Raw genomic sequence first — 55214 nt, 5'->3', positions numbered from 1 at the left:
GGCGGCGGCGTTCGCGTCGGCGATCTCCCGCAGCCGGTCGCGGTCCTCCCAGAGGGCGACGATGCCGTCGGCGAGCGCGGCCGGCGAGCCGGGGTCGACGAACGCGGCGTCGCCGCCGGTCTCGACGGTCGAGGTGCGCATGCCGTCGTTCTCGAAGGCGACGACGGGCTTGCCGTACGACTTCGCCAGCTGGAACACGCCGCTGACGCCCGTGCAGGTGTGGTACGGCATCAGGACGGCGGTGGCGTCGCCCCACACCTCGTCCATCGAGTCCTCCTCGACGTAGCCGGTGAACGCGACACCCGGCTCGTCGCCGAAGCGCGCCTCCAACTCCTCCCGGTGGCCGGGGTAGTCGGGGTGGGAGCCGCCGGCGATCACGAGTTCGGCGTCCGGCACCGCCTCCCGGACCGCGGCGAACCCCCGCACCGCCGTCTCGATGTCCTTCGTCGGACCGAGGAAGCCGAACACGAGCAGACGCAGCGGCGCCTCCATCGGCGCCCCGCCGCCGTCGGCGCGCACGAACGTGCCGTGCGGGACGTGGACGGGGTCGCCGACGGGGTAGCGCTCGGCGACGATGTCGCGGTACTCGGCGGCGGTGACGGTCGTCGCGTCCGACAGGAGCACGAGCTGGGTCGCCGCCCGCGCCCCGAGGCGTTCGAGCGTGCCGACGGTGTCGTCGACGTGGTCCTCCTCGACGATCTCCAGCAGGTCGTGCAGCGTCGTGACGACGGGCACGTCGAGCAGGGCGCGACACAGCGGCGGGAGCGCCAGCCCGAGGAAGCGGTGGGCGTTCGTCGTCCCGAAGTACGTCATGTGGAGGTTGAACTGGACGGCGTCGTACCCGCCGGTCCGGAGTTCGCTCACGAGCGCCCACGCCGAGCGGGCGGAGTCGCGCGCCCACACGCGGCGGACCTCGTAGTCGCCGCGGTCCTCGACGTCGGGTGCCCGGTCGGTGCGGCGCGCGAACACCGTCACCTCCGTGTCGTCGCGCGCGGCGTACGCCCGCGCGGCTCCTCGCCGTACTCCGCGAGGTGGCCGCGGTTCGGCGGGTGGGAGGTGACGAGCGCGACGTGCATCGGGTCGTCCCCGCGGTCGTCGTCGCGGGCCGCCTCGTCGGCGTCCCCCGTCGCCCCCGGTTCGCGCTCGTCGCCCGCCGCCGGCGCGTCGGCGCCGCCGTCGGGCACGGCCCGCGGCGTCTCGCGGAGCGTGCCGCGGATGCGGAGCAGCGACCGGAGCAGGTCGGGCACGTCGCTGCCGACGTCGACGTCGCTGTCGCCGGGGTCGGCCCACGCGATGGGCACCTCGCGGATGTCGAAGCCGCGGCGGTGCGCCAGCGCGAGCAGTTCCGTGTCGAACGCGAACCCCGTCTCCGCGAGGTCGTCGCCGACGGCGGCCCACACCTCGCGGCGGAACGCCTTCGCCCCGCACTGGAAGTCGGTGACAGGGACGCCGGTGACGCCGCGGGCGAGCAGGCGGTACCCCCGTCCGAGCGTCCGCCGGAGCAGCGACTGCCCCTCGCGGCCGGCGTCGCCGGCGTCGCGGGACCCGGCGGCGACGGCGGCGGTGCCCCACTCGACGGTGCGGTACAGTCGGTCGAGCGCCTCGACGGGGACGGCGCCGTCGGCGTCGACGAAGCCGAGCACGTCGCCGGTCGCGACCCCGAGGCCGGCGCGGAGCGCCCCGCCCTTGCCGCGGCGGTCGTCGCTGCACGCGAGGGCGACGCCGTCGTGGCGGGCGACGCGCTCGGCGACGCGGCGGGCGTCGTCGTCGGGCGCGTCGAGGCAGACGACGACCTCGTCCCAGCCGGCGGCCAGCAGCCGCTCGACGAGGCCGGTCCACACGTCGGGGCGCTCGTCGTACACCGGGAGGACGACGGAGCGGTCTGCGGTGCGGTCGGCGGGCGATTCGGCGGCGGATCGGTCGGTCGTGTGGCTGTCAGCGGTCATTGATGAACGTCGAGAGGGCGGTCGTGAGGCGGGTCGGGTCGAGATCCAGGTCGAGTTTCACCGCCGCGAATCCGACCGCGAACAGGACGGCGTTGGCGACGAGGACGATCTGTGCCACCCGGATCAGCGTGGCGTGGTGCGCCCAGATCAGGGCGAGTTCGGCGACGGAGCCGAGCGCGAACAGGTAGACGTAGCCGGTGCGGTCGCGCGCCAACTCGAAGTTGAGCACGACGACCGCGAGCACGACCGCCGCGATCGCCAGCCCGTACCAGCGCACGAGCGGCGCGGCGGCGACGTACTCGGGGCCGTACGCGAGCGCGAGCAGGTCCTCGGCGAGGAGCCAGAAGCCGGCCGCGCCGGCGGCCGCGACGAGGGCGGCGTACGCCAGCGCGCGGTCGAACAGCGCGTGGAGCCGGTCGCTCCGGGCGGCGGCGTGGTCGGCCGTCACCTTCGGGAACAGCGCCGTCGAGATGCCCATCGGCAGGAACAACAGCACCTTCCCGAGCACCGAGGCGGCCGCGTAGTGGCCGGCGTCGACGGCCGGGAAGAAGTGCTTCACGACGACGACGTCGGCGTTGGCCGGCACCGTCAGGCAGAAGCCCGCGATCGCGGCGGGCACGACGTAGCGGTACGCCCGGCGGTAGCGGAACCGGGAGGCCGCGGCCGACGGTCGGCCGAGGCTCCGGAGCAGGTAGCCCGTCGAGGCCAGCAGGACGACCGCCGAGCCGAGCGCGACGGCCGCGAACGCGCCGTACAGGCGGAGCCCCGCGAGCACGAGCGCGACGCCGAGCGCGAGCTTCACGGCCGCCTGCGCGACCTTGAACGCGCCGAGCGCGCCGAACCGCTGGAGGCCCTGCATCGTCCCCTGGTTCGCGGTGAGGACGAGTTCGACGCCGATGGCGACGGCGACGACCGTCACCGGCGCCGCCGAGTCGAGGCCGAGGAAGCCGGCGACGGCCGGGCTGGCGGCGACGAGCAGGACGGTGCCGACGACGCCCAGCGCCGTCGACCGGAGCAGGAACCCCCGGTAGAACGCGGCGCGCTCGTCGGGGCCGTCGAGCTCGGCGGCGAACCGGGAGGCGCTGAACCGGACCCCCCGGCCGACGACGTGCAGGAGGTAGAACAGCGCGAACAGCGCGCCGAACGCCCCGTACGCCTCCGCCCCGAGGTACCGGCCGACGAACACCTGGTAGCCGTAGTTGAACCCGCCGGCGACGACGGTCGCCGCGGCCATCACCCCGCCGTGGTGGACGAGGTCGTCGGTGCCGACGGCCCGGACCGCCCGGCCGAGTCGATGGAGCTGTCGCTGGAACGGGAGCGTGTTTTGGTCGGTCATGGTGGCTCCCGTGTGTCAGCGACCGCCCCGCGGTACGTCCTCTGGCGGGCCGTTGCCGTTGGCGTGCGACGGCGGGCCGTTGCCGTTGGCGTGCGACGGCGGGCCGTTGCCGTTACCGCGGTTGTCCGGCGGACCGTTTCCGGCCCCCGGGTGGTCGTCGTCCTCGTCCGCCTCCTGCTCGTCGGAGTCGTTCTCGTCGGAGTCGTCCTCGCCGGAGTCGTTCTCGTCGGAGTCCTCCTCGTTGGAATCGTCCTCGTCGGAGTCGTTCTCGTCGGAGTCGTCCTCGCCGGAGTCGTTCTCGTCGGAGTCCTCCTCGTTGGAATCGTCCTCGTCGGAGTCGTTCTCGTCGGAATCGTCCTCCTCGGAGTCGTTCTCGTCGGAGTCGTCGGGCCGGTTGTCGGGACCCTCGCCGCGGTCCGGCGGCGAGCCGTTCCCGGGCACGTCGACGGTGAACGCTTGGACGTTCGACCGGAACCGGTCGTCCCCCTCGGGCGTGTCGATCGTGAGGAACACCTCGTAATCGCCGTGTTTCAGGGCCTGCGAGTCGAACGACGCCGTCACGGTGATCGCGGTGTCGGCGTAGCCGTAGCCGTACCCCACGTCCGCGTCGGAGCCGTTCTCGCCGGCGCGTTCGTCGACGCCGCCGACGTAGCCGTACCCGTAGCCGTACGTGCCGTCGGTGCCGGCGACGTCGACCTCGAGCGACCGCCTGAGTTGGGCGATCCGGATCTCGCCTTGCCCGACGACGCCCGAGGAGGGCGTCACCGAGAGGACGGTCCCGTTCGGGGCGACGGTCACCCTGACCGCCTCGTCCGGCGAGTCGGTCGTCCGGATGGTCAGCGTGAGCCGCCGGACGTCCACGCGCTCGTCGTCGCGCACGTCGACGGTCGACGTGAACGTCGCCGCGTCGCCGCGGGTCACCTCGTCGGGCCCCGACACGGTCGTCGTCACCGCGCCGGACGTGCCCGCGAAGGCGACCAGCGACGTTATCAATATCGATACTACGATCGTCGTTAGCAGACGCTGTCTGCGTTGCTGCGTACTCCCCCCCATTTGTCGATACTCGTTTGCGAGTGGGCGTACGAAAACGGGGTAATTAAATTGCACGGCTAGTGTCGGAATAGCTACCCTCACGGATCGTGAATTTATGCTCCGTTGAGCGGTCGGTCGCGCCGACACTTCCGGTCGCGCGCGGCGCGGCCGGCCCGCCGCCAGCACCCGAGGCAGGGTGTCACACCGACGCCCGATCCGTGTCGACAGCCCGCGTCCGCGACGCCGTCGGGACCCGCGACGGATCCGCGTTCGGAGGGCGAAATCGGGACGCGGCGGCGACCCGGTAGGCGGTGCCTGCCGCGCCGTCGGTCGCGGCCGCCGGCCGCGCGTCCCGCCGTCGTGTCGCCGGAACGTCCCGTTCGCGACCCGACAGCCCCAGCGTACATAGGACGGTTGCCCGCCCCCGGCCGGACGTAATGCGTCAGCAACACACCAGTTCGACGGGCGTCTCGCGCCGGGGCGTCCTCCTCGGTATCGGCACGGTCGGCCTCGCCGCCGCGGGCGCGGGCGTCGGCACCACGGCGTACTTCAGCGACACCGAGTCGTTCGCGGGCAACTCCCTGCGGGCCGGCGAGTTCGACCTCCGCGTCGGCGTCGACGGCCAGCTCACGACGTACGACTTCGGCAACTGAGCCGCCTCGGCGACGACCCGGTCTGCACGGAAACCGCACGACTGCGCCGATTTTGTACGGAGTTGGAACGGAGTTCGAACGGACTCCGGACGGATCTCGAACAACGCCTATCCCCGTGTCCGCCGTCCGACAGGGTATGGACCAGACCTCACGCACCGCGAGGGCGGCCGCGGTCGTCCGACGGAACGGTCCGGCGTTCCTGCTGGCGCTGGCGGCCGGCGTCGGCGCGGTCGCCGGCTCGTTCGCGGCGGTCGGCCGGCTCCCGGCGTTCGTCGCCGCGCCGGTCGCGCGCCTCGTCGTCGCCGTCACCCCCGACGTGGTGATCCGCTACTCGATCCTGTTGCTCGGGAGCCTCGGCGACGGGATCGCCTTCCTGCTGGCGCTGGCCCTCACCGCCCTCCTGTTCGCGGTCGTCGTCTGGGCCGTCCGTCGCGCGGCGGCGGCCGCCGGCGACGCCGAGGGCGCGACGCCGCGCTCGCGGGGACGGCGCTGTCGTTGCTCGCGGTGCTCGGCCTCGCGCTCGCGCTCGGCGGCGCCGCGGCCTCCGCCGTCGGCGCGACCGTCGGCGCCGCGGTCCCGCTGGGCGTCGCCGCGCTCGCCGCCCGGACGAGCGAGCCGACGACGGCCGGACGACGGACCGCCCTCGGGAGCATCGCCGCGGCCGTCGGCCTCGCGCTCGCCGGCGGCGTGCTCGGCTCCCGGCGCACCGTCTCGGCCGGCGACGGCACCGCCTCGGTGCCGGCCGACTCCGAGGTGGGGCGCCTGCTGGCGACCGCCCGCGACCGCTCGCTCGACGTCGACGGGATCGAGCCGCTCGTCAGCGAGCGCTTCTACGAGGTCGACATCAACCAGGTCGACCCCGACCCCGACCGCGACGAGTGGACCCTCTCGGTGACCGGCGCCGTCGAGAACCCGGGCGAGTACTCCTACGAGGACGTCACGTCGATGCCCGCCGAGCACCGCTTCAACACGCTCCGCTGTGTCGGGGAGTCGCTCAACGGGATGAAGATGGACAACGCGCTGTGGACCGGCACCCCGCTGACGCGGATCCTCGAGGACGCGGGCCTGCAGGGCGACTACGTGATGCTGCGCGCGGCCGACGGCTTCTACGAGGAGTTCTCGGTCGCGGCCCTCCGCAACGGCTTCCTCGCGTGGGGGATGAACGGCGCCGACCTCCCGCGGGGCCACGGCGCGCCCGTCCGGGCCCTGATCCCCGGCCACTGGGGCGAGATCAACGTGAAGTGGCTCACCGAGATCGAGATCCTCGACGAGGAGATGGAGGGGTACTGGGAGGAGCGCGGCTGGCACGGCACCGGCCCCGTGAACACGGTCGCGAAACTGCACGCCGTCAACCGCCTCGGCGACGGCCGGATCGAGGTGGGCGGCCACGCGTACGCCGGCACCCGCGGCGTCGACCGCGTCGAGGTGTCCGTCGACGGCGGCGACACGTGGACCGACGCCGAGCTCTCCGAGCCGCTCCCCGGCGACGACGTGTGGCGCCAGTGGGTCCACCGCTACGACTCGCCGGGGGCCGAACACGAGGTGGTGGTGCGCGCGACCGACGGCACCGGGACGCTCCAGCCCGCCGACGAGCGCTCCGCGTTCCCCAACGGCCCGTCCGGCTGGGTGTCGCGGACGGTCCGCGGGTGAGCGCCGCCGCCCGCCCGCCGCCGGCGGGGCTCGTCGCCGTGGCGAACGACTTACCCTACTGCCACCGAGACATACCGGGACTCAGGATGGAGAAGGCGTTGTGGTACCTGTTGACCGGCACGCGCGGCGGCGCGAACCGTGCCCGGATCGTGCGGCTGCTCGACGACCAGCCGCGCAACGCCAACCGCCTCGCGGCCGAACTCGACGTCGACTACAACACCGTGCGCCACCACCTCGACATGCTCGTCGACCACGACGTCGTCGAGCCCGGCGGCGACGACTACGGCAAACTGTACTTCCTCACCGACCGCTTCGAGCGCCACCGCGAGGCGTTCGAGCGCATCACCGACCGCATGGAACCGCGCGACGCGACCGACGGCGTCGACACCGCCGACACGACCGAGTGACCACACCATGGCTCAGATGACCGACCTGTTGACCGTCGCGACCGCCCTCTCGGGGCTGAACATCGTGCTCCTGCTCGCGCTGCTCGCCGTCTGGGGACGCAACTACCGCACCTTCCGGACCCCGCTGACGCTGGGGCTGATCGGCTTCGCGCTCGTCCTGCTCGTCGAGAACCTCGTCGCCGTGTTCTTCTTCTTCGACATGGGGATGTTGTACGCCGGATCGACGCTGGCGCAGTCGACGGTGCTGGCGATGCGCGCGCTCCAGTTCGTCGCGCTCGTGTTCCTCACCGTCGTCTCGATGCGGTAGCGGCGGCGGCGCGCGCGGTCCGGCCCGTCGCCCCGCCGCCCCCGCGGACGTCTCAACACGACTGCACAAAGGGTTTTCAGTACCGATGGCGCAGTCCGCCCATGGACGCCGGGGGGCTGGCCGAGTCGATCCTCGACCACATCCAGGACAAGGTGGCGCTCGTCGACGGCGACGGCGTCGTCGTCGACGTCAACGCCGCGGTCGTGGAGACGCTGGGTGTGGACCGCGAGTCGTACGTCGGGGAGAACGCCTTCGACCACATCCACTCCGAGGACGTCGACCGGGTCGCGACGGTGTTCGACGCCGTCCGCGACGGCGCGCCGGACGCCGACGACACCGTCACCTACCGCCACGCGACCGGCGACGACGGCTGGGTGTGGCTGGAGAGCCGCATCGCCCCCCTCGACGGACGCGACGACACGTTCGTCGTCAGCTCCCGCGACATCTCCGCGCGGGTCGAGGCCGAACGCCGCGAGGCGCGGACGGAGTCGCTGCTCGCCGAGCTGGCGCGCACCACGAGCGACGTGCTGTGGACGTTCACCGGCGACTGGGGGGGAGCTGTTGTTCCTCAACGAGGCGTACGAGGGGGGTGTACGGGCTGCCGGCCGACGCGGTCGAGCGGACCCCGACCGCGTTCCTGGAGGCGATCGCCCCCGAGGACCGCGACCGCGTCCGCGACGGGATGGCCCGGCTGAGCGCGGGGTCGCCCGTCGACATGGAGTACCGGGTGAACCCGTCGACCGACTACGGCACCTGGGTGTGGGTCCGGGCCGTCCCGGTGGTCGAGGACGGCGAGGTGGTCCGGATCGCCGGCTTCACCCGCGACATCACCGACCGCCGCCGCCGCGAACGCCACCTGTTCGTCATGGACACGCTCCTCCGCCACAACCTCCGCAACGACCTCAACGTGGTGCTCGGTCGCGCCGAACAGATCGCCGAGTCGGCCACCGAGTTCGCCGAGGAGGCCGAGATCATCGAGGGGAAGAGCCGGTCGCTCCTCGACACGGCGGACAAACAGCGCGCGATCCTCGACGTGCTCGGCTCGCACCACCCCCACCACCACGCCGACCCGGTGTCGGCGGTCAGGGGAGGCGTGTGCGTCGGTCGCCGACCGCTACCCCGCGGCCACGCTGGACGTGACGGCGACGGCCGCCGTCGAGGCCGGCGACGCCACGGTGCTGGCCGAGGTGGGCTCGGCCGTCGCCGAACTGATCGAGAACGCGGTCGTCCACAGCCGCGACCCGGAGCCGGGCGTCCGGGTCGTCGTCGACGCGGACGACGACGGCATCACGGTGAGCGTCGAGGGGGGGGCGACCCGCCCATCCCGACCGTGGAGGCGAACGTGCTCCGGGGCGTCCACGAGATGGACGACGTGGTCCACAGCACGGGGCTCGGGCTGTGGCTCGTCTACTGGACGGTCGACGCCGCCGGCGGCTCCGTCACCGTCGAGTCGCCCCCCGACGGGGGGGAACCGCGTCCGGATCCACCTCCCCCGCTCCCCGCCGGCGACGTCGCACCCGTCGCGCCCGTCCGTCGGCGACCGGGAGTGAGTGCGGCCGGACGCATGCACTGTGAGTTTCATGTTCGTGCCCTCCGTACGGCCCGTGTATGGCACACCAACTCGGTTCGGTGATCGCGTCGATACCGCTACAGGCGACCCAGTCGGAGGTGGCCTCGCAGATACAGAACGACGTCCTCCTCAGTTCGTCGCTGTGGGTGAACATCGCGCTCGCGGGGCTGTCGGCGCTGCTGTTCGTGTACATGGCTCGCGGCGTCTCGTCGCCGCGGGCGAAACTGATCTGGGCGGCGACGCTCATGATCCCGCTGATCTCGCTGTCGAGCTACACGGCGCTCGCGTCGGGGCTGACCGTGGGGCTCATCGAGATGCCCGCGGGCCACCCGCTCGGCGGGCAGGAGGTGCTCAGCCAGTGGGGCCGGTACCTGACGTGGGCGCTGTCGACGCCGATGATCCTGCTCGCGCTGGGCCTGCTCGCCGACGTCGAACGGGGCAGCCTCTTCACGGTGATCGTCGCCGACATCGCGATGTGTGTCACGGGACTGGCGGCCGCGCTGATCACGTCCTCGTACCTGCTGCGGTGGGTGTTCTACCTGATCAGCTGTGCGTTCTTCGCGGTCGTGCTGTACGCGCTGCTCACCGAGTGGGCGACCGCCGCGACGGCCGCCGGCACCGGCGAGATCTTCGACAGGCTGCGCGCGCTCACGGTCGTCCTCTGGCTCGGCTATCCCATCGTGTGGGCGCTCGGCGTCGAGGGGCTCGCGTTGGTGCAGTCGGTCGGCGTCACCTCGTGGGCGTACTCCGCGCTCGACGTGGTCGCGAAGTACGTGTTCGCGTACCTCCTGCTCCGGTGGGTCGCCGACAACGAGGGGACCGTCGCCGACGCCGGCGACGCCGCCGGGCGCGCGTCCCCCGCCGACGACTGAGGCGCCGGCTCGCGACGGCGGACGCGCCCGCGCTCGGCGCCGCGTGCGCCGGCGCTTTCGGTGTCGTCCGCCGTCCGGACACAGCCGCGGAACCGTTTGTACCCCCGCGACGGAACGGACGGGTAGATGTCCCTACTCGACGAGGACGCACCCGACTTCACCGCGCGAAGCACCGGCGGCGGCGAGGTCTCGCTGTCCGAGACGCTCGCGGACGGCCCGACGGTCGTCCTCATCAACCGCGGCCACTGGTGCAGTTTCTGTGCCGAACAGCTCCAGACGTTCAGCGAGGTGTCGTACGACCTGTGGTTCAACGACGGCGTCGACGTCCTCCCGGTCGTCACCGATCCCCTCGAGGAGGCGACGCAGATGCGCGACCGCTACGACCTCGACTTCCAACTGCTCGCCGACCCCGACGGCGAGGTCGCCGAGCGCTTCAGCGGCACCGAGGAGACGAGCCACGGCGTCACCGGCGTCGCCGCGACGTACGTGGTCGACGGGGACGGAACCGTGCGGTACGAACACGTGGCGGACCACCCCGGCGACCGCACGTACGGGAACTTCGTCCGCTACTTCGTCCGCGGCGGCTTCGAGGACCCCTTCGAGGGATAGCGTCGGTCGCTCACCCCCCGAGCAGTCGCGCTCGTTCTCCACCGCACCGACTCCCGATCCCTCGCCCGTTCACCGCTCCAGCAGCCACGACACGCCGAGCGCGTCGACGACCGACTCCGCGTCCGCCGCCGCGACGTGGGCGAGCCGCACCGAGCGGTCCGCGTTGGCGTCGTCGTCGTTCACCTCGTCGGGGTCCGGGGGGAACAGCTCTCCGCCGGGCGGGCCGTCGTCGTCGTCGGCGCCCTCGACCGTCAGCGTTCGCGTGCCGAACAGCCGGTCCACCGGGTCGCGGACGACGGTCGCGTCGGTGACGCCGGTGCGCTCGACGCGCGCCTGCGGCTCGTCGAGCAGCCGGTCGTACACGACGAGTACGCCGTCGTAGGCGCGGTACTCGACGCTGCCGTAGGTGAGGTAGCGACCGAACACGCGGAACGCGACGAACGCCAGCACGACCAGCAGCGGCACCGCCGCCAGCGACGGCGCGCCGATGCCGATCAGGAAGGCGGCGACCAGCCACACCACGAGGACGCCGCTGGACAGCGAGTAGGTGACCCCGCGGGCGAGGGCGTCGACGACGGCGACCGTGCGGGGCGCCCGAGCCGTGACGACGGGGTCGCCGGCGGGCACCACGACCGACTCGGGATCGATCTCGTGCTCCTCGCTCCCGAAGAACTGGGAGAGCCAGCCGTGGCTGTCGGGGTCGCGCTCCATCCGCAGCGTCCGCAGGTCGAACAGGAGCTTCCCGCCGACCACGGCCGCGAGTACCACGTCGCCGGCGACGCCCGACCCCTCCAGCGGGCCGGCGACGAACAGCAGCGTGCCGACACCGAACAGGTGCATGAACGGGAGGATCAACACCGACCGCGCCGAGTGGTCGCGGTAGCCGCCGTCACGGAAGTAGTCGCTCCACGTCTCGTACCCCCGGCCGACGACTACCGCCAGTCCACCGAGCAGAAGCTGTGCCCCGCCGCCGTCGGGGATCGCCGGCACCGCGAACCCGAACACCGCGAGGGCGACGGCCGTCTCCAGCGGCGCGAAGAAACAGACGACCGCGACCAGCGTCGGGAGGTTCCGTAGGTACACCGGCGGGAGCCGGCCGGGGAGGGTGATCTCGCCCCGCTTCTCCTGCAGCGGCTTGAACAGTCGGTCGTCGTCGTCCAGCTCGTTGTTCGGGCGCTTCGCGGCGAACGGGACCTTCGCGACGGACAACCAAGCGATGGCGATCACCTCGACGACGAACACCCCGAGCAGCACCGCGGTCGACCAGCCGAACGCGAGCACACCGACCGGAGCGACGAGGGTCCCGGCGAGCGCCGCGAGGGGGCCGGCGCGACCGGAGGAGGGCGAGCGCACGGCCGTGGCGTCCGCTCACGGCTGTAAATCGACTGTGGTATCCGCCCGTCGTCGGGCGGACCGGTCGACGACGCGCCGGGGTCCAGGACCCGACGCGTCGCGCGACCGTCGCGGTGTCGAGGTGGGGGCCCGACCGGCCGGCGGTCGGCGATCGGACCGACCGTGAGCCGGTTCGAAGCGTCGCGGCAGCAGGCCAGATCGGTAGTGAGAGCCGAGTGTGTCGGTTCGAGGACCCGAACCGGCGTCGCCGTCCCGTCGTCGGCCCCCGTGCGATCACAGAACTGTCGACACCTTAACTCGTTTCCGAACTCCGTCCAAATTTCGTCCGGAATCGTCGCCCGGCGGCCGGCGGCGTGGCGGGGCGGTCCCGACACCCCGGCGTCAGAACCCGAAGATCGGGACGAACCGGAAGGTGAGGTACGCGCCCAGCGTCGCCACGGCGGGGACGACGTTCTGCATGAGCACGACCCGGGCGGTCGTGTTCGGGTTGAACAGGCTCGCCGCCTCGGGGATGTCCTCGGGGTCCTCCTCGCCGATCGGGGGGAGCTCCTCGCCCTCCTCGTCGGCCGCCAGCGCGTCGACGGAGACGGGCGGCGACCGGGCGGCGGAGACGGCGTCCGCGGCGGTGATCGGTCGCGTCGCCCGCCCCCACCCCAGCCCGACGATGGACATCGTCGCGATGATCACGAAGCTGGCGGGGATCCCCAGCACCGACAGGAGGACGACGAGCGTGGAACTGACCGCGGCGACGACGATCGCCGCCGTCAACGGCAGTTCGGTGATGTCGCTGCCGACCGTCTCCATCGTGCGCCGGGCGATCGTGAACGCCCCGATCGTGACGGCGATCCCGCCGAGGGCGATGGCGGGGTTCATGGCCAACTCGCCGCTGCCGACCAGCGGCGCCACGGCGTTGGCGATGTTGGAGGTGCCGGAGCTGAACGCCATCAGACAGCCGATCGCGACGACGGTGACGGTCCCGACGAACTCGCGGCGGTTCGTCGTCCGGTGGAGCCGCGGCACCGGCACGACGCCGGACCGGTCGACCACGAGCAGCGGCCCCGTGCTGCGCTCCATCGCGACGAGTCGGTTCAGCCGGGCGTAGAGGTACCGGCCGATGATCAGCGACACCCAGAAGCCGATGATCGGCGAGACGACCCACCACGTGACGATCTCGCCCATCACGGCCGTGTCGAGCACGCCGCCCGCCAGCGCCAGCCCCGCGATGGCGCCGACGGCGGTCATCGACGTCGACGCGGGCACGCCGAAGACGTTGCCCAACAGGAGCGCGACGCCGATGAAGAACAGCACGGCGATGGACGTCTCGAGGGTGAACACGCCGGTGTCGACCACCAGTTCGGTGCCGAGTTTCGTCACGACGTTGCGGCCGATGGTCCACGCGCCGAGGAAGAAGAACACCCCCATCAGCGCCGCCGCGAACGTCTTCGAGATCGCGTCCGCGCCGACCGCCGGCCCGAACGCCGGCCCCGTCGTCGAGCCGCCGATGTTGTACGCCACGAACATCGCGACCAGCACCCCGACGACCAACAGCAGCTCGACCATCAGGCGTCGTCCTCCTCGTCGGCTTCCTTCTCCCGCTCCTCGAGGGTCCGCTCGACCGTCTCCGTGACCTTCTCCTCGACCGTCTTCTCGACGGTCTCTTCGACGGCCTCTTCGACGGTCTCCTCGACGGTCTCGCTGACCGTCTCGTCCACGGTCTCCTCCACGGTCTGTTCGACGGTCTCCTCAACCGTCTCGTTGACCGTGTCCGCGACCGTCTCGTCGACGGTCTGTTTCACCGTCTCGCCGACCGCCTCGTCGACCGTCTCGGCGACCGTCTCGTCGACGGTTTTCTCGACGGTCTCGCCCACGGTCTTCTCGACGGTTTCGTCGACGGTCTTCTCGACGGTCTCGCCGACGGTCTTCTCGACGGTTTCGTCGACGGTCTTCTCGACGGTCTCGCCGACGGTCTTCTCGACCGTCTCGTTGACCGTGTCGGCCACCGTCTCGTCGACGGTTTTCTCGACGGTTTCGCCCACGGTCTTCTCGACCGTCTCGTTGACCGTATCGGCGACCGTCTCATCGACGGTTTTCTCGACGGTTTCGCCGACGGTCTTCTCGACCGTCTCGTTGACCGTGTCGGCCACCGTCTCGTCGACGGTCTTCTCGACGGTTTCGCCGACAGTCTTCTCGACGGTCTCGCCCACGGTCTTCTCGACGGTTTCGCCGACGGTCTTCTCGACCGTCTCGTCGACGGTCTCCTTCACCGCGGTGGTCATCCAGTCGGGGTCGAACCGGGCCATCTTCCAGACGACGTGGAGGACGTACGAGATCAGGACGCCGAAGCCGAACGCCAGGCCGACGTTGTTGCCCGCGACGACGATCATGCCGACGGACACCGCGATCAACACGCCGTACGAGAGGTCGACCATCGAGTCGACCCGACTCGGGTTCACACGACACCCGGGTCGGTCGTCGACCGCCCGGTTGGCGGAGCGCAATGCTGCCCGCTATCGATCGAAGAACTCGTCATACGTATTCTACCAACCCCGCCTGTAAGTACCTTCGCAAAGCCCCACGGCGGCGCGGGCGGCGCCGGCGACCGCCGGTCGCTCAGTTCACCTGTCCCGACAGCTCCGCGCCGGCCTTGAACTTCACCTCGTTCGACGCGCCGGCGGCGACGAGGTGGACGACCGGGGCGTCGAGCGCGGCGACCACGCCGACCCGGGCGAGCGACCCGTCCGCGACCCCGTCGGCGACGCCCCGCGGGACGTACGCCGCCGCGGGGTCGTGGACGCCGCTGAACAGCGTCGCCCCGTGGCGGCTCCGGTCGCGCGCGAACCGCCGCGCGAGCACGTCGCCGTAGCCGTCGCCGTCGAGGTCGCCGCCCCCGACGCGTTCGAGGTCGGCCGGCGACACGCCGACGAGCTCCCCCGCTCCCGACGCGACGAGCAGCGTCGCGGCGTCCTCGTACAGCGCGCCGTCGTCGACCGTCCACCCGCCGACGAACAGCAGTTGGCCGTCGTGGCGGCACCGGCGGAGGTGCAACAGCGCCGGCATCGGGGCCGGGCAGTCCGGGGGCGTCGCGAACACCGGACAGACCAGCGTCGCGGTCGTGCCGGCGCCGTCCGAGCCTGAGCGGGCCGCGCCGAGCGGCACCTCGCGACCCCAGTCGTCGGCGTCGCCGCCGGCGTCCCGTCCGTCGCCGGCGACGAACACCATCGCCGCGCCCGCGGGGTCGTCGCCGTCCGTCCCCGTCACGACGGCGCCATCGGGGCCCGTACGGACGCGTACGAGGCGACCCTTGTCGTTCTCCTCGACCAGCCGCGCCGAGAGGACGTTCCGGCAGGCGATGTCGCGGTGGACGACCCCCTCGCCGCGCCTCGCGCGCCGACACAGGCCGTCGTCCGGGTCGCCCGTGAGGTACGCCACCAGTCGTGCGGGCGTGAGTTCGGCCGCCAGCGCCGCCCCGCCGGGCAGGCGCGCGTCCGGCACGCTGACGACGAACCGCTCTGCGATCGTCGGTTCGTCGCCGAGGTAGTCGAACAGCAGTTCCACGTCCTCCTCGGTGCCGTCGCCGACCCCGTCGCCGTCGCTGTCGTCGTCCTCGAACTCGTCGAACGCGACGGGCTCGGTCCGGTTCGACCGCGAGGAGTTGTGGTTCTGCGCCCGCGTCCCCGCGCTCGTCGTCCAGCCGTCGAGGTCCAGCCGACCGGAGAACGGCCCCAGGTCGCCCCGGATCCGCGACGGGACGTGCCGGACGGTCGTCCGGCCCGGGTGGTACGCCCGGTGTGTGTCGTCCGCGTCGCCGCCCCCGTCGGCGCCGGTCACCCGCCGATCGCCGGCGTAGAACGCCGCCGGCGCCGCCCCCGTCTCGGTCACCGCGCCCGCGACCCGACCGAGACAGCCGCTCAGCCCGCCGACGGCGAGCGCGCCCGTCGCCAGCAGCGTCCGCCGGGTGGTGGTCGCGCGCGCGTCGCTCGGGGTCGGCTCGGTCGTGTGTCGGTGTCCCATGATCGACGCCCGTTGGCGGGCGGAGGACATGAACATGTACTGCGATCCGGGGACGGATCGGTCGGTCGACGGCGGGCCGGCGACCGGGGACGCGTTCGACGGCACGACCGCACAAGACCTACGGCTCCCCCGTCCGTTCCCGCTTCCGTGCCCGGCGACGCCCTCCTGACGCGCCTCGCGGACGCCTGCGCCGCCCACGGCCCCGGTCGCCTGCCGGGTGCGGACCGCCCGGCCGTCGGCGCGGGCTACGCGTTCGCGACCGCCGCGCTCGTCGCCCTCGCGGGGTGTTCGGTCCCGTTCGGCGTCGACGTGAGTCTCGTCGCCACCCCGTTCGTCGTCCCCGCGGCGTTCGTCGCCGGCGCGGCGTGCTTCCCGCCGATCGTCGCTCGCGACCGGGGCGGCCCGGCCGTCGCCGGGGCGGCCGTCGTGCTCGTCACCTACCTCCTCGCGACCCTCGCGCTCCTCGCCGTGTTGGGCGTCTGGAACGTCTGGAGCGCGTGGGGCGGCCCCGCGGCCCCGCTCGTCGGGGCCGGGCTGGTGGGTGGCCTGGGGTTCGCGCTCACGCTCTGGATCGCGGTCCCGGTCGGGGCGGTCGCCGGCTCGGTCCACGACCGTGCGCGGGGTCGCCACGACTGACGGGCGGGTCACACCTCGCCGAGCCCCGACCGACGGCGACCCGAGACGTCGGTCGCCGACGGGGCGGCCGTTCGTGTCCGCGAGGGTGACAGTTCGCCCCGCGTGACACTATATTTCCGAAAATAGTCTGCGGATTATAATGGCGACACACCCGTCGGTCCGGACGAGGCCGGGGGCCCGACGCGCGGCAGCACGGACGACGGCACCCCGCGAGCGACTGCTCGACGAGACCCATGAAAGGTAGCAACGCGTTCTGTCCGACGACCGGTGCATCGCTGTCCGAGGAACTCCACTACGACGACCGGGGGCGGGCCGAGCGGGCCCCCGTCGACGACTGCCCGCCCGGCGTCGCGCCCACGGGCGAGCTGACGAACGGCGAGCGCTGTTCGTCGGCCACCGCGCTCACGGTCCACTTCCGGCGGAGTCGCCGCGCGAGCGGCCCCGCCGACGACGCGATCGACCGCGCCGCCGCGCTGGCGATCCGCCGCCTCAAACGCGCCGGCGGCGGGGAGCCGTCTGGGACGTGACGGTGTGGTACGCGCTCGCCGAGCGGCTGCGTCGCGCGGGCCACGCCGTCGACTGGATGGACGGCCACGCGGAGTGGCGCTGTCCGGACTGTTTCGGCCACCTCCGATTTCACCGCGTCGGCGACGGCGTGGTCGCCCGGTGCGTCACCGACTGCCGGGGGGACCCCGGCGGGCGCGGCGAGCGCATCTGGGAGGCGATCGCCGACCGGTACACGGCCGCGTTCGACGACGACGCCGACGCCGCGGCGCTCCGCGGGCGGTGGTGGTGAGTCGGCGGGATGCACGAGCGGAACATGCGACTCGTCGAGATCCTCGCCCCGCGCCCGGAGACCCTCGACCCGGTGCTCGTGGCGCTGCGCGAGGAGGAGCTCGACTACGTCGTCACGGACGAGTCCGGCGCGGACGGGTCGACCGTGGTCACCCTGCCGGTCCCCGCCAACGCGGTCGAGCCGGTGTTGCGCCGGCTCGACGACCTCGGCGTCACCGACGACACCTACACCGTCGTGCAGGACGCCGAGGCGGTCGTCTCCGACCGCTTCAACCACCTCCGCGAGGACGAGGGCGAGGTCGCCCCCACGGACCGCAGGCGGATCGCCCGCGACGAACTGCGCTCGACCGCGCGCGACGTGCTCCCCGCGCGGCGCATCTACTGTCTGTTGACGGCGATCGGGGCGACGCTCGCGACCGCGGGCTTCCTCCTCGACTCGCTGACGGTCGTGCTCGGCGCGATGGTGATCGCGCCGCTGTTCGCGCCCGCCATGGCCGCCGCCGTCGGCACCGTCACCGGGGACGAGACGCTCGCCCGCGACGGGCTGGCGATGCAGGTGCTTGGCACCGCCGTCGGCGTCGCCAGCGCGACCGGGTTCGCGCTCGTGGTCCGGTTCGCGCCGTTCGCCGACGGCGTCTTCGACGCGAGCGCGGTCGTCTCCGCGAGCAGCCTCGGCTCCTCGGCGATACTGCTGCTCGTCGTCGCCGTCGGCGCCGGCGTCGCGGGCGCCGTCGGCCTCTCGACCGACGGGTCGACCGTGGTGACGCAGGTGATGCTCGCCTCGGCGCTGGTGCCGCCGGTCGGCGTCGCCGGCGCCGCCCTCGTGTGGTGGGAGCCCCGGCTCGTCGTCGGCGCGCTCGCCGTCAACGGGCTGAACCTCGTCGCCATCGAGCTGGCGGCGGTCGTCTCGCTGTGGTCGCTCGGCTACCACCCGGACGACTGGGCCCAACTCCGACGGACCCGGGGCCGGATCCTGACGCTCGTCGCGGGGCTGCTCGCGCTGTTGGGCGTCGTCACGTTCCTGCTCGTCGAGTGGTCCCGCGGCGGCCTGCTCCCCGGAGGGGTGCTGTGAGCCGCGACGCGCCCGACCCCGGGGACGGTGCCGCCCCCGACGACGACGGGGCGCCCGTCGCGCGGGCCGACGGCGCGCCCGACGCGGTCGACCGCGTGACGGCGCGCGTCGACCGCACCGCGCCGGACGACGGCGACGAGGTGATCGACGCCCTGGCGACGCTCCTCGGGGTGCTCGCGCGACTGCTGGTCGTCGTCGCGACGCTGGCGACGCGCGTCGGCGCGCGGCTGGTGTCGTGGCTGCTCGCCGGCTTCCGCGAGATCCTGTTCGGCGAGGCGCGCGACGACGCCAACCGCTGGCTGCTCGTCGCCGGCGACCGCACCCACGTCGTCGTCGGCTTCGTGGCGGTGGTGTTCGTCGGCACGCTCGGGTTGGGCGTCGCGGGCGTCGTCGGCGTCCGCGAGAGCGACTTCGTCACGACGATGTTCTCGACGATCATCGCCGGGCTGTTCTCGTTCGTCCCGGTGGTGATCGGGGTCAACCAACTCGCGTTGACGTGGCTCACGGGGACGCCCGGGACCCACCGCGAGCGGCTCGAGGAGATCGACGAGTTCCGCGCGGCGGCGGCGGCGCTCGACGACGTCGTCGCCGACGCCGGCGCCGACCCGGTGCCGTTCACGCAGGGGCTGGTCGCCGTCGCCGACGACCGGGCGGCGGCCGTCGTCGCCGCGACCGACGGGCGCGACGGCCCGATCCGCGACCACGGCGTCGCCGTCGCCGACCTCGTCGCTCGCCTGACCGAGCGGTGTCGGCCGGCCGACGACCTGTTCGACGCCCTGTCGCCGATGCTCGACGAGCGGGTCGGCGGCCGCCTCGCGACCTCGCGCCGGCTGCGCGAGCGCCGCGACCCGTCGCCGACCGTCGCCCGGGCGCTCGCCGACTGCGAGGAGGCGCTCGCCACGCTGGAGGTGGCCGGCCAGTACTTCTCGACGCTGTACATCCAGCGCTCGCTCGCGCGGCTCTCCCGGCGGCTGGCGTACACCGGCGCCGTCGCCTTGATCGCCGCCTCGCTGGTCGTCATGATCTACGCCAGCGGCTACCCGCCGGTGGTGCACGCGTTCCCCCTCCTCCTGCTCGTCAGCGCCTCGCTGGCGGCCGCGTTCGCGCCGTTCGCGGTGCTGTTCGCGCACGTCGTCCGGCTCTCGACCGTCGTCCAGCGCTCGGCCGCACCCGGCCCCTTCGGCGCGTCGCGATGACCGCCCCGTCCGCACCCGACCGACCACGGATCCACACGATGCACACACACGACACGTCACGACCGCCGCACAGCACCGCCGACCACTCCGCGCGCGCCGACCGCGGGGCCGACCGACCGCGGGCGACCGAGGCCACGGCGGCACGGCCGCCGCGGCCGGCGCCGCCCCGCGGGGAGGTGGGGGCGTGAGGGCCGCCCCGACGCGGCGCGAGGCGCTCGGCGCCGTCGCCTCGGCGGGCGCCGTCGCGCTCGCCGGCTGTGTCGGCGGCGACGGCGACACGAGTCGCTGGACGCCCGTCGAGTCCCCGACGATGCAGTCGTTGTACGGCGTCGCGCCCAGCCGTGACGGCCCGTACGCGGTCGGCGAGTCCGGGCGGATCGTCGCCCGCTGCCACGTCGGCTGGGCGACCGTCTCGAAACACGGCCCCGGCGACCGCGGCGACGCGCTGTTCGACGTCGCCGCCACCGACGACGGCCGCGCGCTGTGGACGGCGGGCGACTCCGGCGCCGTCGGCCGCTACGACGTCGTCTCGCGCGACCTCCGGGACCTCTCGGCGCCGCTCGGGAAGACCAGCTCGTGGGAGGCCGTCGGCGTCCTCGGCGTCGCCGGCGAGGAGTGGGTGTTCCTCCTCAACGGCTCGGGCGAACTCCTCCGGGGCAAGTACCGGGGCGGGGGCGCCGTCGACTGGGACGACCCGCTCGAACCCGGCAGCGGGACGACGGCGACAGCGGTCGCCTTCGGCGGCAACGGCTTCGGCTACGTCGTCGACTCCGCGGGCGAGGTGTTCAAGACCGTCGACCGGGAGGAGTGGCGGCGGATCGGCGTCGACGCCACCGGCGACACGCTGTTCGACGTCTCCCCGTTCGGCGAGGAGCGCGCCGCCGTCGCCGCCCAGGAGGGTCGGATCTTCCGGTACAACGGGTTCGACTGGACGGCCATCGAGGTCGGCACGGCCGACCTCCACGCGATCGACCGGCGCAAACGCGACGGGCTCGCGGTCGGCGAGTCCGGCGTCATCTACCAGCTCACGCCGGACGGCTGGCGGCGGGACCCCTCCGGGCGTCGGGCGCGCTCCACGGCGCGACGCTCGGCGCGGGCGAGTACCCGCCGGTCGCCGTGGGCGAGTCGGGCACGATCGTCGAGCGCCCCCGCCCGGACGACCCGTGACCCGCGATCCCCTCGCCCGCGTCGCGGGCGCGCTCGACCGCCTCGGTACGGAGCCGGCGACGCTCGCGCTCGCGCTCGTCGGCTACACCGGCGCCGTCGGCGTCGCGCTCCGGTACGCGCCCGCCTACCTCGTCTCGCTCGGCGGCGGCCCGGCCGCCCTCGGGGCCTTCGGCGTCCTCGCGCTCGGCGTCCCGCTGGTGTACCCGGCGGTCTCGGCGGACGACACCGCCCTCAGCGGGTCGTTCCCCGCGGTCACCCCGCTCGCGCTCGTGGCCGCCTTCGGACTGCTGGTGTGGCTGCTCGCCCCCGGGATCGGGGGACCGGACGGGCGCGTCGTCCCCCCGTGGGCGTGGGTGCTGCTCGCGACGCCGCTCGTGGTCGTCTGGCGGACGGCCGGCGTCGACGCCGGCGGCCGCGCGCTCCGGGCGGCGGTCGGGACCGACGGGGCGCTCGCACGGGCGACCGCGGCGGCGCCGACCGTCCGCCTCGCCCGCGCCGGCCCGTTGGCCCTCGCGTTCGCCGTGGCGGTGGCGGCGGACCGACTCGCGGTCGCCGCGGCGGTGCTGCTCGCGGGCGCCGTCGCCGCGGGGCTGGCGGTGACGGTCGTCTCGGTCGCGCTCGACGGCGCGACCGGCGACCGCCGCGGCGAGCGGCGGCCGTCGCTCGCGACGCCGGACGATACGCCCCGGGGGACCGTCGGTCGGCTCCGGACGGCGCCGCGCGCGGCGAAGACCGCCCTCGTCGCGGACGTCGCCGGCGCGCTCCCGGCCGCGGCGTTCGTCGCGTTCGCGCCCGCGCTCGTCCTCGCGGTCCGGGCGCCGGCCGAGCGGCTGGCGTGGCTCGACGCCGGCCCCGCGGCCGCCGTCGCGCTGGTGCTGGCCGCGGAGGCGCTCGCCGCCGCCGTCGCGCCGGCGCTCGGGGAGGCGCTGCTCGACGCCGTCTCCCCGCGGGCGACGTTCGCGGCCGGACTCGCGGCGGGCGTGGCCGCGCCGCTGGCGCTCGTCGAGCCGGCGCCGACGGTCGTCGCCGGGGCGGTCGCGTTCGGCCTGTACGGGCTGCGACGCGTCGCCGACCCCGCGCGCAGGCGGCTCGTCGACGACGCGCTCGGGCCGGACGTGGCGGCGGCGTACCGCCGCGTGCGGGTCGCCGCGCCGGCGGTCGCGGTCCCGCCCGTCGCCGTCGCGTACGTGCTGGCGCCGGGGTTCGCGTTCCGACTCGCCGCCTTCGTCGCGGCCCTCGGCGTGTACGAACTGTACCGGCACGGGATCCGCCGCGCCGTGGGGCGGGTGGCCCGGGGGTCGCCGAGTGAGCCCGCCGCTCCCGCGCCGCCCGCGCCGGCTCGTCCCCGCGGGGCTCGCCGGCTGGCTGACGACGGTGAACCACCGCCGCATCGGGACGCTGTACCTCCTGTTCGCGACGGTCGCGGGGCTGTGGGGCGCCGCCGACGCGATGGCGATCCGGACGGCGCTGGTGACGCCGTCGGCGTCCCTCGTCGGGCCCGCCACGTACGGCGAACTGTTCACCACGCACGGGCTGACGATGCTGTTCCTGTTCGCCACCCCCGGGTTCTTCGGGCTGGCGAACCTCGTCGTCCCGCCGCTGATCGGCGCCGACGAGATGGCGTTCCCGCGGGCCAACGCGACCGCCCTCTGGCTGCTCCCGCCGTCGATCCTGCTCGTCCGCAACGGCACGCTCGGGCTGGTGCTCCCGGGCGTCGAGGCGCTCGCGCCCGTCGCGCTCGGGTGGACGCTGTACCCGCCGCTGTCGACGCAGGCGACGAACCCGGCGGTCGACCTCACGCTGTTGGGGCTGCACCTCTCGGGCGTCGGGACGACCCTCGCGTCGATCAACGTCGTCGTGACGGTGGTCGCCGAGCGCGCGCCCGCGGTCACGTGGGACCGCCTCGATTTGTTCACGTGGTCGATGCTCGTCGCCGCGGGGCTGGCGATGTTCGCGTTCCCGATCCTCGGGTCGGCGCTGGTGATGTTGCTCCTCGACCGCGCCGTCGGCACCACGTACTTCGCCGTCGACGGCGGCGGGCCGATGCTGTGGCAACACCTGTTCTGGTTCTGGGGGCACCCGGAGGTGTACGTGCTCGCGCTGCCGGCGATGGGCGTGATCAGCCACGTCCTCCCGAAGTTCGCCGGGCGGGAGCTGTTCGGCCGCAACGCCGTCGTCTACTCCACGCTGTCGGTCGGGACGCTCTCGTTCGGCGTGTGGGCCCACCACATGTTCACCACGGGGCTCGACCCGCGACTCAAGGCGTCGTTCATGGCCGTGACGCTCGCGATCGGGGTGCCCTCAGCCGTCAAGACGTTCAACTGGATCGCGACGCTGTGGAACGGCCGGCTCCGCCTCGTCGCGCCGATGCTGTTCTGTCTCGGCGCGGTCGCGACGTTCGTGCTCGGCGGCGTCACGGGCGTGTTCCTCGCGTCCATCCCGGTCGACATCGTGCTCCACGACACGTTCTACGTGGTCGGCCACTTCCACCTGATGCTCGTCGGACTCACGGTGTTCGGCGCGTTCGCGGCCGCCTACTACTGGTTCCCGTTCCTGACGGGCCGCATGTACGACCCGTTCCTCGCGCGCGTCCACTTCTGGAGCTCGGTCGTCGGCGTCCTCGTGACGTTCCTCCCCCTGTTGTTCCTCGGCCTCGACGGCCTCCCGCGCCGGACGGCGACGTACCCGGCGACGTTCGCGACCGCACAGCGGGTGAGCACCGTCGGGGCGTACCTCCTCGGCGGCGGCCAGCTCGTCTGGCTCGCGAACACGGTCGCCTCGGCGCTGGGCGGCCCCCGCGTCGGCGGCGACGTGTGGGACCTCGGCGACGCTCGCACCCGCGAGTGGACCGACGAGGCCCTCCCCGACGACGGCGGGCACGTCGGGCAGTCGAACGGTCGTCGCGATTGAAAAATATACTAAAATACACGGTGTTCGTATATTAAACCATCTCCGGTCGTATCGGTCAATGGCCGCCGGCCGGGACGACGCTTCCGCGGACGACTCCCGGACGCGAAGCAGCCGCTTCGCGTTCCGGGCCGTCCCGTCGACCCGCCGGGCCGAGGACCGACCATGACACAGGCCACCGACTCCAGTTGCCGTCGCACTCCACTCGCCGCCGGCGCCGCCGGGCTGTCGACCACCAGCCCGCCGGTCGTCGTCGCGGCCGTCCCACACGCCGAGCCGTCGCCCCCCGGGGAGGCACCGTCGTGAGCACGGACGTCGCCCTCACCATGCTCCAACTGCAGGCGCTGGCGATCCCGCCGGTGACGATCCTGCTGAAGATGCTCCGCCGCTCGGACAACCTTCCGTGGGCGACCCGGAAGGCGAGCTTCCTGTCGGCCATCGCCAGCATCGGGCTGTTCGTCGCCGGCGCCGCGGGCGCCATCGTCCACCTCGTCTCGACGACGTCGTTCTCGCCGGTGCTCCAGTTGACGTTCGGGATCACCGTGCTGGCGCTGCTCCCGTTCCTGTTCGTCGCCGCGGTGCTGTATCGCGACCACAGGGCCAACTTCGGCCCCTGAGCGCGGCGCGACCGCGAACACGCCGGCGTCGCCCGCCGGCGTACGGACGACTCCACGACACCACTACCCCAGATAGCGAAGCCACACCGATGTACACCACCACCACCGACTTCGGACCGAGGCGCACCGTCCGCAGACCGACCACCTTCGACCCCGCTCCGTTGACCGAACTGAGCGGAATCAAACTGAACATCCTGTTCGTCCTGTCGCAGTTGGACGAGTCCCGCCCCTCCGGACGCGAGATCCAGGAGGCGGTCCGGGCGCAGTGCCCGACCGACGTGAAACACGGGCGGTTCTACCGGAACCTCTCGGACCTGGTCGAAGACGGCTACGTCGACGTGCGACCGATCGACGGGCGGACGAACGGCTACCGGCTCACCGAGGAGACGGCCCGGCGGCTCCACGCACACATCCGCTGGCAGGCGCAGTGTCTGTTCGGGGGCGCCGCGGACGCGGAGGGGGGCGCGTGAGTCGATGCTCGGGTCCATCGTCGACCGGGTCCGCGCCGTCGCCGCCGACGGAGGTGGGTCGAGCGTGAGCAGCGACGACTCCACGACCGACGCGACGACCGACGGGGACGCCGCCGACGCGGCGCCGACGCCCGAGTGGACCGTCGCGGACGTGCCCACGGAGAAACCGCTCGACGACGTCGTCGCCACGGCCGCGGGGCCGTTCGCCGTCGGCGCCGGCGGCGTCGGGCTGCTCCGGCGGGACGGCGAGTGGCGGCTCGCGGTGCCGGACGGCCCGCAGGCGCGCGGCTACGGACTCACCTGTGCGGCCGCGACCGACGACGGGGAACGCGTCTGGTTCGCCGGCTCGTCGGGGGCGCTGGGCTACTACGACGTGACGACCGGGCGCAAGGCCGACTACTCGGCGCCGCGCGAGAAGACGAGCACCTGGGAGGGGATCGCCGTCTCGGGCGACGCCGGCGCCGAGACGCTCCGCATCGCCAACGGCTCCGGCGAGGTGATGGCCGCGACGACGGACGGGGCCGGCTGCCCGCAGTGGGGCGACGTCGTCAAGCCCGGCTCCGGCTCGACGATCCCGGCGATCACCGCGGGCGACGACGGCTTCGTCGCCATCGACACCAGCGGGAACGTGTTCGCCGAGACCGGCGAGGGCTGGGAGGACATCGGCATCCGAAACGCGCAGGTCAACTTCGCGGACGTGTACGCCGACGCCGACCGCCTGCTCGTCGCCGGCGGCGGCGGCACCGTGTTCCGCTACGACCGCCCCTGTCGGAACTGGACGCCGCTCAACGTCGCGTCGGTCGCGCTCCGCGCCGTCGACGTCCGGGACGGCCGGGTCGCGGTCGCGGGCGCCAACGGCACCGTCGTCGAACGCACGGCGGCGGGGTGGACCCCGTCCCCGACGGCCACCGAGGCGACCGTCCGGGGTATCGCGCTCGGCGAGGTCGACGTCGCCGTCGGCGCCGCCGGCACCGTGATCGAGCGATGACGACCGACCGAACCGACGGAGCCGGCTCCGTCCCCGGGCGCTACTGGCGCGCGCTCGGCGTCTACCTGTTCGTGACGGTGCTGGGTGTCGTCGCCATCCCCGTCGTTGGCGACCGGCTCCCGTCGGTGCTGACCGGCTCGCTCACCGTGATCGTGTTGTTCCTGCTCGTCGTCGCGAGCGTCGGCGCGCTGTACGCGCTCGTCCGCGACAGCGTCGCCCTCGGCCGGGCGAACGCCCGCTGGGAGCCCGTCTGGTGGGTGTATCTCGGGGCCAGTCTGGCCGTCCCCGCCGCCGTCGCCTACGGCACGAAGGCGTTCGCCGGCGTCAACGCCGGCATCGTCGCCGGCGTCCCGACGCTCGTCGCGACCGTCTTCGCCGCCTGCGCCGGCTACCTCTATCGGCGCCACGACCGACTGGGCGTCCCCTGACGGCTCCCCGCCCGCCGCGGACGCCCTCCGTGCGGTTCCGACCGCTCGCTCACGACAGTCGCATCGCTCGCCGACCACACCGACAGCCGACACACAGACCACAATGATCCACGACACAGTCGCACACGTCGCCCGGGTCCTCCCGGACCCGGTCGTCCAGTACCTCGATCGCACGACCACCGCCGACGGCCTCTCGCCGACGGCGCTCACCCTCGGCAAACTGATCGTCGTCCTCTGGACGATGCTGTTCGCCGGGGTGCTCCCGTTCCCCCAGATGCCGGCCGGACTCGCCATGACCGACCCCGGCGCCCCGGAGGCGGCCGCCGTCGCCGCCGGCCTCGCCGGCGCCGCGGAGTACCTCCTCATGTGGGGGGTGATGATGGCCGCGATGATGTACCCCGCCGTGTTCGCCCGGAGCGTCGACTACGTCGAGTCGGTCGACGGGTCGGCGGTCACGAAACTCGTCGTCGGCACCGGGTTCCTGGGGGCGTACAGCCTCGCGTGGGCCGCGACGGGGGTGATCCCCCTCGCCGTCGAGGCGGTCGTCGACATCAACGCCCTCGCGACGACCGCCGGCCGGTTCGCCGTCCCCGCGGTGCTGTTCGTCGCCGGCGCCTACCAGTTCACCCGTCTCAAGCGCGGCGCCGTCGCGACCTGCTGTGCGATGACGCCGTCGGGCGGCGACGGCGGGGGTCGCCTCGCGAACGCCCTCCGCGACGGCCTGTCGCACTTCCGCTCGTGTTTCACCTGCACGTGGGCGCTGTGTGGCCTGATGGTCGTGTTCGGCACGATGAACGCGTTCTGGATGCTCCTGTTGTCGGCGGTGTTCACGGCCGAGCGGGCCGGGGACGGGAACCGGGTCGCTGCCACCGTCGGCCTCATGCTCCTGTGGTCCGCCGCGAGCGTGCTGCTCACCGGCGTCCCCGGCTACGTCTGACCCGTGGCGCTGTTCGCGGCCGTCCTCGAGGCGCTGCGCGTCGCCCTCGGGATGGCGTGGGAGACGTGGTGGGCGCTCGTGCTCGGGTTCACCCTCACCGGCGTCGTCGGCGAGTTCGTCTCCGAGGACGCGATGACGAGCCTCCTCGGCGACGACGACTGGGAGACGGTCGGGCTCGCGACCGCCCTCGGGGCGGCCTCCTCCAGCTGTTCGTACTCGGCGACGTCCACGGCGCGCGTGTTCGTCGAGAAGGGGGCGTCGTTCACCGCCTCGCTGGCGTTCATGTTCGCCAGCACCGACCTCGTCGTCGAGTTGGGGCTGGTGCTGTGGATCCTGCTCGGCTGGCAGTTCGTCGCCGCCGACGTGGTCGGCGGCCTCGTCGCCGTCGTCGTCGTCGCCGCGCTCGTCCGGCGCTACGTCCCCGAGGAGTGGGTCGAGACGGCTCGCGAGCACGCGCTCGCGCTCGGCGACACCCGGTGTGCCGCCTGCGACATGGCGGCCGACCCCGACGACGCCGACACCGTCGTCGCCACGGTCGACGGTCGCCCCCGCTACTTCTGTTGCGGCGGCTGCGAGCGCGCCGTCGTCGCCGCCGCCGAGGCCGACGGCGACGGTCCGGCCGCCGGCGGCGACACCGCGGCCGGGGGCGGCGCCGGCGACACGCCCTCGCCTCGGCGGCGGGGTGGAAGCGCGCCGGCCGCACCGCGATCCGCGAGTGGGACATGCTCTGGCACGACATCGCGCTGGGGTTCCTCATCGCGGGCGCCCTCGAGGCGTTCGTCCCGCGGTCGGTCTGGCTCGAGTTGTTCACGGTCGCGGGCGCGAGCGGGCCGACGTGGGTGGTCGCCAGCGTGGTCATCGCGACGCTCGTCGGCGTCGTCACGTTCCTCTGCTCGGTCGGCAACGTCCCGTTCGCGCTCGTGTTGTGGAACAACGGCGTCGCCTTCGGGGGCGTGCTCGCGTTCATCTACGCCGACCTGATCATCCCGCCGCTCGTGTCGGCGTACCGGCGGTACTACGGCACGCGGATGGCCGCGACGCTGTTCGTCGTGCTGTTCGTCGCCTCCGTCGTCGCCGGCGTCGCCGTCCACTACCTGTTCGACCTCGCCAGCCTGATCCCGCCCTCGGGGGTGACCGACGGCACCGCGCCCGACTGGTACACGCTCCCGCTGAACCTCGTGTTCACGGGTGTGTTCCTCGCGGAACTGTACGTCACCTACGGCGCCCGCCGCCTCGCCACGGTCGCGCTCCGCGTCCCGGCGGCCGGCGTCACCGCGCTGACGGTCGCCGCGATGGCCGCGGGGTTCCTCGCCGGCGGCAGCGAGACGGTCCGTGTGGGGGCCGCCGCCACGACCGACCTCCTCGACATCGCGGCCGGGCGGCTGCGCGAGCGCCGCGACGACCTCGCGGCGTGGACCGCCGACGCCCGGACGCGGGTCCGCGAGTTGGACTGAGCGGGCGGGGCCGGACCGTCTATTTTTTCGAACACTGATACCGAATTATATCCGTTCCGCCCCTCGCTTCGCGTGTGCCACGCCACCGATACCGCGTGAGCGGCATGAGCTGTACCGGCTGTGAAGTACTCGTCGAGTCGGCCGTCGAACCGCTGCCGACCGTGACGTTCGTGGCGGCCGACGCCGACCGCGACACCCTCGACGTGGGCTACGACGAGCGCCTCCCCGAGGGGCTGGGCGACGCGATCGCCGACTACGGGTTCGACCTCGGCGACCGCATCGAGCGGATCTGAGTCGTCGGGGCCGACGTCGGCGCGGCGAGCCGGGCGACCACAACCGTGATGTGGCTCCGCCCTCGGCCGACGTGTGTGCCCTCCGCAGAGACCGATCGCTCGACGCGGTCGTATCGCGCCGCCGACCCCCTCCCGCGACCGCCGGAGGTGCCGGCGTAGATGGCCGACGACACGTCGCTGTCCGTCGACGGACCGAGCACGCTCCGCGGCGCGCTCGTCGTTCTCGTCGTCGGGCTCGCGGCCACCGGCTTCGGCGCCTACGACTACACGCAGCAGTCCGCGGCGGTCGACGACGCGGTCGCCGTCGACGCCGAGATCGTCGCGACGGGCGTCGAGGCCGTCCGCGGGGGGAGCGACGCCGGCGCCGACTACCGGCCGACCGTCGAGTTCGCCTACGAGTACGACGGCGCCTCGTACACGAGCACGAACGTGTTCCCGTCGGCGACCTCGCCGAACTACGACACCGAGTCGGCAGCCCGCGAGGTGCTGGCCGACTACGACGCGGGCGAGACGGCGACGGCGTACGTCGACCCGGCCGACCCGGACGGCGCCTTCCTGGTGAACCGCACGTCGGACGCGCCGCTCGTGCTCGCGGCGATCGGGGCGCTGTTCGCCGCGGTCGGCGCCGTGTCGACCGTGCGGCGCCTCCGCGAGCGGTGACCGACCCGAGCGACGGAGGGAGGTCGCCCGAGCCACGCCGAGACGTCCCGCCGGCCGTCTACCGTGTCGGTGTCGCGCTGTACGGCTGCTGGGTGCTGCTCGTCGTCCTCCAGATCCTCGGTCGGTACACGCCGGTACCCCGACTCGCGTTCGTCCGCCCGGGCGTCGTCGTCGGTGCCGTCGCCCTGACGGCGGTCGGTGCCGCGCGGATCGCGCGGCGGGGCTACCGTCGGGTCGTGTCGCCCGGGGGATCGGAGGACGACGCCTGAGGCGACGACGCGGCCGGCACCTTCGACGGCGGTCACTCCCCGCGTAGCCGGCGGTTCCGGCGGTCGAGGTACGCGATCGCGCCGAACAGGTTCACCACCGGCATCGCGGCCGCGTGGATCCACACCCGGTCGGGCGGGTCGTCGAGCCGGCGCATGTCGAGGTACACCGCGATCGGGATCAGCAACTCCACGACGAGGAACGCGAGGAGGGCGACTCGGACCGTGAACGGGGTGGACGCGAGGAACGTGCCGGCGCCGAACACGCTGCCGGCGACGAGGGCCAACAGCACGGCCAGCGCGACGAGTTCCGGGATCGTGTACGCCCACAGCGCCCGTTCGACGTCGGCGGAGACCATCTGTGTCGATCGGTACCCGGGCCCGTAGTAAGTGCTGTCGGGGGCGCGGGCACGGCGGCGGCGAGGTCGGCGCGACGCTCACGACCCGACCGCGACGAGCACGGTGAGGTCGGTCGTCCCCTCGGGGTCGACGACGCGGACGTCGAACGCGACCGCGAGGAGCGTCGTCTCGCCCGCGCGCTCCTGCACGACGACGCCGTCCACGACCGCGCAGTCGCCGAACGCGCGGTTCGGGCCGCGCGGGCAGTGTGCGGCCGCCCACGCCGACGCGGCGGTGGCGTTGCGCGTCACGTCGACGGCGACCGTCTCCGAGAGGCGGGCGGTCTCGATCCCCCGCACGTCGCCGGCGAGGACGGCGTCGAACGCCGCGACCGCCTCCTCGCGCCGGTTCCACGGACGGCGGTCGAGACCGGCCGAGGCGTTCGCGACCGCCCGGTCGAGGGCGCGGCGCGTGTCCTCGCCGGGCGGCCCGCGCTCGTCGACCGTCGCGGCGACGTCCGGGTGGGCGCCGAGGGTGAGGTACGCCAGCGCCATGGGGACGAGCGCCGCGACGACGACGGCGGCCGCCAGCAACACCAGCTGCGCGCGGTCGCGACCGTGTCCCGCGGCCCGCCCGCCGGCGTCCTTCCCGCTCATACGTACCACACCCACAGGACGACCTCGCCGCCGGGCGTCGTCGCGGTCGCGCGACCGGTCGGGACGTCGCTCGGGCGCCGGAAGCCGACGGCGCCGTGCGGCGTCTCGACGCGGAACAGGAGGTTGTCGCCGAGGATGCGGTCGACCCGCTCGCGCAGGGCGTCGCGCTCGCGGTCGAACGCCGCGGGCGACGCGCTCACCTCCGCGAGCCGCGTCCCGCCCGCGTGGCGGGGCGGCTCCTCGGCGAGGACGGTGACGGCGTCGTCTGCGTACGCGTCCAGCTGCGCCTCCGCGGTGGCCGGCGCCGGCACCGCGAGTCCGAACGCGGCGGCCACCGCGAGCAGGAACGCCACGCCGACGGCCGCCTCGACGACCGGCAGCGACAACTGCGCGCGGTCGCCGCCGGGCGCGTCCGGCTCAGGCATCGACCGTCACCTCCAGCGTCGCCTTCCGGGTCCGCTCGGGCGCGTACGTCACCGCGACGGTGCCGGTCGCGTTCGCGTCGAACGAGAGCGTGAGCGTCTCGGCTCGCGACACGGGAACCGTCGCGGTCCCCCGGAGCCCGCCGGGGCGGTGGAGCACGACGCGGCCGTTCACCCGCACGGTGTCGACCGAGGCGTTCGCGAACCCGAGGCGGAGCCGGTCGGTCCGGCGCGGCAGGGCGAGCGACCGGCTGGCGTTCGCCGACCGGCTGCGCTCCTCGACGGCGGCGACGAGGACGATGCGGCGGAACGCGACGCCGGAGTCGGGGTCGCCGCGCTCGGCGACCGTCTCGTCGCCGACGCGCACCCGGAACGAGGCGTTCCGCAGCGGCGGGACGTGCCTCGCCACCGCCGCCGGCGTCAGCGCGTCGACGGCGCTCGCGTTCACCACGTTGGCGCGCCGCGTCACCGGCGACCCGGCGGCCGTCAGGCGGTCGGCGGCGGCGACCGCCGCGCGGCGGTCGCCCGGCCGACGGTCCGTCCCGGCGAGCGCCCCGTCCGCCAGCGCGAGCGTCACGCCCGTCGTGGCGGTGAGGACCACCAGCGCCGCGGCCAGCGCCGCGAGGTTCGCCTGCCCGCGCCGCCCCCGGCCGCCGCCGGTCGGTCGACGTGACGGCTCATCGGCTCACCAGCCCACGGTCACCCCGCCGTCGCCGCCGGTCACGACGACGACCGTCTCGGCCCCGCTGCGCCACGTGCCCGACACGGCGGCGACCCGGTCCGGGAGCGCGAGCCGGGTCCGGCCGCCGACCCCGTCGGTCGGGTGCCGGAGGACGAGCGCCCCGTCGGCGGCGACGATCCGGTACCCCGCGCCGCGGATCGAGTCCGGGAGCGGGACGGCCCGCTCGACCCGGACCTCGCGGGCCGCCGCCGGGACGCTCCGTTCGAGGTCGGTCGCCGCCCCCGCGAGCGTCCGGTCGGCGACGCGGTCGCCGGCCGCGTCGCGGTAGTCCGGCACGACGCCGCCGAACAGCGCCGTCGACAGGCCCGCGACGAACAGGAGGACGATGCCGACCTCGAGCGTCTTCGAGACGACCGGCGTCACCGCCCGCTCGGCGCCCCGGGTCGGCCCGGGGCTCCCGGCGGCTCCGTTCATCGGCCCGCCTCCAGCCGGAGCCGGTGGACCACGAGGTGGAACTCCCGCGTGCCGGGGAACGACGCGACGACGCTGTCGACGCCGTCGCCGTCGAAGTCGCGCGCGGTCGTCGTCGCGCCGCGCTCGCGGAAGAAGGCGCGCCACGGGCGCGGGGTGGCCGTCTCGACGGCGACGCGCCACTCCCCGTCGCCGTGGGCGGTGCGGTCGTGCCCGACGCGCGTCGTCAGGGGACGCGCCCGCCGCCGGCGAACGCGAACGACGCGTTCCCCGTGCGGGCCACGCCGAACACGACCGTCCCGGCGCCGGCGGCCAGCGACGGGTCGGCGTCGAACACGGCGTTGCCGGGCGGGCCGCGGACGACGGCGCCGGCGACGAAGGCGACGCGGTGGTCGCCCCGCTCCCAGACGACCCCGCCGGCGTCGACCGTCCGCACCACCCCGTCGCCGTCCAGCAGCCGCACCGACCGGTCGACGGTGTGGAGCCGCCCGTCCGTGTACGAGACGCTGCCGCGGTGGTAGCCCGTCGCCTCGACCGGCGCGAGCGCGCCGTCGAGGTCGGCCGACACCCGTCCGGCGTCGACGCCGGCGGTGTTCGACTCCACGACCGTGCCGACGGTCGCGGTCAGCCCCGCCATCGAGACGGCGGTGATGCCCAGCAGGAGCGCCACGCCGACGACGTGCGACTGGGCACGGCGGTCCGCGCCGGCGTCCCCGGCGGTCACGTCGCCACCCCCGCGACCGCGAACACGGCGTAGCAGACGACGACGAGCGCGCCCGAGTGGAGCAGCATCGCGTAGCCGCCGCGGTCGGCGGCGCCCGCGAACAGCCCCGACGCGAGGACGGTCGCCTGCGCGACGACGTAGAAGCGGCGGCGGTCCCGCTCGGGGTCGACGGCGGTCGGGTCGAGCGCGCCGCCGCCGGTCGACAGCGACGCCAGGTCGGCGAACCCGTCGAGCACGGTGAGGTTCACCGCGACGACGATGCCGACGACCAACAGCGCGGTCGTCCAGCCGACGGCGACGTACACGAACATGTTGGCGCGGAGCGCCCGCCGCTCGTGGTACAGGCGCCCGACCTCCGTCTGGAGCGTCTCGAACACCGCCTCGGCGTCGCTCCCGGCGTCGAGCGCGCCCGAGACCAGCCCGATCGTCTGGGCCGCCAGCGGCGTCCCCACCCGGTCGACGAACCGCTCCAGCGCGGCGGTCCGGAGGTCGTCGCCGTCGCGGCTCGCGAGTCCCAGCGCGAACGCCAGGTCCGCCACGTCGTCCGACAGCGGCCCGAGGTCGACGTCGCGGGCGACGAGGTCGACCGCCGTCGACAGCGGCTTACCGAGCGCGACGTGGCCCGCGACCGCGTGGACGAAGTCGGAGATCTCGCGGTCCTTCGCGTCGTCGAGGCGGCCGCGCCGGAGGCCGACCGCGCCGACCGGGACGGCGTACGCCGCGTAGCCGAGCAGGCCGACGTTCACGGGGTCGAGCCCGGTCGCGGCCAGTCCCGCGAGCGCGGCGACCCCCGCGGGGACGAGCGCGACCGCGGCGGCCCGCGGGTTCGTGGGCGCCGCCCGCACGAGCGCGAGCGGCCGGCGCGGGAGGTCGTACCCCGTCCGCTGGTCGGCCGGCCGGAGCTCCGACACCATCGCGGCGGCGCCGGCGCCCACGACCAGCACGAACGCGGCCGCGCCGTACACCGCGATGGCGCGTTTGGTGGTCGTGCCCAGCGGCGTCCGGATCTCGGCCGAGAGTCCGGGGGCGAGCACGCTCAACACGGTGAGGACGACGACGAACAGCGCCGGCAACACGAGGAGGACGACGAACAGTTCCGACACCAGCTCCATCACGTCGGCGTTGCGTTCGCGGGCCTGCTCGCGCCGGCGTCCGAGCATCCGCGACTCAAGCCGGAGGTACCCCGAGAGGGCGTCGTCGCCCTGCGCGGCGTGCTCGCGGAACTTCAGCAGGAACGGCGCGAGCACGTCCCGCGAGGGGGTGTCGCGGGCGACCCGGCCGAGCCCGTCGTGCAGGCTGCCGGTGAGCGCGGCCGTCGCCAGCGCCGTCCGGACCGACACGGCCGTCTCGCCGTACGCGTCGTTGTCGGCGACGCGCCGGAGCATCGCCCGCGGCCCGTCGCTGCCCGACGAGAGGGCGTGGAGGTACCGCGCCGCCCCGGGCAGCGTCCGCTCGATGTCGCTCCGGCGGGCCCGCGCCCGCCACCGGATCCGCTCGCCCGCCAGTCGGACGGTGCCGTACTTCGCGAGCGTCGCGGCCAGCCCCGCCGCCGGCGCGACGACGTGGAGCCGCCCCACCGACGCGACGGGCGCCCCCGCCGCGGCGAGCGCGTCGGCGACGCCGCCCGTGACCGACGGCGGCAGCGCCGACCCCACGATCAGCGTCCACGCCAGCACGGCGAGACAGACGACCCACGAGAGGCCGTACGCCCGGGCGACGTACACGTCGAAGTCGGTCGCCATCGCCGCCCCACGGTACCGCTTCCGGTCGGCGGCGTGGCGTCGGCCGTCGGCGTGGCGCGAGAACAGTGCGTACAGCGCGCGGTCGAGCACCGACCGGTCCGTCGGCGGTCCCGCCGCGCCGTCGGTCGCGGCGGTCGCCCCCGGGACGCCGCGCCCCCGCGCCGGGGGCGTCGTCGCCGACCGCGAGGTCACCCACGGTCGCCCACCTCGGCGCCGCCGTCGGTCGCGGCGTCCGCGTCGGCCTCGGCGGCGTCGCCGGCCGGGCCGTCCGCGGCCGTCTCCCGGCGGACCCGCTCGACGGTCGCGGCCTCGTCGGTGCGGAGGTCCGAGAGGAAGTCGAACGTCTCGTCGACGTCGGTCACGCCCTCGCGGACGAGGTAGCGCACGTACCGGTGTTTCCGGTGGAACTCCGCCTCGACGGCGTCGACGGTGCGGTCGGTTCGCGCGGCGACCGCGTGGAACACGCGGTGGTCGACGCGCCGGACCGCGTCGCCGAGGTCGGGGTGGTCGTACGCGACCGCGAACTCGCCGTCGGGCTCCCGACCGACGACGCGGTTCCAACCGATCGCGGTGCCGTCCTTCTCGACGACGCCGCCGGCGCCGGCGCAGTCGTCGAACGCGTCCGGGGCGCCGAGTTCCACCGCCTCGCCGACGTAGCGCGTGCCGTCGTCGTTGTGGGGGAACACGACGAGGTCGATCTCGCTCAGGAGGTACGGCGGCAACCCCTGCTCGACGACGCGGTTGACGAGCGTGTCGACGTCCTCGGCGTGGGTCGTGCCGAGCACGCCGTGGCCGGTGTTGAGGCTCTCGCCGAACGTCTCGAAGGAGGCGGGCGTGTTCACCTCCGCGATCACCTCGACGTCGGGGTTGAGGTAGTTCGTCTCCGTCATCAGGTCCGCCATCGTCACCCGCTTGAACTCGTTCTCGTGCTCGCGCGTCGTCAGCGAGATACCCGTCTCGTGGGGGAGGACGACCTCGCGGCTCCCCTCGTCGATGGAGACGGGCCGGTCGTCGAACGGGATGAACGGCGTGTGGGCGTTGAGCAGCGTCGTCTTGCCCGCGCCCGTCGGCCCGGAGAACAGCACGACGCCGCGGTGTTCGTACAGGAGCCACAGCAGCGTGACCAGCTCCGTCGGCAGCGTCCCCGACTCAACGAGTTCCACCGGCGTGTGCGGGTCGCCCGACTGCTTGCGCACCGAGAGGTGCGGCCCGTCCGTCGAGATGACCGGGAGCGCGACGGCACAGCGGATCGTGTCCGGCACGCCGTCGAGGTCGACGTTCACCTTCGCGCTGGGGTTGGAGGCGTTCAGCTCCGTCCCGTCGAGCGCCGCCAGCTGGGTGACGACGTCGACGAACTCCGACTCGGAGTCGAACGCGAGGTTCGTCGGGACGCGGCCGTCGGCGCCCAGCCCCGCGCGGGGCACCACTTTGACGCGCTCGCCGACGCGGTTCGCCTCGACGTCCTCGAGGTTCGGGTCCCGGAGCGGGACCGTCAACACGCCCTGCCCGACGTAGTCGCGCAGGACGTAGTACACGAGGTCCGCGAGCCGGTCGGCGGCGTACCGCGAGTCGACGGGCGGGACGGCGAGGTCGTACTCCGCGAGGGCGGCGCGGGCGCGGTAGGCGGTGGCGTCGAGCCACGCGCGGGTGTCGCGGGCGGTGAGCCGCCGCGAGAGGAACCGCCGGGCGCGCTCGCGGACGAACGCCGCGCGGTCGTCGACGACCTCCGTGGTGGTCGACTCCCACACGCGCTCCTTGCACTCGGCGATCAGCGCCTCGTCGCCCGGCAACAGCGGCGGCTCGCGGACGGCGTACTTCGTCGCGAACCGGTCGTCGCCCAGCAGCCGCTCGCGGTACACCACGACCTCGATGTCGAACCCCTCGAACGGCACCTCGTAGGTGCTCCGGCGCTCGCTGGCGACGCGCTCGACGTACGCGGCGTCGACGGACACCTCGGTGACCGCGGGGGCGAACGCGTCGGTGTGGACGACGACGCGACCCGCCTCCCCGCTCACGTCCGCCACCTCGAGGCGGTCGTCGAGCGCCAGCGGCGTCACCTCGCCGAGCAGCCGGAACTCCCGCAGCGCGTGGTAGTCCACCCGCCGGCGGAGCGCCGCGGTGGCGTCCACGAGCCGGTCGACCGCGCGCTCGTACTTCGGCTCGAACCCGGCGTCGGCGCGCTCGGTGGCGCCCGCCCGCGTCAGCGGCCGCCGGTGCTGTCCGGCGTCGAAGCGGTCGGCGACCGCCGCGACGGCCCGCTCGCCGTCGGGGCCGAGGCTCGGCTCGCGCGTCTCGTACCGGAACTCGCTGCCGGCGGCCTCCCGCCGCTCGCGGACGGTGGCGACGACGCCGGGGTACGGCTCGTACTGCGCCCGGACGTCCGGGGCGTACCACGCCTCGGCGGCGTCCGGCGGGGCGGGCCCCGGGACCGTCGGGCGGGTGTCGGTGTCGGCTGGCATTTGATTCGGCTGATGCTTATTGATATTTAATTGTTCGGGGAAGAGAAACGAACTGTCCGAAGCGGGCCGCCGGCACCGGGACGGGCTCGGTCGGCGACGCGTCGAAGAACAAGACACATGACACGCTCGCCCGAGACGCGGAACGAACGATGCCCTCCACCACGACGAGCCGACGAGCCCTCCTCGCGGCCGCCGGCGCGCTCGCGGCCGTGGCCGGCTGTAGCGGCAGCGAGCGCGGCGGCGACCGCGGGACGCCGACCCGGGCGGGCCGCCGTCGGCCGTTCGACCCGGACGACGTCCCGCCACACCGGCGCCTGCGCGCCCCGACCGACGAACCGTTGCTGTGGGAGCCGGCGCCGACGGCCGACGGCGACGACCGTCGACGCCGCCGACCGACGTTCGTCGCGAGCCGGGGGACCGCCGACCGGATCGCGTTCGCCGACGTCGACGGCGCCGCGGCCGCGCGGCGGCTCCTCGCGGAGACGGACTTCGACACCGAGACCGTGTACGTCCAGCGACGCCCCGTCCGGGCCTGCTACGAGCTGCAGTTGTGCCGCGTGTCGTGGACGGCGACGAGCGTCGACACCCAGTTCGGCCGCGTGCTCCGGGCCGCCGACGTCGCCTGCGACGCGGACGCCCGGGAGGCGACGGCGTGGCTCGTCCGCATTCCCGCGGCGCTCGACGCCGACCGGATCACCAGCTACGGCTCCGGCGTCGGCGGCGGCTCGTGTGCCGACCGCGGCCCGCCGCCGGAGCGGGAGAACCCCTCACCGCCGACGCCGTCCCGGCGACCGACGCCACGGCCACCCCGACGGAGGACGATGGCTGAACACACGCGCCGCCGCCTCCTCGCGGCCACGGGGGCCGCCGCGGTCGGGTCGCTCGCGGGGTGTTCGATGCTCCCCTCGGGGGCGAGCCGCACGTCTCCGGCGAGGCGCTCGCGGCGGTCGTCGCGGATCCGGCGCCGCCGTCGGTCCCCGCGTCGCTCCCGGTTCCCTTGGGGACCGCCCACCTCGACGCGAGTGCGGCGACGGTTCGCGAACGGCTCGACGGGGTGCCGGCGTCGTTCGACGCCGCGGCGGTCCCCAACGGCGTGGTCCGCGAGCAGCGACACGGTCGCGCGAGCGAGTGACGGCGGCGCTCGGGCGGGCGGCCGAGGCACCGACGCCGTGGGAACGCGCGTCGCACCTCCGGCGGGCCCGGTCGCAGGTCGGCCACCTCGCGGGCGGGTGGGCCGCGGTCGACGACGGGCGGTCCGTGGCGGCGGTTCGCCGGGACGCCGAGTCGGTGCGCGAGGCCCTCGCGGCGTTCCGGCGGGCGTGGGCGTACGTCGGCGCCGACCCCGTCGACGCGGTCGTGGTCCACGACGCCATCGCGGGGCTGGTCCGCGGCTGTCTCGCCGACCTGAACCGCGTGCTGTCGACCACGCCGGACGACGGAACCGCGGCGCTGACCGTCGCGGCGGCCGACGAGCGCCGCTCGGGCGCCCGCGCGGCCGTCCGCGACGCCGAGCACCTGTTCGACCGACTGCGCCGCCGGGAGGGCGTGCGCGACCGCCGCGCGGCGATCGCGACCGCGGCCACCGCGCTCGCCGACCGGGTCCGCGCGCGTCGTCGGGCGGTCGGAGGCGACGGGGGTCGCCGACGCCCGACCGGTCGGGCCCGGCGACCCCCGCGGCGCGTGCGCTGCGCGACCTCCGACGGGACGCGCGTTGGGAGAGCCGGATCGCGGCGCACCGCGACCGGGGGCGTTCCCGGTCGCCGTCGTCGAGGCGCACGAGCGACTCGCGCTCGCGGGCGCCGTCGAGACGCTCCGGGCGCGGGTCGACGCCGGCGAGGCGGTCCACCCGACATCGGTCGACGACGTGCGCACGATCCGTCGTCGTGCGGTCGCGGCGGTCGGGACGGCGTTGTCGGACGGGAGTCACCCGGCGCTCGACCGACTCCGCCTCCACGACCTCGTCGGGGCGATCGAACACTACGACGACGACCTCGCCCGGTACGACGCCGACCGGCGGGTGTCGCTGTCCGGACTGGACCGGGAACTCGCGGAGTACGTCGCGATCGAAGCGCTCGCGCGGAACGTCGACCGCGCGAGCGCCGCGGTCGCGGCGGCCCTGACCGGCGACGGGGTCTGACCGCCGACACGTCCCGCCCCCTGTCGGGTTCGGACTGGGCCGCGGGATCGGTTCGGTGCGGCGTTTCGGTCGTTCGTCGACGGCCCCGTCGGCGGGTCGCCCGTCCCGCCCCCGGACGGGGGCGTCGCACGCCCCCGCGGCGGCCGACGGGGGCGGCGCCGGTGGGTTATTCACCGTCCCCGGCCGTCGGGCCACCGTGTCCCGAACAGTCGTGGTCGTCGGCGTCGGTCCCGGACTGGGCGAGGCGGTCGCCGAACGGTTCGCCGGGGCGGGGTGTGACCTCGCCCTGCTGGCCCGCTCCGAGGAGTACCTGCGCGGTCTCGCGGCGGACCTCTCCGGGGGCGCGGGCGACGTCCGGGCGGTGCCGACGGACGTGACCGACCCGGAGGCGGTCGCGGCGGGGTTCGACACGGTCCGGCGCCGGCTCGGGTCGGTCGACGTCCTGGTCGACTGTCTGTACAGCACCGAGACGGGCGACGGCGGGATCCGGGAGGAGGGGGCCGACGCGCTCCACGGCGCGTGGGACGTCGAGGTCGCCGGCGTCGCCCGGTGTGTGCGGGCGGCGCTGCCGGACCTGCTCGACGGGGGGACCGTGATCCTCACGAACTCGGCGCTGTCGAAACGCGCCGCCGGCGACGCGACGAGCCGGAGCGTCGCGCGGTTCGGCCTGCGCGGCCTCGCCCAGTCGCTCGCGCGGGACCTCGGGCCCGACGGGGTCCACGTCTCCCACGTCGTCGTCGACGGCTGGATCGACAAGCCCGCGCTGCGCGAGCACGCGCCCGACCGCCCGGACGAGGCGTGGATCGACCCCGCGTCGATCGCGGACACGTACTGGGGACTGGTGACGCAGGACCGGTCCGCGTGGACGTTCGAACTCGACGTGCGCACCCACACCGACGACCTCGGCGTGTAGCCCCGCGCCGGCGACCGGTGCCGGACGGCGACGGTCCGCACCCGGACCGGATCCGGACCTCACCCCAGACTCGGCGAGAACGACTGGTCGCGTGCGACGACCGTCTCGGGCGTGAACCGGAGCAGGCCCCACCGCTCGGGGTCCAACTCGGCGAACCGGGCGTCCCAGGCGTCCCGGTCCGGGCCGAGGTACCGCTCGAGGAGCCGGGCGGCGCGGTCGGCGTCGTGGTCGACGACCGCGGCCCGCCCCCGCATCCCGACGTGTTCGACCCGGCCCGCGCGAACGTCGAAGTCGACGACCGCGACCGCGGTCTCGGGCGTCCGCGCCACCCGCTCGGGGTACGACTTCCCGACCGTGTCCGCCAGCACCCAGACGCGACCGTCCTCCCACAGGTACCACAGCGGCGACACGCGCGGGTCGCCGCCCTCGGCGACCGTCCCCACGAAACAGAACAACGGGCGATCGAGGAACGCGTCGAGGGCGACGGACAGCGAGTTCTCGATGACGTCCATACGCCCCCGTCGGCGCCCCGACGGGAGTAGCGTTCGGCCGACCGGAGCGCGTCCTCCGCGGTCGCCCGCTACCCTAAAGAGTCGTCGGCCCAAGGGCGTGATACCGACGAGATGTCGACAGCCGCCAGCGTTCGGATCGACCGCTCCGGGGACGCGCTCCGGATCGCCGACAGAGTCACCGGGCAGATGTACGCCCTCGGCGTGCCGACCTCGGCGAGTTCGACCGACCCCGTCGAGCGGACCGACGAGTTCCCCGCGCCGGTCGACCGGACGGTGACGCTGTCGACCGACCGGATCGACCTCCCGGAGCCGATGTTCTGCTGGCTCCACGACGCCGACGGGGAGTTGATCCACGCGATCGAGGAGGACCCCTTCCGGGGCGACCTGTCGGGCCCCGCGGGCGGGTTCCTCGAACTGAGCACGCTGGTGAAGACGTACCTCCGGTTCGAGGAGCCGTTCGCCGTCCGCGGCGGCGCCGACGGCTTCCACGTCGACCTCGGCGGGCGAGCGCAGGTGACGGTGGGGGCCCGCGCGTGGCACTGCTACCCCGAGGCCACCATCCGGATCGACGAGCGCCCGCGCGACCTCATGGCGGCGGTCTCGCGGTTCGGCTCCTCGCTGCGGACGACCTCGCCCGAGCGGGCGTACCCGACGCTGCGTGGCCACCCGCCGGCGGTGCGCGTCGGCGACGGGACGGCGTTCCCCGACGGCGTCACCGAACCCGACACCGACGTCGAACTCGTCGTCCCGCCGGACCCGGCGTCGATCTGTGCGGTCGCGCCGCTGGCGTACTACCTCCCGGCCACCCTGACGCCGGGCGACCGCTTCGCGGTCCGCTGTGGCGACGAGGAGTTCGTCCCGCCGGGGGCCGACGTCGCGAGCGCGGCGGCGGCGGTGTTGCGACACTGCTTCACGCTGGACTGTTTCGTCCGGTCGGCCGGCATCTACCCCACCGAAGTGGTGCAGCGCCGCCGGTTCGAGGAGACGGCCGCCGTCGACCTCGACTACGCGGCCCTGTACGAGGCGTCGCCGGCCGAGCGGACGGCCCGCTACCTGCGGGTCCCCTTCGAGGCGGTCGCGCCGCACGTCCCGCCGTGGCCGACGACGGTGGTGGTGCCGCCCACCGTCCGGGCCGCGGAGGCGCTCCCGGGGTTCGTCGTCCAACTGGCGACCGTCCGCGCGGCCGACCCGCCGCGTCACACCGGCGCGGCCGCGCGAACGCGGGTCGCCCGGGCGTTCGCCGGCGACGGGACCCCGACGCGGGCGACCGGCGTCGGGCGCGACCTCGCGGCGCCGGTCGTCGAGGTGCCGGCGTCGGACAGCCGCCGGACCGTCTGGGCCGGCGACGGGATCCCGCTGAACGCCGTCGCCTTCCGGCTCGCGGGCCGGCGGCACCGGTACGACCGCGCGACCGCGCCGCGGACCGAGACCACCGGCACGTCGGTCGCGGTCGTGTGCAACGACGCCTCGATGGCCGGCGAGTCCGAGGGCGTCCCCGAGCCGCTGGAGTCGCGCCCCGACCTCGAAGCCGACTACAGCCTCCATCGCCGGACAACCACGGCGCAGTTACGCCGGATCATCGAACGCGAGACCGACTACCTGCACTTCATCGGCCACGCCACCGCCGAGGGGCTGGAGTGTGTCGACGGCCGACTCGACGTCGCCGACGTGGATCACAGCGGCGTCCGGCTGTTCTGCCTGAACGCCTGTCGGTCGTTCCGGCAGGGGGGAACTGCTCGTCGAGCAGGGCAGCGTCGGCGGCATCGTGACCGTCGCCGACGTGGCCTCCCGGCTGGCCGGCGAGATCGGCCCCGACGTCGTCACCCTGCTGGACGGGGGGGATGCCGATCTGTGGCGTGACCGACTTCGTCCGGGCGTACACCGACGCCGGGCGACAGTACCTCACTCTGGGCGACCCGTACGCGAGCCTCTTCGAGTCGTCGCCGAAGGCGCCCGCCTTGGTCCACCTCGACTCGACCGACGAGGGGGCCGAGGCCGCGGTCGAGCCGGTCAGTTGCGCCGGTGCGAACCCGGTACAGCTCGGGGCGTATCTGGGAGACACTACCGGCCTCGTGGACGAACACTATCTCGTGCCGGCGCGAATGGGGCCGGTCGTGATCGACGAGGCGGACCTGCCGGCGTACCTCGCGGACCTGGAGTTCCCCGTCGTGTTCGACGGGGACCTGTTCGCGGACCCCGCCCGACTCGCGTCGCTGGTCGGGGCCGGCGAGCACCGATAACCCCGCGCCGACGCCGGGGTGGGGTCCCGCCGTCGCGGACCGACCCCCTCCCGTCGTCTCTCGGTTCCCGTCGACCCTCCGACGAGCGGCCGATCCGCCGTTCGATTCGGAATAACACAACCGTATGTATTTTCTAATAAAAAGGCTTATACAAGAACCGTACATATCGCCGTCCGCGGGCGAACGCGGCCGTCGTCGTCTTCGGCCCTCCACGCGGTTGGACGGCGGTCGACCCCCGCTGACACGCCCCTCGTGTGCCGAGCGGCCCCCCGGCCGGTCCGGTGCCGCCGCGGCCCATCGTCGGCCGCTACAGAACAGTCCGCACCGTGGCCACCAGTTCCTCCACCGACAGCGACGCGAAACACTCGTCGGCGAACCGGAGGCGCTGTCGCGGGCGACCGACGCCGTGTGCGACCTCGTCGGTCTCGACGACGCCGACCTCGCGCAGGTCGTTCTTCACGTTCGAGACGGTGCCCTGACTGGCGATGCCGGTCGTCTCGGCCCACTCGGTGATGTCCGCGACGAACGCCTCGTGGCGCGCCCCCACGACCACCGCGAGCGCGACCGGCTTGAGCGGCACCTCGCCGTCGCCGCGGTGGACCACCCCGGCGGCCGTCTCGAAGTCCTCGCGGACCGCGCTCCCGACGGTTCGCTCCGCCACCGACAGCATCGTCTCGTACGGCGGCAGGTCGACCGAGTACGGCACCGCGCCGGCCCACAGCGACCGGTACAGGTCCGTCAGTCGGGTCCGCGCGTCCGCCGCCTCGACGGGCGCGGCGACGGCCTCGCCGCCGCCCACCGGGATCACGGCGACGACGGCGGCGTCGGTACACACCAGCGTCGGCAGGGCGGGCTCGTCGCCGACGCGCGACCGGAGCGTCACCGCGTCGCCGGCGACGAGTTCGCTCGCCTTGCTCCCGACGACGAAGTCCCGTTCCAACTGTTTGAGCGAGTCGGAGCCACACAGGAGGTCGATCCCGGGGCCGTCAGCTCCCCCGTACCGCGCCTCGACGACCGCCTCGACCACGGCCGCGTCGTCCGTGAGCACCCGCACGGACGAGTCTGCGGCCGCCAGAAGCGTTCCGACGCAGTCGGCCATCGAACGGACTCCGGTCACGTCCACTGGGTGGCCTCGCGGCCGCCGCCGCGATAAACCCGGCGGAACGGCGGACTCCGAGCCCCGTGGCCCACGGCCTCGGCGTCGCTCCCCGGCTCTCGTCGCGGCCGTCCGCGTCCCCCACCACGCTCTTGTGTCGGCCGCCGGTACCGCCGGCCATGCGACAGCCCTCCTGTTCGCGCCGCGAACTGCTCCGGGGTGGGGCGGCGGCGGCGACGGCCGGCCTGGCGGGGCTGGCCGGCTGTTCGGCGGTCGAATCGGTGGTCGACGGCGACCCGGACGTCCCGGAGTACGCCACGTGGTTACCGGCGCCGGCCCGCGTCTACGAGGACGACACCGACGACGACGATCTGTTCTACATCGCCCATGCGCGGCGCTTCGACCTGTTGGCGCCGTACCTCGACGCCCACGGCGAGGCGTACGCCCGGCAGTGGCTGTACCAGGACGGGAAGGCCCACCCGGTGGTGGACGTCGACCCCGCGGACGCGGGACTGGAGGTCCGGCCGGACGACGGGCTATCGATGTTGGAGACGAACATGCCGGACGAGGCGGTGATCGAAGCGTTTCGGACGCCAGAGTCGGGGGAACCGCTCGCCGACCCGTTCGAGCGCCTCGGCGAGTACGAGGGGTACCGACTGCTGACCGCGCCCGATTCGGACTGGGTGGTGGGCATCCGGGACGGCGTGGTGATCGAGGCGTGGGCCACCTCGCCCATCGACTCGCTGGGCGACAAACGTGCGACGGTCGAGGCGATCATCGACACGAAACACGGCGACGGAGACAGGTACACCGACGTCGACGAGACGCTCGCGGAGGTCACGCGACTGCTGGACGGCGAGATGACTGTCTCGGCCGTGCCGACGATCCCCGAGTCCAGACGGCGCGCCGAGGGAAACCCGGTGTCGCTGGTCACCGCCCGCACGAACGCCGAGACCGGCAATCTCACCGAAGCGCTCGCGTTCGAGGACGTCGAGACCGCACGCGAGTTCGCCACCGACCCGGCCGCCGAGCGGGAACTTCCGACGAACCCGACGGTCTCCCGAGAGGGTCGATTCGTCACGATCACCGGGACGGACCACCTGGAGTGAGCGGCCGGCCTGCGACGAGTCCCGGCGCCGGAGTCGGGACAGTCGCCGTCGGCGACGAGTCCCGAATCGGTCCCTCCCGGTCGACCGCGCCCGGACGTCGCGACTACAGCGCGATGAGCGCGGCCACGCCCAGCGCGGCGACGCCCAACACCACCGAGACGGCGGTCGCGCCGGCACCCCGACGGACGGCTCCCCTGCGGTCGGTGTCGGCGACGGAGACGCCGCGGCCGGAGATCTGCACGCCGATCCGATCGACCGACAGCGACTCGTCCCCGGGGCCGACGGTTCCCCGGACGACGACCGTCTCGCCGGGGTCGACGCGCGCCTCGTAGTACCGGCGCGGGCCGTCGGGCCGGACCGACCGCGAGAGGTCGCGCCGCTCGACGGGGTCGGAAACCGGGTCCGGGACGGCCTCCTCCGCGAGTCGGAGGCTGGCCCCGCGGGCGTCGACGACGACGCTGCCGGTCCCGTCGTCGAGGCGGAAGCGGACGCCCTCGGACCCCCGACCGAGTTGGTGGAACGACCGTTCGATCCGGCCGTCGAAGCCGCGAACCGTCTCGACGCCGGTCACGCGCTAGGCGTACGCGAGGCAGTCGGTCCCGGTCAGCGGGGCCCGCGTCGTCGCGTCCAGCCGCTCGGCGCGCCCCGACACGGTGACCGCGCCCGACGCCGCGCTCAGGTCCCCGATCGCGACCGGCCGCGACCGCCACAGCCCGACGGTACGGTACCCCTCGCGGAGGCCGGCCGCGAGCAGAAACAGTCCGATCCCGCCGGCGATCGCCACCGGCACGAGGGGTGCGTCGCCAAGTACCATACCGCCGGTGTGGAAGGGCCGTGTGGTAAGTGTGCCCCCGGCGGCCCGCCCCGACCGGCCGACCGTCCCCGCTCCGACGGCACGCCCGCGTCGCGGCGACGGCGCCGTCGACCCCGGGGTGACCGCCAGACAGGGTGTGAACCCCGACGAAATCGACTTAATCCGGCTCAGAGGCGTGCCCCCCTTTTCGGGCTCCCGCCCGCAGCGTCGGATGCGATGAACGCCACTCAACTGCTCGCGGCCGGACTGGTCGTCCTGCTCGGTGCCGGCGGCGTCGCCGCCGCCGGCACGGGGGCGGTCGTTCCCGGACAGGCAGACGTAACCGGATCGAGTGCGACAGACGCCGCGACCGCGTCCGACGTGGACGCGTCCGCGACGTACGACAACGGCACCGTGACGGTGACAGTGAGCGACGGCGGCGAACCCCTCGAGAACGTGACCGTCTACGTCGACGGTGAGCGCGTCGGCACGACCGATGCCAACGGCACCGTCTCGTACGACCTGAGCGACGAGGAGGCCGACGACCTCGACGAACTCGAAGTCGAGTTCGAGGGCCACGGCGTCGAGGGTGGAATCGAGTACGAGCGCGCGGACGGGTCGCTGACGCTCGTCGAAGAGGAGTACGAGTACGAGGTCGACGAGGACGAGGAGGACGCGGACGAAGAGGCTGACGACGAGGAAGCGGAATCGGAAGACGAGGAAGACGAGGCTGACGACGAGGAAGCGGAATCGGAAGACGAGGAGGACGACGAGGACGAGGAGGACGCGGACGAAGAGGCTGACGACGACGAAGCGGAGGACGACGACGAGTCGTAAGCCGAGTACGTGATGGTTAGCGGGCCGACTGGGTCCCACCCAGTTTCAACACTCGTCGAGAAGGGGACAGTTCCGGTCTCGACGTCGGTCGTCGCTACCAGTCTCTCACCCCCGTCGCCAGCGCCGCCGTCTCACGGACGGCGGTGATCGGGTCGGGATTTTCGTCGGCGACCGTCAACACGCACCGGTCGCGCGTCGACACCCGCTACGAGGTCCCAGTCAGCGACCGCAGCGACTCCGGGGTGTTCACGTTCGTCGTCGACCGCGCGAGCGGGACCGCCGACGGCGCGTCGCTCGGAGTGACGACGTGGGTGTCGAGTCGCTCGAGCAGTCCGCGAAGCCGGTCGTCGCTGGGTCTGTCCTCGACGTCGGCTGCCAGCGCCGCACGGTCGTAGGCGGCGTGCAGCGGGTGGACCGAGCCGTCGACTCGCGGGACGACGGCGTCGACGTCGCGGGCGGCCAGCTCCCGAGCCAGCCACGCCACGGCCTCGGGCGCCACCAGCGGCATGTCGCAGCCACAGCACACGAGCACGTCCGCAGCGACGGCGGGGGTGAGTGCCCCCGCGATGCCCGCGAGCGGTCCGTCACACCACGACGCGTCGGTCGTGTAGCGCACCGGGCCGTCGACGACCGGGTCGACGACCGCTCGCTTCTCCTCGGTGCCGACCGCGACGACCGGCTGCCGATCGGCGGCCGCGCTGACGGCCGCAACGACGCGGGCGACCAGCGGGTCGCCGTCGAACGTCGCGGTCGCCTTCCAGCGAGCGCCGAAGCGGCGGCTCTCGCCGCCCGCGAGGACGATGGGCGCGACCGAGGGCCGCTCGCCCGTGGGCGCCCGTCCGGATGCGCGCTCGGTCATTCGAAGCCGGGGTCGTCAAGCGCGAGCGTCTCGAGGCGGTCGATGTCCTCGCCGGGATCGACTGTCAGACACTCCAGCTCGGTGACGCCCTTCGCGAGGCGTGCGCCGTCGACGCCGGGCGCGAGAAAGCGGGTGCGATACTGTGACGTCTCCGAGAGGAGTGTGCCGTCGCGGGTGTCGGCGAGGACGCCATCGAGCGCGGCGACGGCGGGGATACACGCCCGGTACCCGTCCCGAGCGTGGACGCGGACGTGGGTCGTCTCCGGCGGGGCGTCGGCGGCCGCGAGGAGATCCTCGACCGGCGCGCCGGTCCACTCGGCGGTGGTTCGCTCCCCGGAGGCACACTCCACCGTGCACCGAAGTGTCCGTCGTGGGAACTCTCGGAGGTCGCCGGTGGTGAACGACTGCTCGATCCGGCCGCTGACGAGGACCGGGTCGGGGGCGTCTCCGTCGGGTCGGTCGCGTGAGGCTGGTCGGCTCATGGCTTCTGCGTGTGGAGGATCCACGCGTCCGGCGTGGCTCGTTCGACGTCGACGTCGAAGGCGTCGGTCGGTTCGTCGGCGAGGTCCGCGAGGAACTCGACGACGGGTCGGGGGTCGCGGTCGCTCACGAGGTGGAACGGCTCGCCGGCGTTGAGGTCGGTGAACCGCTCGCGGACCAGCCGATGTCGTTCGCGCCCGGGGGCGTCGCGGAGGTCGACCCCGCCCTCCGGCACGTCGACGGTCCACGGATCGGCGGCCGCCTCGTCGACCGCGGCGGCGAGCGCGGCCATCGGCTCCGGCGGGTCACCCGGGTCGGGCGTCCGCTGCAGGGACGGCGTGAACGGCAGCTCCGCGAGTACGGGCACGTTCAGGTCGTCGACGCCGTCCTCGGGGAACAGGTCGTGGCGGTCGCCACAGGAGGGGCACTCGCGCTCGGCCATGTTGATGACCGCCCCCAGGACGGGCACTCCCTCGTCGCGGAACAGCTCGACGCTGCGGTTCGTGTCGACGACGCTGGCGTGGAACGGCGTCGTGACGACGACGACGCCGTCGACCGGCACCTCGTCGAGTGTCGTCAACACCACGTCGCCCGTCCCCGGCGGCAGATCGATGACGAGCGTGTCGTCGGCGGTCCACGCCGTCTCCGTGTACAGCTGTGCAACCGTCTCGTGGACCATCGACCCGCGCCACGCCAACGGCGTTTCCGACCGGAGCAGGCCGACGCTCATCAGTTCGATCTCCCCGTCCGTTCCCGGCACGGCGACGGGGCGTGGGGCGCCGGCGTCGGTCGAGCGAACGGGCCCATCGGCGTCGAGGAGTCTCGGCGCGTTCGGACCGTGGACGTCGGCGTCGAACAGCCCGACGTCCGCCTCGGCGGCCAGCGCTGCGGCGAGGCCGGCGGAGACGGTCGACTTCCCGACGCCGCCCTTGGCGCTGGCGACCGCGATCACGCGGTCGAACTGGTCGACGGTCGTCGCGTCCGCGCTCGCTGTGAGCCCCGTTCGGAGCGTCACCGACTCGACGCCGTCGACGTCGCGGACCGCCGTTCGTATCGCGGCGGCGACGCGGTCCTCCGCCGGAGGGTCCAGCTCCGACAGTCCCGTCTCGACGTTGACGCTCCCTCCGTCGACGTCGACCCCGCCGACGAGGCCCGAGGCGACGACGTCGGTGTCCGCCTGCGGGTCGTCGACCGACCGCAACGCGGCCGCGACGCGGCGCCGGGTCGCGTCGGCGCTCGTCCCGCGAGAGCCCGATGAGTCGGCAGTCGGCATACCGGAGTACACGGCCGCGCGGTCGGAATAACAGGGATCACGCTCCCGACGGTTGGAAGCCCACGCGAACACGTTCGCGGTCGCCGTATCACCCCCTCGCCGCGTGGCGACGCGGGAGCGACCGTCGGTGCCGCGAATCCGGGCGGCGACTCACCAGGGGTCGCCTCCTGCAGCGGCCGCGTCGGCGTCGCTGTCGTCGGCTTCCATCAACACACCGCCGTAGGGTCGGACGTCGTAGTCGTACGCCTCGGTGACGGCCTCCACGAGGTCCTCGCGCTCGGCGACGGTTCCGGTGTCGAAGCCGTACGCTTCGACGGCGTCCGCGAGGCGGTCCGCCTCGATCCGGTCCTCGGTGTAGGCGGCGGCGACACCGTCGCGGATGCGGTCGGCGTTGCGCCGGCACCGGGTGGCTTCCTCGAACAGGTCGTCGACCTCGTCGGTTGGCTCGACCCCGTCGAGCGGGACGGCCTCCAGCGCCTCGACCGCCCGCTCGTCGTAGTCGTCGGCGACGGCGAGCAGTTCCTGCACCTGTTCGGCGGGCGAGAGCGCGTCCCAGGCGTCGCGGGCCTCGGCGGCGACCACCTCGGAGACCACCTCGGTCCACGTCGTCGACCGCTCCGGGTCCTCGAACGCCTGCGCGACGAACGCCCCGACGTGGTCCTCCGGCACCGAGACGCCGACGGAGCGGTCCGGGGGTGCGCCGGTGTCGCCGTCGCTCATCGCCGGTCACCCCCGTCACGGTCGGTCCGTCGGGTGGCGGTGCTGGGCGGCGAAGCAGTGCCCCGACCGATCGGTCCCGAACCACCGCGTCCACCCGAGGGAGGGCCTCGGCCGACGGCCGACCGCGGGGCACCGCTCGCGGGGCTCTCGGCGGGCGTGTCCGGCCCGCCGCCGGGCGCCGGCGGGTCGCCGAGGTCGATCTCGTCGGGGTCCTCTCCACGGGCAGTCGCGAGTGCCCGCTTCGCTGCTCGCTGGACGTCGTCGCTTCTGTCGCCCAGTCCTTGCGTCTCCAGTGCCTCGACCGCGCGATCGCTCCCGATCTCGCCGAGGCTGCTCGCGGCGTTCGCGCGGACGAACGCCTCGCCGTCGCGGGCGAGGACAGCCGCCAGCACCCGCACCGTCGTCTCGGCGTCGCCGGGACGCTCGCCGAGCCACTCGGCGGCGTACTCGCGCACCGGCGGGTGCCGGTCGCGTTTCAGACGCTCGCGCAGGCGGTCGGGGGCGACCGCGTCGAGTTTCGCCAGCGCGATGAGCGCGTTGCGACGAACCGGTCCGGCGTCGTCCGCCAACCGCTCACGGAGGCGGTCGGCGGCGTCGCCGCCGGCGGCCCGCGAGTACGCGACGACCGCCTCCGCCCGCACCCAGGGTCGTCGTCGGCGAGGGCCGGCGCGACCCGGTCGGGCGCAGCGCCGGCGACGCCGAGCGCCTCGGCCGCGAACTGTCGGACGTCCGGGTCGGGGTCGCTCGTGACTCGCTCGGCCAGCGCCGACAGCGTCGCCTCCGTGACCCCGCCCCCGTCGGCGGCGGACCCGGACCCGTCGTCGCTCGCCCGGTCGACGACGCCGAGCGCCGCGTCGCGTCGCGTCCGGACGTCGTCGGCGCGGAGTCGGTCACGGAGGGCGGCCTCGTCGACGTCCGGAGCGCGACCCCGAGCGCTCGCGTTCCCGAAGTCGTCGCTCACCGGCCCTCACCTCCGAGGCTGCGGTAGGCGACCAGCCAGGACACGACGACGACGGCCACGACGGTGCCCAGGGAGTCCCAGAACACCGACGGGAGGCCACCGGAGCCGCCTCCGGAGCCGCCGGATCCGCCGGTGGCGTCACCGCCGCCGGAACTCGATCCCGACCCGGAGTCGGGCCCGGACCCGGACTCGGGCGAAGAAAGCTCGCCCGTTTCGGTGTCGAGCGCGAGGTAGCGGTAGCTGAGCGACTTCTGGCCGTTCGCCTCGTCGGCGCTCCCGTTCCAGACGGCGACGGTCACGTACAACTGCTGTGACTCGTCGAGCGCGGCGTCGTAGGTGCCGTTGGTCGTCCGCTCGCGGACGAACGTCACCTGCCAGCCGTCCGCTGTGCGGGTGCCGTGCGCCTCGACGTTCTGCGTGGGCGCGTGGCTCAGGGAGCCGTACCCTTTCGCGTAGTAGTTCTGGCCGAAGCGCTCGTACTCGCTCTTCGAGAGGGGGTTGCCCGCCGCGAGGCCGGGCTTGGTCGTCTCGTTGGGATGGGGATACGAGTACATGTCGCCCGTCCAATCGCCGGTGCCGGTGTGGTTGCCGAACTGCCAACTGGCCCGCCAGTACCAGATGTTGACGGGCGTGCCCATCGCCCCCATCGTGATGGGCGGCTGTTCGCCGCCGTGGAGCATCAGCGCGACCGCGTCGCTGTAGGCGGTCGGCGCGGAGATGTTCGCGTCCCGCGTCGGATCGTTCCACGAGAGCCGGAAGGCGACGTGTGTCTCGTTGGTCATCGCCTGCACCTCCATGCCGGAGACGCTCCCGCCGCCGTACGGCTGTGCCATCTGCTGGGCCGACAGCTCCAGCGACCGCGCGGGGACGTCCCCCCACGCCGCCGCGGTCGGCTCGGTCGCCACCTCGTCGCGAACGGCCATCGGTTGGGTCCCCCGCACCAGCGCCGACCCGATCGCCGTCTGGACGACCAGCAGGAGAACGACCACGCAGACGGTGATCGCGGTCGCTCGAGTCGCTGCACTTCGGTCCATCACGGATCACCTCCGTCGGCTGAGGCGGCGGCGTCCGTCGTGTCGCCGGGCTCCGCGTCCGTGTCGTCCGACGCGGCCGCTCCCGCCCGTTCCGGGGCGGGCCGGTCGACGTCGGCGTGACGGGCGTGGTCGCGAGTGACGAGCGCCTTCGCCAGCATCGCGGCGCTGGCGTACACGTCGTGCTCGGTCGCCGCCGTGAGGGCCGTCGCGAGCGACGGCACGAAGTCGACGAGGTGGTCGGCCAGCAGCATCGCCTCGATGCGCGCGAGTTCGGCGTCGTTCTCCTCGTCGCCCGACTCGGCGGCGACCGCTCGCCACCCGGCGAGCACCTGCAGCAGTTCCAACTCGACGGCGACGTGGTCGTGTCGCTCGTCGAAGTCGTCGTCGAACTCGAACCCCAGCGCCTCGACGGCGCCGGCGACCTTGGCGATCCGGCGCTGCTGTTGGCCGATGTCCTCGCGGACGGTGTAGTTCGCCTCGTACGGGACGACTGGATACTCGCCGTCGTCGCCGGGGAGACCGAACAGGTCCATGTGTGTCGCGCGGAGCGTCTCGCCGTCGGCCGCCGCCAGCGCCTCCCGGAGGGCATCCACCTCCGGGGCGAGGCCGAGCGTCTCGCCGGCGGCGGCCAGCCCGGCGTCCGTCTCGGGCGCGGTCAGTTCCGCGACGACCGACTCCTCGGGGAACTGGAAGACGGCCGCCAACGCCGCGTAGACGGCCGCGCGGGCGCCGTGTCGCTCGTGCGCCGGCGGGTCGCTCCCGCCGGCCGTGGCGGTACCTCCGTCGGGGGTCGTGGCCTGGTCGGTCGCTGTGGTGTCGTGCATGCCCGTCACCTCAGGGTTGGTTGGTCCACTGTTCGCCCTCGCGCACCTCCAGTTCCTCCTGGAAGGGGATGTCGACGACCTTCTTCCCGTCGGGGTCCCACCCCTTCACCCGGCTCTCGGTGACCCGGTACGTCTCGATGAGGCGGGTCGTCGCCCCGAACAGTTGGAGGATCCCGAGGACGTGGTGGCTCGGTTCGCGGGCTCGCTGTTGGACGATCTTCACGGACTCCTCGTAGGTGCTGCCGGGCCAGTCGTTGCGCTTCTGCTCGGTGTTCGGCGTGAACATCTGCGTGAGGAACTCCGGCGGAACGTGGTACGGCGGCATGTAGAACACCTGCGGGCGGGTGCCGAACTGCGGGTACAGCGGCAGCGCCACCTTCTCGTCGGACTTGACGAGGTAGTTGATGGGACTGCGCCCGGACGCGGCTGACTTCTTGCCGCCCGCGGGACCGGCGTCGGGACCGCGGTTGATGTTGCCGTGCAGGCGGGTCTTCCCGATGCACGAGGAGACACACCGGGGGACGTTGCCGTCCTCGATGCGGGGGAAACAGCCGACCGGCTTCTCGGAGACCCCCGTCTCGGGGTTGTACATCGGCTTGTGGTACGGACACGCCTTCACGCACTTGCGGTACCCCCGACACCGCTCCTGGTCGAGGAGGACGATGCCGTCCTCTTGGCGCTTGTAGATGGCCTGGCGCGGGCAGGCGGCGAGGCAGGCGGGGTTCTTGCAGTGGTTACAGAGTCGCGGCAGGTAGAACTGCCACATGTCGTGGTACTGGTCGTTCTCCAGGTCGGACTCGACCACCTCGCCCGTGGGGTACTCCCCGTGGGCCTGGTCGTCGCCGAGCGCGGGGTACTCCCACTCCTCCTCACGGGCGACGTAGCCGCGGACGCGTTCGCCGTCGGCGGCGGCCTCGAAGACGGTCTCCTCGGAGCCGATGTCGTCGAGGAGACGCATGTCCCACCCCATCGGGTAGCCGCCGTACGGCTCCGTCTCGACGTTCATCCACCACATGAACTCCTCGCCTTCACCGCTGGTCCACGTGGACTTGCAGGCGAAGGTGCAGGTGTTGCAGTTGATACACCGGTTCGTGTTGATCACCATCCCCCAGTGCCAGTCACGTTCCTCCTCGCGGTGCTCGTAGGGGTAGCTGTGCTCGCGTCCGAGTTGTGGGTTGTACGTCTGTGGCATCAGGACTCACCCCCCTCTCCCTGTCCCTGCAGGGAGCCGTCGATGTACGACTCGACCAGGTCGTCGCGGCGGGCGTCGCCCGGCCACCAGTCGGCTTCCTCGTACTTCTCGACGGTGACGAGGTCGTCGCGGTTCGTCCCCGTCGGCGCCCATACGGTCTCCTCGTACCCCGCCTCCAGCGTGGCGCCGTGCCACGCGAGGTCCTCCTCGACCTCCTCGGAGATGTTGGGGTCGCCGAACACCCCCTTGTGGACCAGGTCGTCGGTCTCCTGTGCGGGGTCGAGCCAGATGTTGGTCGTGACGTTGTACCCCTTGATGCTGTCCTCGTTCTCCTCGTCGTCGGGGAAGTGCTGGGGCCACCAGCCGTGCCAGATGGTGAGTTGGCCCATGTCGCCCGCCGAGCGCGGTCGCTGGCGCTCGCTCACCATCGCCCGCACGACTAGGTCGCCCCGCTTGCCGGTGATGCGGACGTAGTCGCCGTTCTCGACGTCGATGTCGGCGGCGTCCTCGGGGTGGATCTCGACGAACGCCTCGCCGAGCGGCGGCGCGTCGTTCGTCTCCCCCTCGCCGGTCGGGAACGAGAAGTCGTCGACCAGGCGGTCGGTGCCGTCGGGGTCGGCGCTGGTCGACCCGAAGTCGCGGGCCGACCACACGAGGTTCCAGTCGGTCATCCCCCACGAGGAGTGGGTGCGGTACTTCGGGTGTGGGGTGTTGTAGTAGAACTGGTACTCCTCGTCGTGGTAGAGGGGGTTCTCCTCGTCTTTCGCCTCCTCCCAGCGTTTGTTGCGGCCGTACGGCGTGCCCTCGGGGCTCTCGATGTGGTCGAGGTCGTCGCGACCGAGTTCGAGGAAGCGGTCGCCCTCCTTGTGGAACTCCATGCGCCCGGTCCGCGTGTAGAACGGGCGGTCCTCGTGGATCTGCGAGTAGAAGGGGATCCGCGGATACGTCTTCAGCTGCAGGCGGACTGGGCCGTCCTCCAGGTCCTCGACGTCGATGTCGCGGGTGGTCATCCCGGCATCGAGCGCCTGCTGGATGTAGTTCTTCACGTCGCCGTCGTCGTCGAGGAACTCCGCGAAGTACTCGCGGTAGGAGTCGACGTTTCGTTCC

60 protein-coding genes and 4 pseudogenes (2 of these 64 only partly in view) are annotated in these 55214 nt (G+C 73.6%); 33 read left to right on the top strand and 31 right to left on the bottom strand.

Going from position 1 to position 55214, the window contains the following annotated elements:
* The 4 genes in view from P0R35_RS10275 to P0R35_RS10260 are tightly spaced (at most 15 nt apart) and all read right to left on the bottom strand, a layout consistent with a single transcriptional unit that may run on beyond the window.
* Positions 1 to 975: the 5' portion of a glycosyltransferase gene (locus tag P0R35_RS10275; RefSeq protein ID WP_284012392.1), read on the bottom strand. 105 nt of this gene lie to the left of the window's left edge; 975 of the gene's 1080 nt are visible here — the first part of the coding sequence; its start codon is at positions 973 to 975; its stop codon lies off the left edge, out of view.
* On the bottom strand, positions 972 to 1946 hold the full coding sequence (locus tag P0R35_RS10270) for a glycosyltransferase (protein WP_284012391.1): 975 nt from the start codon (positions 1944 to 1946) through the stop codon (positions 972 to 974). Before P0R35_RS10270 ends, P0R35_RS10275 begins: the two co-directional genes overlap by 4 nt.
* A complete protein-coding gene (locus tag P0R35_RS10265) occupies positions 1936 to 3282 on the bottom strand; it encodes a lipopolysaccharide biosynthesis protein (protein ID WP_284012390.1) in 1347 nt (448 codons plus the stop codon). The genes P0R35_RS10270 and P0R35_RS10265 overlap by 11 nt, the downstream gene beginning before the upstream one ends.
* A gap of 15 nt (positions 3283 to 3297) precedes the next feature.
* Complete coding sequence (locus P0R35_RS10260) at positions 3298 to 4275, bottom strand: hypothetical protein (protein ID WP_284012389.1); 978 nt, start codon at positions 4273 to 4275, stop codon at positions 3298 to 3300.
* Between the two features lie 476 nt (positions 4276 to 4751).
* Between P0R35_RS10260 and P0R35_RS10255 the strand changes: the two are divergent.
* The 8 genes and pseudogenes from P0R35_RS10255 to P0R35_RS10220 form a co-directional block, all read left to right on the top strand.
* A pseudogene (locus tag P0R35_RS10255) lies at positions 4752 to 4961 on the top strand (SipW-dependent-type signal peptide-containing protein); the annotation flags it as partial.
* A gap of 510 nt (positions 4962 to 5471) precedes the next feature.
* Positions 5472 to 6617, top strand: coding sequence for a molybdopterin-dependent oxidoreductase (locus P0R35_RS10250; protein WP_284014602.1), 1146 nt, complete (start codon positions 5472 to 5474; stop codon positions 6615 to 6617).
* Positions 6618 to 6703: 86 nt separating this feature from the next.
* Positions 6704 to 7024: a winged helix-turn-helix domain-containing protein gene (locus P0R35_RS10245; RefSeq protein ID WP_284012388.1), complete on the top strand. Its 321-nt coding sequence runs from the start codon at positions 6704 to 6706 to the stop codon at positions 7022 to 7024.
* Between the two features lie 7 nt (positions 7025 to 7031).
* On the top strand, positions 7032 to 7331 hold the full coding sequence (locus P0R35_RS10240; protein ID WP_284012387.1) for a DUF8036 family membrane protein: 300 nt from the start codon (positions 7032 to 7034) through the stop codon (positions 7329 to 7331).
* Between the two features lie 101 nt (positions 7332 to 7432).
* Positions 7433 to 8026, top strand: coding sequence for a PAS domain S-box protein (locus P0R35_RS10235; protein ID WP_284012386.1), 594 nt, complete (start codon positions 7433 to 7435; stop codon positions 8024 to 8026).
* Positions 7921 to 8964: a PAS domain-containing protein gene (locus tag P0R35_RS10230; RefSeq protein ID WP_284012385.1), complete on the top strand. Its 1044-nt coding sequence runs from the start codon at positions 7921 to 7923 to the stop codon at positions 8962 to 8964. The genes P0R35_RS10235 and P0R35_RS10230 overlap by 106 nt, the downstream gene beginning before the upstream one ends.
* Positions 8940 to 9773 (top strand): bacteriorhodopsin, encoded by an 834-nt coding sequence (locus P0R35_RS10225; protein ID WP_284012384.1) that lies wholly within the window; start codon positions 8940 to 8942, stop codon positions 9771 to 9773. Before P0R35_RS10230 ends, P0R35_RS10225 begins: the two co-directional genes overlap by 25 nt.
* 126 nt (positions 9774 to 9899) lie before the next feature.
* Positions 9900 to 10382 (top strand): peroxiredoxin family protein, encoded by a 483-nt coding sequence (locus tag P0R35_RS10220; protein ID WP_284012383.1) that lies wholly within the window; start codon positions 9900 to 9902, stop codon positions 10380 to 10382.
* A gap of 69 nt (positions 10383 to 10451) precedes the next feature.
* On the opposite strand, the gene P0R35_RS10215 is transcribed toward P0R35_RS10220, so the two are convergent.
* From P0R35_RS10215 to P0R35_RS10200, 4 genes are all read right to left on the bottom strand, one after another.
* Positions 10452 to 11735 (bottom strand): DUF6498-containing protein, encoded by a 1284-nt coding sequence (locus P0R35_RS10215; RefSeq protein WP_284012382.1) that lies wholly within the window; start codon positions 11733 to 11735, stop codon positions 10452 to 10454.
* A 381-nt stretch (positions 11736 to 12116) separates the two neighbouring features.
* Positions 12117 to 13295, bottom strand: coding sequence for an inorganic phosphate transporter (locus P0R35_RS10210; protein ID WP_284012381.1), 1179 nt, complete (start codon positions 13293 to 13295; stop codon positions 12117 to 12119).
* Positions 13295 to 14188: a hypothetical protein gene (locus P0R35_RS10205; protein ID WP_345782744.1), complete on the bottom strand. Its 894-nt coding sequence runs from the start codon at positions 14186 to 14188 to the stop codon at positions 13295 to 13297. Before P0R35_RS10205 ends, P0R35_RS10210 begins: the two co-directional genes overlap by 1 nt.
* A 157-nt stretch (positions 14189 to 14345) precedes the next feature.
* Complete coding sequence (locus tag P0R35_RS10200; protein ID WP_284012379.1) at positions 14346 to 15746, bottom strand: hypothetical protein; 1401 nt, start codon at positions 15744 to 15746, stop codon at positions 14346 to 14348.
* Between P0R35_RS10200 and P0R35_RS10195 the strand changes: the two genes are divergently transcribed.
* From P0R35_RS10195 to P0R35_RS10170, 6 genes are all read left to right on the top strand, one after another.
* Complete coding sequence (locus P0R35_RS10195) at positions 15745 to 15915, top strand: hypothetical protein (RefSeq protein WP_284012378.1); 171 nt, start codon at positions 15745 to 15747, stop codon at positions 15913 to 15915. The genes P0R35_RS10200 and P0R35_RS10195 overlap by 2 nt on opposite strands.
* Positions 15894 to 16382 (top strand): hypothetical protein, encoded by a 489-nt coding sequence (locus P0R35_RS10190; RefSeq protein ID WP_284012377.1) that lies wholly within the window; start codon positions 15894 to 15896, stop codon positions 16380 to 16382. The genes P0R35_RS10195 and P0R35_RS10190 overlap by 22 nt, the downstream gene beginning before the upstream one ends.
* A 233-nt stretch (positions 16383 to 16615) precedes the next feature.
* Positions 16616 to 16909, top strand: a complete 294-nt coding sequence (locus P0R35_RS10185) for a hypothetical protein (RefSeq protein WP_284012376.1) — start codon at positions 16616 to 16618, stop codon at positions 16907 to 16909.
* Positions 16906 to 17178: a hypothetical protein gene (locus P0R35_RS10180; protein ID WP_284012375.1), complete on the top strand. Its 273-nt coding sequence runs from the start codon at positions 16906 to 16908 to the stop codon at positions 17176 to 17178. Before P0R35_RS10185 ends, P0R35_RS10180 begins: the two co-directional genes overlap by 4 nt.
* Positions 17179 to 17187: 9 nt before the next feature.
* Positions 17188 to 18249 carry a DUF389 domain-containing protein gene (locus P0R35_RS10175; protein ID WP_284012374.1) on the top strand — a complete coding sequence of 354 codons (1062 nt, stop codon included), beginning with the start codon at positions 17188 to 17190 and terminating at the stop codon, positions 18247 to 18249.
* Positions 18246 to 19445, top strand: a complete 1200-nt coding sequence (locus P0R35_RS10170) for a DUF7972 family membrane protein (protein ID WP_284012373.1) — start codon at positions 18246 to 18248, stop codon at positions 19443 to 19445. Before P0R35_RS10175 ends, P0R35_RS10170 begins: the two co-directional genes overlap by 4 nt.
* Here the strand turns inward: P0R35_RS10170 and P0R35_RS16850 are convergent.
* Positions 19327 to 20409 carry a hypothetical protein gene (locus P0R35_RS16850; protein ID WP_490396506.1) on the bottom strand — a complete coding sequence of 361 codons (1083 nt, stop codon included), beginning with the start codon at positions 20407 to 20409 and terminating at the stop codon, positions 19327 to 19329. The two genes, P0R35_RS10170 and P0R35_RS16850, sit on opposite strands and share 119 nt — an antisense overlap.
* A 61-nt stretch (positions 20410 to 20470) precedes the next feature.
* Positions 20471 to 21874, bottom strand: coding sequence for a hypothetical protein (locus P0R35_RS10165; protein ID WP_284012372.1), 1404 nt, complete (start codon positions 21872 to 21874; stop codon positions 20471 to 20473).
* Between the two features lie 43 nt (positions 21875 to 21917).
* On the opposite strand from P0R35_RS10165, the gene P0R35_RS10160 reads away from it, so the two are divergent.
* The 11 genes and pseudogenes from P0R35_RS10160 (at position 21918) to P0R35_RS10110 (ending at position 29635) form a co-directional block, all read left to right on the top strand.
* On the top strand, positions 21918 to 23522 hold the full coding sequence (locus P0R35_RS10160) for a cytochrome c oxidase subunit I (protein WP_284012371.1): 1605 nt from the start codon (positions 21918 to 21920) through the stop codon (positions 23520 to 23522).
* A 299-nt stretch (positions 23523 to 23821) separates the two neighbouring features.
* Positions 23822 to 24136: a hypothetical protein gene (locus tag P0R35_RS10155; protein WP_284012370.1), complete on the top strand. Its 315-nt coding sequence runs from the start codon at positions 23822 to 23824 to the stop codon at positions 24134 to 24136.
* Between the two features lie 89 nt (positions 24137 to 24225).
* Positions 24226 to 24606, top strand: a complete 381-nt coding sequence (locus tag P0R35_RS10150) for a PadR family transcriptional regulator (protein ID WP_284012369.1) — start codon at positions 24226 to 24228, stop codon at positions 24604 to 24606.
* A 4-nt stretch (positions 24607 to 24610) separates the two neighbouring features.
* Complete coding sequence (locus tag P0R35_RS10145) at positions 24611 to 25594, top strand: hypothetical protein (RefSeq protein ID WP_284012368.1); 984 nt, start codon at positions 24611 to 24613, stop codon at positions 25592 to 25594.
* On the top strand, positions 25591 to 26022 hold the full coding sequence (locus P0R35_RS10140; RefSeq protein ID WP_284012367.1) for a hypothetical protein: 432 nt from the start codon (positions 25591 to 25593) through the stop codon (positions 26020 to 26022). Before P0R35_RS10145 ends, P0R35_RS10140 begins: the two co-directional genes overlap by 4 nt.
* A gap of 103 nt (positions 26023 to 26125) precedes the next feature.
* A complete protein-coding gene (locus tag P0R35_RS10135; RefSeq protein WP_284012366.1) occupies positions 26126 to 26959 on the top strand; it encodes a DUF2182 domain-containing protein in 834 nt (277 codons plus the stop codon).
* 51 nt (positions 26960 to 27010) lie between these two features.
* Positions 27011 to 27355, top strand: a pseudogene (locus P0R35_RS10130) (permease); the annotation flags it as partial.
* Entirely contained in the window at positions 27286 to 28413 is a 1128-nt protein-coding gene (locus P0R35_RS10125) for a permease (RefSeq protein WP_321170421.1), read from the top strand. The pseudogene P0R35_RS10130 and the gene P0R35_RS10125, both read left to right, overlap by 70 nt.
* A gap of 74 nt (positions 28414 to 28487) precedes the next feature.
* A complete protein-coding gene (locus tag P0R35_RS10120) occupies positions 28488 to 28706 on the top strand; it encodes a heavy-metal-associated domain-containing protein (RefSeq protein ID WP_284012365.1) in 219 nt (72 codons plus the stop codon).
* 159 nt (positions 28707 to 28865) lie between these two features.
* Positions 28866 to 29366, top strand: coding sequence for a DUF3592 domain-containing protein (locus P0R35_RS10115; RefSeq protein ID WP_284012364.1), 501 nt, complete (start codon positions 28866 to 28868; stop codon positions 29364 to 29366).
* Positions 29363 to 29635 (top strand): hypothetical protein, encoded by a 273-nt coding sequence (locus tag P0R35_RS10110; protein ID WP_284012363.1) that lies wholly within the window; start codon positions 29363 to 29365, stop codon positions 29633 to 29635. The genes P0R35_RS10115 and P0R35_RS10110 overlap by 4 nt, the downstream gene beginning before the upstream one ends.
* A gap of 32 nt (positions 29636 to 29667) precedes the next feature.
* On the opposite strand, the gene P0R35_RS10105 is transcribed toward P0R35_RS10110, so the two are convergent.
* The 8 genes and pseudogenes from P0R35_RS10105 to P0R35_RS10070 all read right to left on the bottom strand — a co-directional run bounded on the left by P0R35_RS10105 (position 29668) and on the right by P0R35_RS10070 (position 37127).
* Positions 29668 to 29991, bottom strand: a complete 324-nt coding sequence (locus tag P0R35_RS10105) for a hypothetical protein (RefSeq protein WP_284012362.1) — start codon at positions 29989 to 29991, stop codon at positions 29668 to 29670.
* Between the two features lie 78 nt (positions 29992 to 30069).
* On the bottom strand, positions 30070 to 30627 hold the full coding sequence (locus tag P0R35_RS10100; RefSeq protein WP_284012361.1) for a DUF7261 family protein: 558 nt from the start codon (positions 30625 to 30627) through the stop codon (positions 30070 to 30072).
* On the bottom strand, positions 30624 to 31052 hold the full coding sequence (locus P0R35_RS10095) for a DUF7262 family protein (RefSeq protein WP_284012360.1): 429 nt from the start codon (positions 31050 to 31052) through the stop codon (positions 30624 to 30626). Before P0R35_RS10095 ends, P0R35_RS10100 begins: the two co-directional genes overlap by 4 nt.
* Positions 31045 to 31650 (bottom strand): DUF7263 family protein, encoded by a 606-nt coding sequence (locus P0R35_RS10090; RefSeq protein ID WP_284012359.1) that lies wholly within the window; start codon positions 31648 to 31650, stop codon positions 31045 to 31047. Before P0R35_RS10090 ends, P0R35_RS10095 begins: the two co-directional genes overlap by 8 nt.
* A gap of 84 nt (positions 31651 to 31734) precedes the next feature.
* A complete protein-coding gene (locus tag P0R35_RS10085; RefSeq protein WP_284012358.1) occupies positions 31735 to 32205 on the bottom strand; it encodes a DUF7266 family protein in 471 nt (156 codons plus the stop codon).
* Positions 32202 to 32839, bottom strand: a pseudogene (locus P0R35_RS16680) (DUF7289 family protein). Before P0R35_RS16680 ends, P0R35_RS10085 begins: the two are co-directional and overlap by 4 nt.
* Before the next feature lie 83 nt (positions 32840 to 32922).
* On the bottom strand, positions 32923 to 34860 hold the full coding sequence (locus P0R35_RS10075; protein WP_432765003.1) for a type II secretion system F family protein: 1938 nt from the start codon (positions 34858 to 34860) through the stop codon (positions 32923 to 32925).
* Entirely contained in the window at positions 34857 to 37127 is a 2271-nt protein-coding gene (locus P0R35_RS10070; RefSeq protein ID WP_284012356.1) for a type II/IV secretion system ATPase subunit, read from the bottom strand. The genes P0R35_RS10075 and P0R35_RS10070 overlap by 4 nt, the downstream gene beginning before the upstream one ends.
* Positions 37128 to 38016: 889 nt before the next feature.
* On the opposite strand from P0R35_RS10070, the gene P0R35_RS10065 reads away from it, so the two are divergent.
* The 4 genes and pseudogenes from P0R35_RS10065 (at position 38017) to P0R35_RS10055 (ending at position 40177) form a co-directional block, all read left to right on the top strand.
* Positions 38017 to 38259 (top strand): hypothetical protein, encoded by a 243-nt coding sequence (locus P0R35_RS10065; RefSeq protein ID WP_284012355.1) that lies wholly within the window; start codon positions 38017 to 38019, stop codon positions 38257 to 38259.
* Positions 38256 to 38603: pseudogene (locus P0R35_RS16845) on the top strand (hypothetical protein); the annotation flags it as partial. The gene P0R35_RS10065 and the pseudogene P0R35_RS16845, both read left to right, overlap by 4 nt.
* 235 nt (positions 38604 to 38838) lie before the next feature.
* Complete coding sequence (locus P0R35_RS10060; protein ID WP_284012354.1) at positions 38839 to 39264, top strand: hypothetical protein; 426 nt, start codon at positions 38839 to 38841, stop codon at positions 39262 to 39264.
* A gap of 196 nt (positions 39265 to 39460) precedes the next feature.
* Positions 39461 to 40177 carry an SDR family oxidoreductase gene (locus P0R35_RS10055; RefSeq protein WP_284012353.1) on the top strand — a complete coding sequence of 239 codons (717 nt, stop codon included), beginning with the start codon at positions 39461 to 39463 and terminating at the stop codon, positions 40175 to 40177.
* Positions 40178 to 40236: 59 nt separating this feature from the next.
* Here P0R35_RS10055 and P0R35_RS10050 read toward each other — a convergent pair whose 3' ends face one another.
* On the bottom strand, positions 40237 to 40689 hold the full coding sequence (locus P0R35_RS10050; protein ID WP_284012352.1) for a pyridoxamine 5'-phosphate oxidase family protein: 453 nt from the start codon (positions 40687 to 40689) through the stop codon (positions 40237 to 40239).
* A 111-nt stretch (positions 40690 to 40800) separates the two neighbouring features.
* On the opposite strand from P0R35_RS10050, the gene P0R35_RS10045 reads away from it, so the two are divergent.
* Together P0R35_RS10045 and P0R35_RS10040 are read left to right on the top strand one after the other, a co-directional pair.
* A complete protein-coding gene (locus P0R35_RS10045) occupies positions 40801 to 42549 on the top strand; it encodes a hypothetical protein (protein WP_284012351.1) in 1749 nt (582 codons plus the stop codon).
* Positions 42531 to 42929, top strand: coding sequence for a hypothetical protein (locus P0R35_RS10040; RefSeq protein ID WP_284012350.1), 399 nt, complete (start codon positions 42531 to 42533; stop codon positions 42927 to 42929). Before P0R35_RS10045 ends, P0R35_RS10040 begins: the two co-directional genes overlap by 19 nt.
* Positions 42930 to 43236: 307 nt before the next feature.
* Here the strand turns inward: P0R35_RS10040 and P0R35_RS10035 are convergent, their stop codons facing one another.
* Entirely contained in the window at positions 43237 to 43977 is a 741-nt protein-coding gene (locus P0R35_RS10035) for a transcriptional regulator TbsP domain-containing protein (RefSeq protein ID WP_284012349.1), read from the bottom strand.
* A 227-nt stretch (positions 43978 to 44204) separates the two neighbouring features.
* On the opposite strand from P0R35_RS10035, the gene P0R35_RS10030 reads away from it, so the two are divergent.
* Positions 44205 to 45134, top strand: a complete 930-nt coding sequence (locus tag P0R35_RS10030; RefSeq protein ID WP_284012348.1) for a hypothetical protein — start codon at positions 44205 to 44207, stop codon at positions 45132 to 45134.
* 103 nt (positions 45135 to 45237) lie between these two features.
* On the opposite strand, the gene P0R35_RS10025 is transcribed toward P0R35_RS10030, so the two are convergent.
* Both P0R35_RS10025 and P0R35_RS10020 read right to left on the bottom strand, forming a co-directional pair.
* Positions 45238 to 45705, bottom strand: coding sequence for a hypothetical protein (locus tag P0R35_RS10025; RefSeq protein ID WP_284012347.1), 468 nt, complete (start codon positions 45703 to 45705; stop codon positions 45238 to 45240).
* A 3-nt stretch (positions 45706 to 45708) separates the two neighbouring features.
* Positions 45709 to 45948, bottom strand: a complete 240-nt coding sequence (locus P0R35_RS10020) for a hypothetical protein (protein ID WP_284012346.1) — start codon at positions 45946 to 45948, stop codon at positions 45709 to 45711.
* 216 nt (positions 45949 to 46164) lie between these two features.
* Here P0R35_RS10020 and P0R35_RS10015 point away from each other — a divergent pair, with 216 nt between their 5' ends.
* The gene (locus P0R35_RS10015) at positions 46165 to 46764 is read left to right on the top strand and encodes a hypothetical protein (protein ID WP_284012345.1); all 600 of its coding nucleotides are present in this window, start codon (positions 46165 to 46167) and stop codon (positions 46762 to 46764) included.
* A 205-nt stretch (positions 46765 to 46969) separates the two neighbouring features.
* On the opposite strand, the gene mobA is transcribed toward P0R35_RS10015, so the two are convergent.
* The 9 genes from mobA to P0R35_RS09970 form a co-directional block, all read right to left on the bottom strand.
* Entirely contained in the window at positions 46970 to 47623 is a 654-nt protein-coding gene (mobA, locus tag P0R35_RS10010) for a molybdenum cofactor guanylyltransferase (RefSeq protein WP_284012344.1), read from the bottom strand.
* Entirely contained in the window at positions 47620 to 48105 is a 486-nt protein-coding gene (locus tag P0R35_RS10005; RefSeq protein ID WP_284012343.1) for a molybdopterin-dependent oxidoreductase, read from the bottom strand. Before P0R35_RS10005 ends, mobA begins: the two co-directional genes overlap by 4 nt.
* The gene (locus P0R35_RS10000) at positions 48102 to 49376 is read right to left on the bottom strand and encodes a P-loop NTPase (protein ID WP_284012342.1); all 1275 of its coding nucleotides are present in this window, start codon (positions 49374 to 49376) and stop codon (positions 48102 to 48104) included. The genes P0R35_RS10005 and P0R35_RS10000 overlap by 4 nt, the downstream gene beginning before the upstream one ends.
* A gap of 150 nt (positions 49377 to 49526) precedes the next feature.
* Entirely contained in the window at positions 49527 to 50096 is a 570-nt protein-coding gene (locus tag P0R35_RS09995) for a hypothetical protein (RefSeq protein WP_284012341.1), read from the bottom strand.
* A complete protein-coding gene (locus P0R35_RS09990) occupies positions 50093 to 50737 on the bottom strand; it encodes a HEAT repeat domain-containing protein (RefSeq protein WP_284012340.1) in 645 nt (214 codons plus the stop codon). Before P0R35_RS09990 ends, P0R35_RS09995 begins: the two co-directional genes overlap by 4 nt.
* Before the next feature lie 316 nt (positions 50738 to 51053).
* Complete coding sequence (locus tag P0R35_RS09985; RefSeq protein ID WP_284012339.1) at positions 51054 to 52091, bottom strand: ethylbenzene dehydrogenase-related protein; 1038 nt, start codon at positions 52089 to 52091, stop codon at positions 51054 to 51056.
* Positions 52091 to 52915, bottom strand: coding sequence for a TorD/DmsD family molecular chaperone (locus tag P0R35_RS09980; RefSeq protein WP_284012338.1), 825 nt, complete (start codon positions 52913 to 52915; stop codon positions 52091 to 52093). The genes P0R35_RS09985 and P0R35_RS09980 overlap by 1 nt, the downstream gene beginning before the upstream one ends.
* A 10-nt stretch (positions 52916 to 52925) precedes the next feature.
* Complete coding sequence (locus P0R35_RS09975; RefSeq protein ID WP_284012337.1) at positions 52926 to 54107, bottom strand: 4Fe-4S dicluster domain-containing protein; 1182 nt, start codon at positions 54105 to 54107, stop codon at positions 52926 to 52928.
* Positions 54107 to 55214, bottom strand: the 3' end of a protein-coding gene (locus tag P0R35_RS09970; RefSeq protein WP_284012336.1) for a molybdopterin-dependent oxidoreductase. 2084 nt of this gene lie beyond the right edge of the window; only the last 1108 of its 3192 coding nucleotides appear in the window; its start codon lies off the right edge, out of view — the gene reads right to left on this strand; its stop codon occupies positions 54107 to 54109. The genes P0R35_RS09975 and P0R35_RS09970 overlap by 1 nt, the downstream gene beginning before the upstream one ends.

Origin of the sequence: Halobaculum litoreum, from assembly GCF_030127125.1 — an archaeon.
GTDB classification, from domain to species: Archaea; Halobacteriota; Halobacteria; order Halobacteriales; family Haloferacaceae; genus Halobaculum; species Halobaculum litoreum.
The sequence above is the reverse complement of the archived record's forward strand: the minus strand, read 5'-3'. Positions and strand labels throughout refer to the sequence as shown.

What these genes read in the sequence shown, in the direction of transcription:
- P0R35_RS10085 (WP_284012358.1), bottom strand. Translation starts at nt 32,205, where the DNA reads ATGAACGGAGCCGCCGGGAGCCCCGGGCCGACCCGGGGCGCCGAGCGG.
- P0R35_RS10225 (WP_284012384.1), top strand. Translation starts at nt 8,940, where the DNA reads ATGGCACACCAACTCGGTTCGGTGATCGCGTCGATACCGCTACAGGCG.
- P0R35_RS10185 (WP_284012376.1), top strand. Translation starts at nt 16,616, where the DNA reads ATGAAAGGTAGCAACGCGTTCTGTCCGACGACCGGTGCATCGCTGTCC.
- P0R35_RS10015 (WP_284012345.1), top strand. Translation starts at nt 46,165, where the DNA reads ATGAACGCCACTCAACTGCTCGCGGCCGGACTGGTCGTCCTGCTCGGT.
- P0R35_RS10115 (WP_284012364.1), top strand. Translation starts at nt 28,866, where the DNA reads ATGGCCGACGACACGTCGCTGTCCGTCGACGGACCGAGCACGCTCCGC.
- P0R35_RS10265 (WP_284012390.1), bottom strand. Translation starts at nt 3,282, where the DNA reads ATGACCGACCAAAACACGCTCCCGTTCCAGCGACAGCTCCATCGACTC.
- P0R35_RS10245 (WP_284012388.1), top strand. Translation starts at nt 6,704, where the DNA reads ATGGAGAAGGCGTTGTGGTACCTGTTGACCGGCACGCGCGGCGGCGCG.
- P0R35_RS10030 (WP_284012348.1), top strand. Translation starts at nt 44,205, where the DNA reads ATGCGACAGCCCTCCTGTTCGCGCCGCGAACTGCTCCGGGGTGGGGCG.
- P0R35_RS10210 (WP_284012381.1), bottom strand. Translation starts at nt 13,295, where the DNA reads ATGGTCGAGCTGCTGTTGGTCGTCGGGGTGCTGGTCGCGATGTTCGTG.
- P0R35_RS09980 (WP_284012338.1), bottom strand. Translation starts at nt 52,915, where the DNA reads ATGCACGACACCACAGCGACCGACCAGGCCACGACCCCCGACGGAGGT.
- P0R35_RS09995 (WP_284012341.1), bottom strand. Translation starts at nt 50,096, where the DNA reads ATGAGCGACGGCGACACCGGCGCACCCCCGGACCGCTCCGTCGGCGTC.
- P0R35_RS10200 (WP_284012379.1), bottom strand. Translation starts at nt 15,746, where the DNA reads ATGGGACACCGACACACGACCGAGCCGACCCCGAGCGACGCGCGCGCG.
- P0R35_RS10050 (WP_284012352.1), bottom strand. Translation starts at nt 40,689, where the DNA reads ATGGACGTCATCGAGAACTCGCTGTCCGTCGCCCTCGACGCGTTCCTC.
- P0R35_RS09985 (WP_284012339.1), bottom strand. Translation starts at nt 52,091, where the DNA reads ATGGACCGAAGTGCAGCGACTCGAGCGACCGCGATCACCGTCTGCGTG.
- P0R35_RS10095 (WP_284012360.1), bottom strand. Translation starts at nt 31,052, where the DNA reads ATGCCTGAGCCGGACGCGCCCGGCGGCGACCGCGCGCAGTTGTCGCTG.
- P0R35_RS09975 (WP_284012337.1), bottom strand. Translation starts at nt 54,107, where the DNA reads ATGCCACAGACGTACAACCCACAACTCGGACGCGAGCACAGCTACCCC.
- P0R35_RS10195 (WP_284012378.1), top strand. Translation starts at nt 15,745, where the DNA reads ATGATCGACGCCCGTTGGCGGGCGGAGGACATGAACATGTACTGCGAT.
- P0R35_RS10045 (WP_284012351.1), top strand. Translation starts at nt 40,801, where the DNA reads ATGTCGACAGCCGCCAGCGTTCGGATCGACCGCTCCGGGGACGCGCTC.
- P0R35_RS10235 (WP_284012386.1), top strand. Translation starts at nt 7,433, where the DNA reads ATGGACGCCGGGGGGCTGGCCGAGTCGATCCTCGACCACATCCAGGAC.
- P0R35_RS10135 (WP_284012366.1), top strand. Translation starts at nt 26,126, where the DNA reads ATGATCCACGACACAGTCGCACACGTCGCCCGGGTCCTCCCGGACCCG.
- P0R35_RS10140 (WP_284012367.1), top strand. Translation starts at nt 25,591, where the DNA reads ATGACGACCGACCGAACCGACGGAGCCGGCTCCGTCCCCGGGCGCTAC.
- P0R35_RS10175 (WP_284012374.1), top strand. Translation starts at nt 17,188, where the DNA reads ATGCACGAGCGGAACATGCGACTCGTCGAGATCCTCGCCCCGCGCCCG.
- P0R35_RS10005 (WP_284012343.1), bottom strand. Translation starts at nt 48,105, where the DNA reads ATGAGCCGACCAGCCTCACGCGACCGACCCGACGGAGACGCCCCCGAC.
- P0R35_RS10240 (WP_284012387.1), top strand. Translation starts at nt 7,032, where the DNA reads ATGGCTCAGATGACCGACCTGTTGACCGTCGCGACCGCCCTCTCGGGG.
- P0R35_RS10100 (WP_284012361.1), bottom strand. Translation starts at nt 30,627, where the DNA reads ATGAGCGGGAAGGACGCCGGCGGGCGGGCCGCGGGACACGGTCGCGAC.
- P0R35_RS10105 (WP_284012362.1), bottom strand. Translation starts at nt 29,991, where the DNA reads ATGGTCTCCGCCGACGTCGAACGGGCGCTGTGGGCGTACACGATCCCG.
- P0R35_RS10150 (WP_284012369.1), top strand. Translation starts at nt 24,226, where the DNA reads ATGTACACCACCACCACCGACTTCGGACCGAGGCGCACCGTCCGCAGA.
- P0R35_RS10070 (WP_284012356.1), bottom strand. Translation starts at nt 37,127, where the DNA reads ATGCCAGCCGACACCGACACCCGCCCGACGGTCCCGGGGCCCGCCCCG.
- P0R35_RS10040 (WP_284012350.1), top strand. Translation starts at nt 42,531, where the DNA reads ATGCCGATCTGTGGCGTGACCGACTTCGTCCGGGCGTACACCGACGCC.
- P0R35_RS10020 (WP_284012346.1), bottom strand. Translation starts at nt 45,948, where the DNA reads ATGGTACTTGGCGACGCACCCCTCGTGCCGGTGGCGATCGCCGGCGGG.
- mobA (WP_284012344.1), bottom strand. Translation starts at nt 47,623, where the DNA reads ATGACCGAGCGCGCATCCGGACGGGCGCCCACGGGCGAGCGGCCCTCG.
- P0R35_RS10000 (WP_284012342.1), bottom strand. Translation starts at nt 49,376, where the DNA reads ATGCCGACTGCCGACTCATCGGGCTCTCGCGGGACGAGCGCCGACGCG.
- P0R35_RS10270 (WP_284012391.1), bottom strand. Translation starts at nt 1,946, where the DNA reads ATGACCGCTGACAGCCACACGACCGACCGATCCGCCGCCGAATCGCCC.
- P0R35_RS10220 (WP_284012383.1), top strand. Translation starts at nt 9,900, where the DNA reads ATGTCCCTACTCGACGAGGACGCACCCGACTTCACCGCGCGAAGCACC.
- P0R35_RS10145 (WP_284012368.1), top strand. Translation starts at nt 24,611, where the DNA reads ATGCTCGGGTCCATCGTCGACCGGGTCCGCGCCGTCGCCGCCGACGGA.